Source organism: Halorussus sp. AFM4 (genome assembly GCF_051194995.1).
In the GTDB taxonomy this organism is placed as follows: domain Archaea; phylum Halobacteriota; class Halobacteria; order Halobacteriales; family Haladaptataceae; genus Halorussus.
This window is the reverse complement of the sequence record NZ_JBNTJT010000004.1, coordinates 498,260-555,026: the sequence shown is the minus strand read 5'-3', so window position 1 is coordinate 555,026 and position 56,767 is coordinate 498,260. Positions and strand designations below refer to the sequence as shown.

The 56,767-nt window shown below is 66.8% G+C and carries 48 protein-coding genes and 3 tRNA genes (2 of these 51 cut by a window edge); 30 read left to right on the top strand and 21 right to left on the bottom strand.

The genetic code is table 11. From position 1 onward, the window contains the following. From kdgK1 to ACQUQF_RS20195, 3 genes are all read left to right on the top strand, one after another. On the top strand, window positions 1-76 hold the 3' end of the coding sequence (kdgK1, locus tag ACQUQF_RS20205; protein WP_435180938.1) for a bifunctional 2-dehydro-3-deoxygluconokinase/2-dehydro-3-deoxygalactonokinase. Its footprint begins 878 nt before the window's first position; the window shows 76 of its 954 coding nt (coding positions 879-954); its start codon lies off the left edge, out of view; its stop codon occupies window positions 74-76. A gap of 196 nt (window positions 77-272) precedes the next feature. After that, window positions 273-1,607, top strand: a complete 1,335-nt coding sequence (locus ACQUQF_RS20200) for a PGF-CTERM sorting domain-containing protein (protein ID WP_435180937.1) — start codon at window positions 273-275, stop codon at window positions 1,605-1,607. Between the two features lie 147 nt (window positions 1,608-1,754). Next, window positions 1,755-3,173, top strand: coding sequence for a dihydrolipoyl dehydrogenase family protein (locus tag ACQUQF_RS20195; RefSeq protein ID WP_435180936.1), 1,419 nt, complete (start codon window positions 1,755-1,757; stop codon window positions 3,171-3,173). Here the strand turns inward: ACQUQF_RS20195 and ACQUQF_RS20190 are convergent. Continuing rightward, on the bottom strand, window positions 3,170-3,343 hold the full coding sequence (locus ACQUQF_RS20190; RefSeq protein WP_435180935.1) for a YHS domain-containing protein: 174 nt from the start codon (window positions 3,341-3,343) through the stop codon (window positions 3,170-3,172). The two genes, ACQUQF_RS20195 and ACQUQF_RS20190, sit on opposite strands and share 4 nt — an antisense overlap. A 129-nt stretch (window positions 3,344-3,472) precedes the next feature. Here ACQUQF_RS20190 and ACQUQF_RS20185 point away from each other — a divergent pair, with 129 nt between their 5' ends. The 3 genes from ACQUQF_RS20185 (at window position 3,473) to ACQUQF_RS20175 (ending at window position 8,288) form a co-directional block, all read left to right on the top strand. Next, complete coding sequence (locus ACQUQF_RS20185; RefSeq protein WP_435180934.1) at window positions 3,473-3,874, top strand: hypothetical protein; 402 nt, start codon at window positions 3,473-3,475, stop codon at window positions 3,872-3,874. 206 nt (window positions 3,875-4,080) lie between these two features. Then, the gene (locus ACQUQF_RS20180; protein ID WP_435180933.1) at window positions 4,081-4,560 is read left to right on the top strand and encodes a FlaD/FlaE family flagellar protein; all 480 of its coding nucleotides are present in this window, start codon (window positions 4,081-4,083) and stop codon (window positions 4,558-4,560) included. A gap of 110 nt (window positions 4,561-4,670) precedes the next feature. Next, window positions 4,671-8,288: a PAS domain S-box protein gene (locus ACQUQF_RS20175; RefSeq protein ID WP_435180932.1), complete on the top strand. Its 3,618-nt coding sequence runs from the start codon at window positions 4,671-4,673 to the stop codon at window positions 8,286-8,288. 10 nt (window positions 8,289-8,298) lie between these two features. On the opposite strand, the gene ACQUQF_RS20170 is transcribed toward ACQUQF_RS20175, so the two are convergent. From ACQUQF_RS20170 to ACQUQF_RS20160, 3 genes are all read right to left on the bottom strand, one after another. After that, a complete protein-coding gene (locus tag ACQUQF_RS20170; protein WP_435180931.1) occupies window positions 8,299-9,174 on the bottom strand; it encodes a DUF6920 family protein in 876 nt (291 codons plus the stop codon). A 60-nt stretch (window positions 9,175-9,234) separates the two neighbouring features. Continuing rightward, window positions 9,235-9,309 (bottom strand) — tRNA-Ile (locus tag ACQUQF_RS20165). 373 nt (window positions 9,310-9,682) lie between these two features. Then, window positions 9,683-9,755 (bottom strand) — tRNA-Asn (locus ACQUQF_RS20160). A gap of 210 nt (window positions 9,756-9,965) precedes the next feature. Between ACQUQF_RS20160 and cca the strand changes: the two genes are divergently transcribed. Both cca and ACQUQF_RS20150 read left to right on the top strand, forming a co-directional pair. After that, complete coding sequence (gene cca, locus ACQUQF_RS20155; protein ID WP_435180930.1) at window positions 9,966-11,378, top strand: CCA tRNA nucleotidyltransferase; 1,413 nt, start codon at window positions 9,966-9,968, stop codon at window positions 11,376-11,378. Between the two features lie 292 nt (window positions 11,379-11,670). Next, complete coding sequence (locus ACQUQF_RS20150; protein WP_435180929.1) at window positions 11,671-12,690, top strand: matrixin family metalloprotease; 1,020 nt, start codon at window positions 11,671-11,673, stop codon at window positions 12,688-12,690. Here ACQUQF_RS20150 and ACQUQF_RS20145 read toward each other — a convergent pair whose 3' ends face one another. Then, a complete protein-coding gene (locus tag ACQUQF_RS20145; protein ID WP_435180928.1) occupies window positions 12,691-13,149 on the bottom strand; it encodes a hypothetical protein in 459 nt (152 codons plus the stop codon). It lies immediately after the preceding gene. 104 nt (window positions 13,150-13,253) lie between these two features. On the opposite strand from ACQUQF_RS20145, the gene ACQUQF_RS20140 reads away from it, so the two are divergent. Both ACQUQF_RS20140 and ACQUQF_RS20135 read left to right on the top strand, forming a co-directional pair. Then, window positions 13,254-13,433, top strand: a complete 180-nt coding sequence (locus ACQUQF_RS20140) for a hypothetical protein (protein WP_435180927.1) — start codon at window positions 13,254-13,256, stop codon at window positions 13,431-13,433. A 44-nt stretch (window positions 13,434-13,477) separates the two neighbouring features. Beyond that, window positions 13,478-14,458, top strand: a complete 981-nt coding sequence (locus ACQUQF_RS20135; protein WP_435180926.1) for a M48 family metalloprotease — start codon at window positions 13,478-13,480, stop codon at window positions 14,456-14,458. A gap of 3 nt (window positions 14,459-14,461) precedes the next feature. Here the strand turns inward: ACQUQF_RS20135 and ACQUQF_RS20130 are convergent, their stop codons facing one another. Together ACQUQF_RS20130 and ACQUQF_RS20125 are read right to left on the bottom strand one after the other, a co-directional pair. Next, window positions 14,462-15,559 (bottom strand): aminopeptidase, encoded by a 1,098-nt coding sequence (locus ACQUQF_RS20130; RefSeq protein ID WP_435180925.1) that lies wholly within the window; start codon window positions 15,557-15,559, stop codon window positions 14,462-14,464. Between the two features lie 502 nt (window positions 15,560-16,061). Next, window positions 16,062-18,746: a valine--tRNA ligase gene (locus tag ACQUQF_RS20125; RefSeq protein WP_435180924.1), complete on the bottom strand. Its 2,685-nt coding sequence runs from the start codon at window positions 18,744-18,746 to the stop codon at window positions 16,062-16,064. 224 nt (window positions 18,747-18,970) lie between these two features. Here ACQUQF_RS20125 and gnd point away from each other — a divergent pair, with 224 nt between their 5' ends. After that, the gene (gnd, locus tag ACQUQF_RS20120; RefSeq protein ID WP_435180923.1) at window positions 18,971-19,876 is read left to right on the top strand and encodes a phosphogluconate dehydrogenase (NAD(+)-dependent, decarboxylating); all 906 of its coding nucleotides are present in this window, start codon (window positions 18,971-18,973) and stop codon (window positions 19,874-19,876) included. A 162-nt stretch (window positions 19,877-20,038) separates the two neighbouring features. Then, entirely contained in the window at window positions 20,039-20,371 is a 333-nt protein-coding gene (locus tag ACQUQF_RS20115; RefSeq protein WP_435180922.1) for a hypothetical protein, read from the top strand. Between the two features lie 79 nt (window positions 20,372-20,450). Here ACQUQF_RS20115 and ACQUQF_RS20110 read toward each other — a convergent pair whose 3' ends face one another. The 3 genes from ACQUQF_RS20110 to ACQUQF_RS20100 all read right to left on the bottom strand — a co-directional run bounded on the left by ACQUQF_RS20110 (window position 20,451) and on the right by ACQUQF_RS20100 (window position 23,221). Continuing rightward, entirely contained in the window at window positions 20,451-21,026 is a 576-nt protein-coding gene (locus ACQUQF_RS20110; protein ID WP_435180921.1) for a DoxX family protein, read from the bottom strand. A gap of 206 nt (window positions 21,027-21,232) precedes the next feature. Continuing rightward, the gene (locus ACQUQF_RS20105) at window positions 21,233-22,429 is read right to left on the bottom strand and encodes an ABC transporter substrate-binding protein (RefSeq protein ID WP_435180920.1); all 1,197 of its coding nucleotides are present in this window, start codon (window positions 22,427-22,429) and stop codon (window positions 21,233-21,235) included. A gap of 99 nt (window positions 22,430-22,528) precedes the next feature. Then, on the bottom strand, window positions 22,529-23,221 hold the full coding sequence (locus ACQUQF_RS20100; protein ID WP_435180919.1) for a DJ-1/PfpI family protein: 693 nt from the start codon (window positions 23,219-23,221) through the stop codon (window positions 22,529-22,531). A gap of 90 nt (window positions 23,222-23,311) precedes the next feature. Here ACQUQF_RS20100 and ACQUQF_RS20095 point away from each other — a divergent pair, with 90 nt between their 5' ends. The 3 genes from ACQUQF_RS20095 to ACQUQF_RS20085 all read left to right on the top strand — a co-directional run bounded on the left by ACQUQF_RS20095 (window position 23,312) and on the right by ACQUQF_RS20085 (window position 25,580). After that, entirely contained in the window at window positions 23,312-23,890 is a 579-nt protein-coding gene (locus ACQUQF_RS20095) for a 2Fe-2S iron-sulfur cluster-binding protein (RefSeq protein WP_435180918.1), read from the top strand. 103 nt (window positions 23,891-23,993) lie between these two features. Further along, window positions 23,994-25,460, top strand: a complete 1,467-nt coding sequence (locus tag ACQUQF_RS20090) for an MATE family efflux transporter (protein WP_435180917.1) — start codon at window positions 23,994-23,996, stop codon at window positions 25,458-25,460. A 47-nt stretch (window positions 25,461-25,507) separates the two neighbouring features. After that, window positions 25,508-25,580: transfer RNA gene (locus tag ACQUQF_RS20085), tRNA-Arg, on the top strand. A gap of 669 nt (window positions 25,581-26,249) precedes the next feature. Here the strand turns inward: ACQUQF_RS20085 and ACQUQF_RS20080 are convergent. Beyond that, window positions 26,250-26,579 carry a hypothetical protein gene (locus ACQUQF_RS20080; RefSeq protein ID WP_435180916.1) on the bottom strand — a complete coding sequence of 110 codons (330 nt, stop codon included), beginning with the start codon at window positions 26,577-26,579 and terminating at the stop codon, window positions 26,250-26,252. 377 nt (window positions 26,580-26,956) lie between these two features. On the opposite strand from ACQUQF_RS20080, the gene ACQUQF_RS20075 reads away from it, so the two are divergent. Next, window positions 26,957-28,408 carry an aldehyde dehydrogenase family protein gene (locus ACQUQF_RS20075; protein WP_435180915.1) on the top strand — a complete coding sequence of 484 codons (1,452 nt, stop codon included), beginning with the start codon at window positions 26,957-26,959 and terminating at the stop codon, window positions 28,406-28,408. 204 nt (window positions 28,409-28,612) lie between these two features. Beyond that, the gene (locus ACQUQF_RS20070; RefSeq protein ID WP_435180914.1) at window positions 28,613-29,386 is read left to right on the top strand and encodes an IclR family transcriptional regulator; all 774 of its coding nucleotides are present in this window, start codon (window positions 28,613-28,615) and stop codon (window positions 29,384-29,386) included. Between the two features lie 645 nt (window positions 29,387-30,031). Here ACQUQF_RS20070 and ACQUQF_RS20065 read toward each other — a convergent pair. The 4 genes from ACQUQF_RS20065 to ACQUQF_RS20050 form a co-directional block, all read right to left on the bottom strand. Next, a complete protein-coding gene (locus ACQUQF_RS20065; RefSeq protein WP_435180913.1) occupies window positions 30,032-30,970 on the bottom strand; it encodes a dihydrodipicolinate synthase family protein in 939 nt (312 codons plus the stop codon). Window positions 30,971-31,084: 114 nt separating this feature from the next. Then, window positions 31,085-32,764 carry a TCP-1/cpn60 chaperonin family protein gene (locus tag ACQUQF_RS20060; protein ID WP_435180912.1) on the bottom strand — a complete coding sequence of 560 codons (1,680 nt, stop codon included), beginning with the start codon at window positions 32,762-32,764 and terminating at the stop codon, window positions 31,085-31,087. Between the two features lie 90 nt (window positions 32,765-32,854). Beyond that, complete coding sequence (locus ACQUQF_RS20055) at window positions 32,855-33,934, bottom strand: hypothetical protein (RefSeq protein WP_435180911.1); 1,080 nt, start codon at window positions 33,932-33,934, stop codon at window positions 32,855-32,857. 4 nt (window positions 33,935-33,938) lie between these two features. After that, window positions 33,939-34,223, bottom strand: a complete 285-nt coding sequence (locus ACQUQF_RS20050) for a hypothetical protein (RefSeq protein WP_435180910.1) — start codon at window positions 34,221-34,223, stop codon at window positions 33,939-33,941. A gap of 389 nt (window positions 34,224-34,612) precedes the next feature. Between ACQUQF_RS20050 and ACQUQF_RS20045 the strand changes: the two genes are divergently transcribed. Further along, window positions 34,613-36,112 carry an ABC transporter substrate-binding protein gene (locus tag ACQUQF_RS20045; protein WP_435180909.1) on the top strand — a complete coding sequence of 500 codons (1,500 nt, stop codon included), beginning with the start codon at window positions 34,613-34,615 and terminating at the stop codon, window positions 36,110-36,112. 162 nt (window positions 36,113-36,274) lie between these two features. Here the strand turns inward: ACQUQF_RS20045 and ACQUQF_RS20040 are convergent, their stop codons facing one another. After that, window positions 36,275-37,843, bottom strand: a complete 1,569-nt coding sequence (locus tag ACQUQF_RS20040) for a TCP-1/cpn60 chaperonin family protein (RefSeq protein WP_435180908.1) — start codon at window positions 37,841-37,843, stop codon at window positions 36,275-36,277. Between the two features lie 137 nt (window positions 37,844-37,980). Here ACQUQF_RS20040 and ACQUQF_RS20035 point away from each other — a divergent pair, with 137 nt between their 5' ends. The 4 genes from ACQUQF_RS20035 to ACQUQF_RS20020 all read left to right on the top strand — a co-directional run bounded on the left by ACQUQF_RS20035 (window position 37,981) and on the right by ACQUQF_RS20020 (window position 42,426). Further along, window positions 37,981-39,147, top strand: coding sequence for an ABC transporter ATP-binding protein (locus ACQUQF_RS20035; protein WP_435180952.1), 1,167 nt, complete (start codon window positions 37,981-37,983; stop codon window positions 39,145-39,147). A 206-nt stretch (window positions 39,148-39,353) separates the two neighbouring features. Further along, the gene (locus tag ACQUQF_RS20030) at window positions 39,354-40,301 is read left to right on the top strand and encodes a carbohydrate ABC transporter permease (protein WP_435180907.1); all 948 of its coding nucleotides are present in this window, start codon (window positions 39,354-39,356) and stop codon (window positions 40,299-40,301) included. Window positions 40,302-40,311: 10 nt separating this feature from the next. After that, window positions 40,312-41,148 carry a carbohydrate ABC transporter permease gene (locus ACQUQF_RS20025; RefSeq protein ID WP_435180906.1) on the top strand — a complete coding sequence of 279 codons (837 nt, stop codon included), beginning with the start codon at window positions 40,312-40,314 and terminating at the stop codon, window positions 41,146-41,148. Between the two features lie 189 nt (window positions 41,149-41,337). Next, complete coding sequence (locus ACQUQF_RS20020) at window positions 41,338-42,426, top strand: mannonate dehydratase (protein ID WP_435180905.1); 1,089 nt, start codon at window positions 41,338-41,340, stop codon at window positions 42,424-42,426. A gap of 63 nt (window positions 42,427-42,489) precedes the next feature. Here ACQUQF_RS20020 and ACQUQF_RS20015 read toward each other — a convergent pair whose 3' ends face one another. The 3 genes from ACQUQF_RS20015 to ACQUQF_RS20005 form a co-directional block, all read right to left on the bottom strand. Next, on the bottom strand, window positions 42,490-43,455 hold the full coding sequence (locus tag ACQUQF_RS20015; protein WP_435180904.1) for a malate dehydrogenase: 966 nt from the start codon (window positions 43,453-43,455) through the stop codon (window positions 42,490-42,492). A 1,355-nt stretch (window positions 43,456-44,810) separates the two neighbouring features. Continuing rightward, window positions 44,811-45,212 (bottom strand): hypothetical protein, encoded by a 402-nt coding sequence (locus ACQUQF_RS20010; protein WP_435180903.1) that lies wholly within the window; start codon window positions 45,210-45,212, stop codon window positions 44,811-44,813. Window positions 45,213-45,288: 76 nt separating this feature from the next. Continuing rightward, entirely contained in the window at window positions 45,289-45,948 is a 660-nt protein-coding gene (locus ACQUQF_RS20005) for a nucleotidyltransferase domain-containing protein (RefSeq protein ID WP_435180902.1), read from the bottom strand. A gap of 351 nt (window positions 45,949-46,299) precedes the next feature. On the opposite strand from ACQUQF_RS20005, the gene ACQUQF_RS20000 reads away from it, so the two are divergent. The 8 genes from ACQUQF_RS20000 (at window position 46,300) to ACQUQF_RS19965 (ending at window position 54,971) form a co-directional block, all read left to right on the top strand. Beyond that, entirely contained in the window at window positions 46,300-46,836 is a 537-nt protein-coding gene (locus tag ACQUQF_RS20000) for a ribbon-helix-helix protein, CopG family (RefSeq protein ID WP_435180901.1), read from the top strand. Between the two features lie 109 nt (window positions 46,837-46,945). Then, on the top strand, window positions 46,946-48,154 hold the full coding sequence (locus ACQUQF_RS19995) for an Nramp family divalent metal transporter (protein ID WP_435180900.1): 1,209 nt from the start codon (window positions 46,946-46,948) through the stop codon (window positions 48,152-48,154). Next, the gene (locus ACQUQF_RS19990) at window positions 48,155-50,161 is read left to right on the top strand and encodes a hydantoinase/oxoprolinase family protein (RefSeq protein WP_435180899.1); all 2,007 of its coding nucleotides are present in this window, start codon (window positions 48,155-48,157) and stop codon (window positions 50,159-50,161) included. Continuing rightward, window positions 50,158-50,313, top strand: coding sequence for a hypothetical protein (locus ACQUQF_RS19985; RefSeq protein ID WP_435180898.1), 156 nt, complete (start codon window positions 50,158-50,160; stop codon window positions 50,311-50,313). The genes ACQUQF_RS19990 and ACQUQF_RS19985 overlap by 4 nt, the downstream gene beginning before the upstream one ends. Continuing rightward, window positions 50,310-51,914, top strand: coding sequence for a hydantoinase B/oxoprolinase family protein (locus tag ACQUQF_RS19980; protein WP_435180897.1), 1,605 nt, complete (start codon window positions 50,310-50,312; stop codon window positions 51,912-51,914). Before ACQUQF_RS19985 ends, ACQUQF_RS19980 begins: the two co-directional genes overlap by 4 nt. Before the next feature lie 16 nt (window positions 51,915-51,930). Next, window positions 51,931-52,629 carry a maleate cis-trans isomerase family protein gene (locus ACQUQF_RS19975; protein ID WP_435180896.1) on the top strand — a complete coding sequence of 233 codons (699 nt, stop codon included), beginning with the start codon at window positions 51,931-51,933 and terminating at the stop codon, window positions 52,627-52,629. Window positions 52,630-52,783: 154 nt separating this feature from the next. After that, a complete protein-coding gene (locus tag ACQUQF_RS19970; protein WP_435180895.1) occupies window positions 52,784-53,185 on the top strand; it encodes a hypothetical protein in 402 nt (133 codons plus the stop codon). A gap of 301 nt (window positions 53,186-53,486) precedes the next feature. After that, window positions 53,487-54,971 (top strand): MATE family efflux transporter, encoded by a 1,485-nt coding sequence (locus ACQUQF_RS19965; RefSeq protein ID WP_435180894.1) that lies wholly within the window; start codon window positions 53,487-53,489, stop codon window positions 54,969-54,971. A gap of 27 nt (window positions 54,972-54,998) precedes the next feature. On the opposite strand, the gene ACQUQF_RS19960 is transcribed toward ACQUQF_RS19965, so the two are convergent. Continuing rightward, entirely contained in the window at window positions 54,999-56,207 is a 1,209-nt protein-coding gene (locus ACQUQF_RS19960; RefSeq protein WP_435180893.1) for an ABC transporter substrate-binding protein, read from the bottom strand. A gap of 82 nt (window positions 56,208-56,289) precedes the next feature. Beyond that, window positions 56,290-56,767 carry the final stretch of an ornithine cyclodeaminase family protein gene (locus ACQUQF_RS19955; protein WP_435180892.1) on the bottom strand. 632 nt of this gene lie beyond the right edge of the window, so only the last 478 of its 1,110 coding nucleotides appear in the window; its start codon lies off the right edge, out of view; the stop codon is at window positions 56,290-56,292.

Here is a 56,767-nt window from a genome sequence, read left to right as displayed (position 1 = left end):
CGGGGACGTGGCGGTCGTCAGCCGCGCGGAGGTCGAGGCGGTGCTGGCCGAGGAGGTCGGCGATATCTCGCGGTGACGGGCGGAGTCGGGCGACGAAGGGCCGCAGTGACGGGCGGCGAAGGCCCGCAGTGACGGGCGACGCCGGGCGGCTCGCGGTGGACGGATCTGTCGCTCGATGGGCGCAGACGTTCACCGACCGATCGCGTTCCTGTCGGGCGATTTCGAGGAGGCCAGAAGACGTATAACGGACCCCTGTCTCACGGCCGAGTGCCATGAAACGAGTAGCTACCGCCCTACTGGTACTCGTCGTAACAGCGAGTATCGCCCCCGCCTCCGTCGCCGCGGGGATCGACTCCGAAACCGCGGGACAGGCGTCCGGCGACGCGTACGCCGGGACGCACGTCTCGTTCGACACCGCCGCGAGCGCCGTGACCGACTACGCGGTCGACGGCGAGACGATGCTCAGTTCCGTGAAGGTCCAGTCCGCGAGCCAGACCGAGAGCGGTGGCCTCGTCGACGTCGGGGCCTCGCTGTCGGCCGTGACCGAGATCGAGGGCGCCGGGCTGAGCCTCGGCGCGACGACCGAGACCCGGGCCCGCGTCGCGGCCGGCGGCGAGAGCAACGCCACCATCACGGCCCACGACAACGGGAACGGCGTCTTGGTGGTCGCCGCGGGCGACGAGTCCGACTACGTGGTCGCCAACCTCTCGGCGGACGCCGAGGCGTCGGCCGAGAGCGACGCGCAGGTCGAGGTGACCACCGCGAACGGGACCGAGGGCACCTTCCTGGTCGTCGGCGAGGGCAACGTCACCGTCAACGACGACGGCGACGTGTCCGCGAACCTCGGGCAGGACGGTCGGCTCGTCTTCCGGGCGTACCCCGACGGCAAGGACGACGTTGACGAGAAGCAGGAGGCCCTCATCGCCGAAGGCGAGGCGAAGGCCGAGGCCCACGTGATGGTCGAGAACGCCAGCGCCGGCGCGAACGAGACCGGTCAGGTCGTCGTCGACACCGTGAGCTACGGCCAGAACACCACGGTCGAAGCCGCCCAGACCGCCGAGGGCGAGGTCACGCTCACCGTGAACCGGACGACCCACGAGGGGACCGTCCTGGTCACCAGCGTCTCCGAGCGGGCGCTGAACGCCACCGGCGACCTCACGGTCACGGTCGACGGCGAGGCCGCGGTCGAGGCAAGCACCTACACCCAGCTGAAGAGCGCCGTCGGCAGCGACCAGTCGCGCTACATGGTCGAGAGCGCGGGCGGCGCCGAGGCCAGCGCGGACGTGCTGGTCGCGGTCAACCACTTCTCCGAGCGCACGGTGTCGATGCAGTCCGCGGACGCGGACGAGACGACCCGGACGACGACCGACGGCGGAGACGGGACCTCGACCGGCGACGCGACGACGACCGACGATGGCGCTGACGGGCAGACGACGACCGCGGGCGACGGGGAGACGACAACCGCGAGCGACGAGTCGGACGCCGAGACCACGACGGTCGTCGACGAGACGACCGACAACGGCGCGGGGCTGCCGGGCTTCACCGCGACGGCCGCCGTCGTCGCGCTGGTCGGGGCGGCCCTGCTCGCGCGCACGCGGAACCGGTAAATCGACTCGCCGTCTCGTCCGTCAACGACGCGCAGTTCCGTCCTTCTTTTCGCTTCGACGGATTCACCCGCCGAGCGCCGCGTCGACTCGCACGGACCGCCGGACCGCGGCCGAACGCATAACTCGCCGGACGCCGTCACGGACCGTATGGCGAGTGAGACGCACGTCGTCGTCATCGGCGCGTACGGCAGCGCCGGGGTCGCGGCGGCGCGAGAGCTGGTCGACGCGGAGGGCGTGAGGCTGACGCTCGTCGACGACGGCGAGCCGGGCGGCGGGCTCTGCATCCTCCGGGGGTGCATGCCCTCGAAGGAGGTGCTCTCGGCGGCCGAGCACCGGTTCCAGGCCCGCCACGACCACCGGGTCGAGGGCGTCCCCGAGGTGGACCTCGAGTCGGTCGTGGCGACCAAGGACGACCACGTCGCGAACTTCGCGGAGCACCGGCGGGCGGCGGTCCGGAAGATGGCCGCCCGCGACGGCGTCGAGCTGGTCCGGCGGCGCGCCCGGTTCGTCGACGACACCACGGTGGCGGTCGGCGACCGGCGGATCGAGGCCGACTACGTCGTCGTGGCGACCGGGTCGACGGTCAACGTGCCCGACCTGCCCGGCCTCGACGAGGTCGACTACATGACGAGCGCCGACGTGCTCGACGCGACGGCCTTCCCCGACTCGGGGGTCGTGATGGGCTTCGGGTACGTCGGCCTCGAACTGGTGCCGTACCTCGTCGAGGCCGGCGGGATGGACGTCACCGTGATCGAGCACGACGACTACCCGCTGGACGAGGCCGACGAGGCGTTCCGGGCGGCGCTGCTCGACATCTACCGCGAGGAGTTCGACGTCGACGTGCTGACGAACACCCGCGAGCAGTCGGTCGAGCCGGCCAGCGGGGACGGCGTGCGCCTCCACGTGAGACGGGGCGGGCCGGCGGGCGGCCGGCGCGAGGCGGTCGAGGCCGACGAGCTGTTCCTGTTCACCGGCCGCCGGCCCGCGGTGGACGACCTCGGCCTGGAGAACGCCTCGATCGAGCCCGGACCGACGTGGGTCCGCGACACGATGCAGGCCCGCGGTGCCGAGCGCGTCTTCGTGGTCGGCGACGCCAACGGCCGCGAGCCGGTACTCCACGTCGCCAAGGAGGAGGGCGCGCTCGCGGCCGAGAACCTGCTCCGCCACCGCGACGGCCGGGAACTGGAGCCCCACCGCACCACCCACCACCACGTCGTCTTCTCCGGGCTGGCCGTCTACCCCTACGCGCGGGTCGGCGCCTCGGAGCGGGCGGTGGCCAGCGCGGACCGCGACTACGTGGCGGTCACCCGCGAGGCGAGCAGCGACGGCGTGTTCGCGACCAAGGCGGTGCCCCGGGGGCTGGCCAAGCTGGTCGTGGACGCCGACGACGGGACGGTGCTGGGCTACCAGGGGCTGCACTACCACGCCGACGTGATGGCCAAGACGATGCAGGTCGTCGTCGAGACCGGGATGGACGTCCGCGAGGTGCCCGACCGGGCGTTCCACCCGACGACGCCCGAGATCCTCGACGGGCTGTTCCGGGCGGCGACGGCGGAGGTGGACTAGGCGTACGCCTCGGGGTCGTCCTCGAACGCGCGGCGGTGCTCCTCGCTGCAGAACTGGTAGGTCTCGCCCTCGTACTCGAACTGGGCCGTCGCGAACGCCGCGTCGCGGTAGTCGTCCTCGCCGGGGTTGGCCCTCTCGACGTCGGCGCCGCAGACCGCGCACTGTGCCATCGGCGGCGGTACGGCGACCCCCGCGGAAAGGATTGGGGCCGGGTCGCAGACGGGGCCGGCGCGGCCGGGAAAGATGCAACCGGTGAACCAGCCGCAACCTATTCGTATCCGAGCGTCGAACCGTTCGGTATGGCAATCCTGGAGATAAATCTGGAGAAGCCCGCGCTCGTCGAGGAGTACCAGCCGGCGGAGCGGACGCAGGCGGACAGGCAGTCGACCGGCGAGGGGTCGACCGCGAGGTCTTCGAGCGGATCGAAGTCGAGCGGCGGGTCCGAGTCGTCGGGCGGCGGCAAGGCCAAGCTGGTGGGCCTGCTCGCGGTCGCGGCCGGTATCGCCTTGCTCGCCTGGAAGCTCAAGGGCGGTAGCGGCGGCAGCGAGCTCCAGGGCGACAGCGAGAAGTACGAGCACGGCCCGGAGCCCGAGATCGGCGGCGACCGGAGCGGCGGCGCCAAGCAGAAGGTCGCCAGCGTCCTCGGGCTGGCGACCGCGGTCGTCAGCCTCGCGGCGGTCGTCCGGAAACGCCGGAGCTGAAGCGCCTTCTTCGCCGTCTTTCGGCCGACTCTGGACGCGGCCCGTTGTCTCGATACCGTCAGGTTCGGAGGCAGTACCCAGACATGTCTTCCAGAGATCACACCGCTGAATCCAGGTGACGGCCGAGAGAACGGGCGTAGCCGCGGTAGCCGACTGGCAAGAAAACTTAAATGGTCGGTGTGAGTTAGCCGAAGTAACCGAGTACCATGCCGACGACGACCGAAAACTACGACCTGAGCGACCTGCGTCGCCTCGCTGACCCGGACCGCGAGACGCCCGCGGTGTTCGACGACGGCGCGGACCTGCCCGCGTCGCCCGAGGAGGTGCTGCGCCACAGCGAGCGCGACGAGCTGGTCCGGCTCCAGAGCCAGTTCTCGGCCGCGGGGGCGCTGCCCGAGAAGCCCTACCTGGAGGCGCTGCCCGACCAGTACAGCACGGAGGTCGTCGTCTTCGAGTGGCTCGACCTGCTCATCAACAAGGCCGGCTTCGAGAACACCGGCAACGCCCTGGCGTACTACGAGGAGGTCGGCTGGATCACCGAGCGGGTCCGCGACGACCTCCGGGAGTACATGCGGGGGTTCTCCGAGGTCGAGAGCTTCGACCCCGACAAGCCCGGCCCGGCCGACCTCGACGTCGACGACCACGTCATGAGCCTGGTGTACGTCGCGCGGCTGGCCTCGGTGTGAGCCGGCCGACCGCCCGGGACGCACCGACAGCGTGATGACCGCGCGATTCCAAGCGTGACACTATTGTTCCGGCGGTCTGTACAACGGACAACGCAAGTCGGAGGTCGTGCATGAGAGGCCACAGCGGACAGCCGTCCGGCGGCGACCGGGAGCCACCGAGCGCCGGCGTCGGCGAGCAGTTCTTCGAGGGGATGATCGCGGCCGCGAGCGACGCGGTCGTCACGGTCGACGCCGACGGGACCGTCGTCTACGCCAACCCGGCGGTCGCGGACGTGCTGGGTTACGACCCCGCGGCGCTCCGGGGCCGGCCGGTCGACGAGCTCGCGCCCGAGGGCCGCCGCGACCGGTACCGCGAGTGGTTCGACCCCGACGTCGCCGACGGCGCGGGCCGGCCGGCGGACGGCGACCGGGAGCTGACGGTGGTGACCGCCGACGGGACCGAGCGGCGGGTCGCGGTCTCGGGGGCGGTCCACGAGAGCGACGGCCGGTCGCTGCTCACCGCCTTCCTGCGCGAGCCGTCCGACGGCGACGAGTCGAGCGACCCCGACGGGTCGGGCGACCGCCTCCGGGAGGAAGCCCTAGTCGAGGAGATATTCGACACCAGCCCGATCGCGCTCGCGGTCCGGGACGCCGACGGCGAACTGCTCCGGGCCAACGAGCGGGCGGCCGAGCTGCTCGGCATCGGCGACGACCGGTTGCCGTACGACGCCGAGGACGGGGACGGGTGGCGGGTGTACGACGCCGACGGCGACCCGCTGCCGGCCGAGGAGTTCCCGGTCAGCCGCGCGCTCGAGACCGGCGAGCCGGTCTACAACGAGGAGGTCGTCGTCGAGCGACCGTCGGGCCGGCGGCTCCACCTCTCGGTCAGCGCGGCCCCGGTCGGCGACGACGGCGAGGTCGAGCGGATCGTCAGCGCGGCCGAGGACGTGACCGAGCTCAAGGACACCCAGCACGAGCTCGAGCGCCGGCGCGAGGAGCTCGAGACCGAGCTCTCGGAGGTGTTCACCCGGATCGCCGACGCCTTCTTCGCGCTCGACGACGACTGGAACATCACCTACGTCAACGAGGAGGCCGAGGAGCTGCTCCGGCGCGAGGAGTCCGAGATCGTCGGCGAGAACGTCTGGGACGTGTTCTCCGGGGCGGTCGGCACCAGGTTCCAGCGCGAGTACGAGCGGGCGATGGAGACCCAGGAGCCGGTGTCGTTCGTGGAGTACTACCCGCCGCTGTCGACGTGGTTCGAGGTGCGGGCCTACCCCTCCGAGAGCGGGCTGTCGGTGTACTTCCAGGACGTGACCGAGCGCAGGGCCCGCCAGCAGCAGCTCGAGCGCTACGAGACCATCGTCGAGACGACCGACGACGGCATCTACATCCTCGACGACGAGCTGCGCTTCACGATGGTCAACTCCGCGCTCGCCGAGATGCTGGGCTACTCCCGCGGGGAGCTGCTCGGCCGGTCGGTGTGGGAGGTCGTCGACGACGGCGACGAACTCCGCGACGCCGTCGAGGACCGCATCGAGGAGCAGGTCGCGGGCGACCGGACGTCGGCGACCGTCGAGTTGGACGCGCTGACCGCAGACGGCGAGACGTTCCCCGTGGAGGCCCGGTTCGTCACCCGCCGGACCGACGGCGGCCGCGAGCACATCGGCGTGGTCCGGGACGTGACCGAGCGGAAGCGCCGCGAGACCGAGCTCCGCGACCGCGTCGACCAGCAGGAGGCGGTCTCGGCGTTCTCGCGCCACGCGCTCGAGGACCGGCCGCTCGACGACCTGATGGACGAGGCCGCCGAGCTGGTCGCCGAGACGCTCGGGCAGGAGTACGGCAAGGTGCTGGAGCTGCGGCCCGACGCCGACGACCTGCTGCTCCGGGCGGGCTACGGCTGGGACGACGAGCTGGTCGGGGAGGTCGCGTTCGACACCGAGCGGGGGTCGCAGGCCGGCTACACCCTGCTGTCGGAGGAACCGGTCGTGGTCGAGGACTTCGAGACCGAGGACCGGTTCGCCTACCCCGACCCGAATGCCGAGCGCGGGATGATAAGCGGCGTCAGCAGCATCATCGGCTCGCCCGACGACCCCTGGGGCATCCTCGAGACCCACGCGACCGAGCGCCGGGAGTACGCCGACTACGAGGTCCAGTTCGTCCAGAGCGTCGCCCGCATCCTCTCCACGGCGGTCCGCCGGCGCCGGCGCCGGCACCAGCTCGAGCGCTACGAGACCATCGTCGAGACGGTCGAGGACGGCGTGTACGCGCTCGACCCCGACGAGCGGTTCGTGATGGTCAACGACTCGTTCTGCGAGCTGACCGGCTGGGACCGCGAGGAGCTGCTGGGCGAGCACGCCTCGGTCGTCCACAGCGACGCGGTCAACGAGCGGGCCGCCGAGCTGAGCGAGTCGGTCGCCGACGACCTCGGGAGCGCGTCGCTGGAGTTCGACCTGCAGACGAGGGACGGCGACACGATCCCTGTCGAGGCCCGGTTCGGGCCGTACCGGTACGACGACGAGTCGTTCGCCCGGACCGGCGTGGTCCGGGACGTCACCGAGCGCAAGCGGTTCGAACAGACGCTGACCGCGCTCCACGAGTCGAGCCGCGAGCTCCTCCAGCTCGAGACCGCCGACGCGGTCGCCGGGTCGGTGCTCCGGACCACGACCGACGTGCTGGGCATCCCCGGCGCCGGCATCTACCTCTACGACGAGGCGGCCGAGTCGCTCGAACCGGCCGCGGTCTCGGACTACGTGGAGGAGATCTTCGGCGATATACCGGCGTTCGAACCCGGCGACGACGCCATCACGTGGCGGGCGTTCGCCGACGGCGAGACCGTCACCCACGACGACGTCGCGGAGACCGACCGCGCGTACCGGGACGACACGCCGCTCCGGAGCGGCGTCTGGATCCCGCTGGGCGACCACGGCGTGCTCGCGGTCGTCTCCGAGGAGGTCGGCGCGTTCGGCGCCCGGGAGCGGGAGCTGGCCGACCTGCTGGCCGCCACCGCCGAGGCCGCGCTCGACCGGGTCGAGCGCGAGCGGGAGCGCCGCGAGCACGAGCGCAGGCTGGAGGCCCAGAACGAGCGCCTCGACGCCTTCGCCAGCATGCTGGCCCACGAGCTGCGCAACCCGCTGGAGATCGCCCAGATCTACCTCGACATGGGCGTCGCCGAGGCGGTCGACGACGACGCCGACGGGTCGGCGTTCGACGAGGTCGACCGGGCGCTCGACCGGATCGAGGAGATGATCGAGACCCTGCTGGTGGTCACCCGCCGGGGCGCGTCGGTCGACGGCACGGAGGTCGTCGACCTCGCCGAGAGGGCCCGCGAGTGGTGGGACGACCTCGACCCCGACGGGGAGCTCGTCGTCGAGACCGACCGCCGGCTCCGGACCGACCCCGCGCGGCTCCGCCAGCTCCTCGAGAACCTCTACCGCAACGCGGTGGAACACGGTTCGACGAGCAGTCAGCCGGAGGCTGACGACGCCGAGGAGCACGGCGGCGCCGGCGTCACGGTCCGGATCGGCGACCTCGATGGGGGCTTCTACGTCGAGGACGACGGGCCCGGTATCCCCGAGGACGAGCGCGACGCGGTGTTCGAGCCGGGCTACTCGACCAGCAACGTCGGCATCGGGTTCGGCCTCGCGGTGGTCGAGCAGCTGGTGCGGGCCCACGGCTGGGACTGCGAGATCACCGAGAGCGAGGAGGGCGGCGCTCGCTTCGAGTTCACGGACGTCGACCTGGTCGAGTGATCCGCGTCGGTCACCGCGACGCCGCAGAACCAGAGCCGCCGGAGCCGGTCCGGTGGTCGACGTCGGTCACCCGCGCTCGCCAGTAGCTCGAATCCCCGTCCGGCAGGTTCCACTCCACCTCGGCGACGGTCGGAATCCGCATCCCGTCGCGCTCCCGGTAGTCCCGGAAGTAGCCGGTCCACGGCGCGAAGGCGTCGTCCGCGGTCCGGTAGCGCCCCTCGGCGCGGACGCGCTCGACCAGGTTCTCGTCGTCGAAGCGGAAGACCAGCGAGGCGGTCGCCCCGCGGTCGGTCAGCGTCGCCCGCGCCGACCGGTCGTCGACCGCCTCCCAGGACACGCCCCGCCCCGGCAGAAGCGCCGTCGGGAACCAGACCGCCTCGGCCAGGTAGCGCAGCAGTTCGCCCTCGTTCAGTTCCGGGCTCGGCTCGACGTCGGCGACCGGAATCGCCCCGAGCACGGTGGCCCGCAGCGACCCCTCGCCGGCGACGTAGGCGTCGACGACCCGGGTCGAGACCAGCGGGAACAGTTCGATCTCGGCGTCCCAGACGAACCCCGGCGGGTCGACGGTGAAGTGCTGGGTCGCCGCGAGCGGCTTCCAGGACCCCGTCGCGCCGCCGAGGCGGAACTCGCCGCGCTGCTCCAGCCGGACCGACCGGACGGACGGCTGGCCCTCGTCGAGGACGGTCTCGAAGTAGCGCCGGACGGGGTCGGGGAGCCCGTCGAGGTCGTCCGCGGAGAAGGTTTCCTCGGAGCGGCTGTCGGCGGCCGCCAGCAGGTCGTCCACCCGCCGCGCTATCGCTCTGTCGCGGCGGGACTCGGCGACGCGAACTGCGGCAGCCCCGGCACCGAGCGCGCCGAGGAGTTTCAGGGCGGCGTTTCGTCTCACGGCCGGGGGTTCGACCCCCCTTTCAAAGAACGCACTGCTCGCCGGACGTGTCGGCAGAAGTGGGCCCTGACGGATTCGAACCATCGACCACTCGGTTATGAGCCGAGCGCTCTAACCAGACTGAGCTAAGGGCCCGACACCTACACGTTTCCCATCGCACCCTTTTAGCCTATCGTTTTGGGGGATTGTGGAATCGTCGCTCCACTATACGGTAGGTTCACCGAGAGAAAGCGCCGTCATCAGAACGCGGAGCGTTCTGATTGGCTCGGAAATCGCTCCGCGATTTCCGACCGTCGCCAGGACTCGAACACACGGTCGGAGCAAAGCTCCTCCCTGCTCGCAGGTTCGCGCTGCTCACCTGCGAACGCCGAGACGTTCCGGGCCTGCGGCCTCCGGCCGTTCCGGGCGTGCGACTCGTCTGCTCGACTCCTGTCGAGGAAACGCGATTACTCGCGGACAGATGTCGCTCGGAGATAAAACTCCTCGCCTGATGTCCGCGAGAAAGTAGCGCCGTCGCCAGGACTCGAACCTGGGACCACCACGTTAACAGCGTGGCGCTCTACCAGCTGAGCTACGACGGCATCCCGCTGCATTCGTGCATATGCGGGAGTCATTTGATAGGGCTTTCGCTTTGGACCGGACGCCGTGATGCGTTCGCACGGTGCGGGCTGGCGATTCGCGTCGCCGGCGACCCAGGATACTCGCGGCGCTCCGCCCGGCGCGAGCGACGGTGCGACCGCCCGGCGGGCGAGACGACACGTTTTCGGCCGCGGGCCGAGAATCCCCGGGCGATGACCGGCGAGGACGACGAGTTCCAGGAGGTGGTGGCCGCGGTGCGCGAGCGAATCGACCCCGACGAGCGCGAGCGCGCCCGGATGCGCGAGGTCGCGGCCGAACTGACCGAGCGCGCCGAGGCGGCCGTCGCGGACCTGCCGGTGGACGCCGACGCGATGCAGGTCGGCAGCACCGCCCGGGGGACGTGGATCAGCGGCGACCGCGACATCGACCTGTTCGTCCGGTTCCCCGCCGACCTCGACCGCGAGGACCTGGAGTCCTACGGGCTACAGGTCGGCCACGCCGTCCTGCCGGACGGCCGGGAGGAGTTCGCCGAGCACCCCTACGTCACCGGCGAGTACGAGGGGTTCGACGTCGACCTCGTCCCCTGCTACCGGCTGGAGTCGGCGACCGACATCCGGTCGGCGGTCGACCGCACGCCGTTCCACAACGAGTACCTCGCCGCCCGGCTGGACGACGACCTCGCCGGCGACGTCCGGCTGTTCAAGCAGTTCCTCAAGGGCATCGGCGCGTACGGCAGCGACCTCCGGACTCGGGGGTTCTCTGGCTACCTGACCGAACTGCTCGTGCTCGAGTACGGGGGCTTCCGCGAGGTCGTCGCGGCCGCGGCCGACGAGTGGCACCCGCCGGTCCGGTTCGACCCGGAGGACCACGGCGCGGTGGAGTTCGACGACCCCCTCGTGGTCGTCGACCCGACCGACCCCGAGCGCAACGTGGCGGCGGTCTGCGCCGCCGAGAACGTCGCGCGCCTCCAGCACTACGCCCGCGACCTGCTCGAAGCGCCGCGCGAGGAGCTGTTCTTCCCGGAGCCGACCGAGCCGCTCTCCGCGGCCGCGGTCCGCGAGCGCGTCGAGGCCCGCGGGACGACGCCGGTCGCGGTCCGGTTCGACGCGCCCGACGTCGTGGAGGACCAGCTCTACCCCCAGCTCCGGAAGTCGCTGGCCGGGGTCCGCGACGGGCTCGACCGCCGGGGGTTCGACGTGCTCCGCGCGGCGACCTTCGCCGACGAGACGGCGGTCCTGGTCGCCGAACTGGCGGTCGCCGAGCGCCCCGCGGTCGAGCGCCACGAGGGGCCGCCGGTCCACGTCCGACAGCACGCCGAGGGGTTCTACGGGAAGTACGCCGGCGAGCGGGGCTCGTCGCGTCCCGCGACCCAGTCGCGGGACGCGGAGAACCCGGAGGTGTACGGCCCCTTCGTCGACGGCGACCGGTACGTCGTCGAGCGCCCCCGGGAGTTCGAGACCGCCGGGGCGTTCCTGCGGAGCGACGCCCTCCTCGACGTCGCGCTGGGCGTGCGGGTCGAGTCGGCGCTGGAAGACGGCTACGACGTGCTGGTCGGCGACGAGATCGCGGACCTGGCCGACGAGTTCGGCACCGAGCTCGCGGACTACTTCGACCCGCGACCGTGACCGACGCCCGGCCGCACGGCGCCAGCGCTGGCGACGGTTCAGCGGGGTCGCGGGCGTAAAGCCGCGACTGCCGCGCCGCGTAGTGGGTGGCTAAGCGCGCGTACGGTTCCCGTAGCCGGGGGTGCGCGCCGGACGGAACACCTTATCACATGTCAGCTGCTCTTAAGACGGACGTTCCGCGGCGACCACGAGAGCCTATAGCGCTAGCCGAATCCTACCCCGAGAGGCCGGCGCTCGGTCGTGTCGAAACCGACGCCAACCTTGATACGGCGCCGCGTCGTGGTGAGTTGCGATGTGGCGAACACTGTTCGTCGCTGCCCTCCTCGTGCTCGCGGGGTGCGCCACCGTGGCACCTCGCGACGGGGCGGACGGGGGTTCGGTGGACCGGCGGGCGTTCGCGCCCGGGGAGACGCCGGATCGGCCGAATCCGTGGGGGGAGCGAGAGCTGACGGTCGCGATCAACAACACCGCCAACGAGTCGCGGAACTTCCGACCGCTCGTCCGGCGGGCGCTCGACTTCTGGACGAACAACAGCGCGCGCTACGCCGGCTTCCCGGTCGACTACGAGCTAGATTCTAACGCGTCGGACCCCGACCTGGTGGTCAAGTTCGTCGACGGCATCGAGTCGTGCGCCAACGTCGCCGAGCCCGCGGGCTGCGCGCCCTACGTCACCCACCGCGGGCAGATCTCTCGGCCCGTCTCCGTCGAGATCGCCGGGTCGTACTCCAACGAGTCGACGCTGCTCATCCTGAAGCACGAGCTCGGCCACACGCTCGGACTGAACCACTCGAGCGAGCCCCAGTCGGTCATGGCGCCGTCGTCGGCGCTGACCTCGCTGCCGCGGCCCAACGCCACGGAGCGGCGCGTGCCGTGGGACGACGCGAACTTCACGGTGTACCTCGACGCGAGCGAGGCCGAGAACCGCGCGGCGGCCCGCCGGCAGGTCCGCCACGCGCTCGACTACTACGCCCGCGGCGCGAACGGGACCGTCCCCGAGCGCGTCTCGTTCGAGTTCGTCGACAACCGGAGCGCCGCCGAGGTGGTGGTGACCCTCGCCGACGACCTGCCCTGCCGGACCGGCGACACCGGGTCGTGCGGTCGGGTCCGGGGCGTCGACCCGGACGGCGACGGCGCGCTCGAACGCTACCGGAGCCTCCGGATCACGGTGGGCGGGGTCGGCACCGAGGCAATCGGCTGGCACGTCGGCTACTGGCTGGGCTACGGCTTCGGCTTCCAGGCGGACGCGGAGTGGCCCGCGCCGCTCCGGGACGCGACCTACGACGAGCGCCGGAGCGACTGGTGGGAGCCGTAGTCACTCCCGGACCGCCGGGGCGTCGGGCTCGCCGCCCGGCGCGGCGCCGGCCGCGAGCGCCCCTTCGGCCGCGTACAGGACTCCGTACGGGAGCGCCGCCAGCGTCCCGATGAGGGCGTCGTAGCGCGCGGCGACCCCCGGCGGGAGCCAGCGCGCGCCGGTCGCCAGGACGTAGTTGGCGGGCCACAGCGCGCCCGACGGCGCGCCCGGTTCGAACGACCACCGGACCGCGACCGCGAGCGCCGCGCCGCCCAGGAGGCCCGCGAGCAGGCCGTGGTTCACTCGGCGCCGCCACGGCCCCTCGGCGAGCCGGCCGGCGAGGTAGCCGCCGACGAACCCGCCAGCCAGGACGACGGCGAAGGCGGGCCAGCGCACTCCCTCGGGGAGCTCCACGGCCGCGGCGAGCGCGGCGAGGCCGGCGTCGGCGCCCGCGCCGACCAGGATGGCGTCTCTGTCCACGCCGGAGCGTTGGCGCGCGGGACAGTAAACAGGCATGGGAGCGCCGGTATCGAACCGTAAACTTTTCAGGAACCCAACTGAATGCGGCCAACCGAAGGCGGCGTATGGACGGTCGAAACCGGTCGAAGTCCGCCACGCTGCCGGGCGTCGTCGCCGCCGCCGTCGGCGCCGTCGGCTACCTCGCCTTCGGGTGGCGGTTCGGGGGCGACTCGAACCCGGTCGCGCTCGCCGCCGCGCCGGTCTGTGCTGCCGCCGCGGTGGGGTTCACCCTCCGCGGGGAGTGAGAGACGAACCTTTACGGCGGCTCTTCCGCAACGGTCCGACAGCAATGCGGCGGCTCGCCCTCCACCTCCGGATGCTCGTCGCGGTGCTCGGCCTGCTGGCGGTGAGCGTCGGCCTGCTCTGCGTCGCCGTGGTCGCGGGAGTGCTGCTGGTCGCGACGTTCGTCGCGCGACCGGCGGCGGACGTCGCGAACCCCTGGGCGGTCAGCCTGCGGGTCGGCGCCGCGCTCGGCGCCGTCGGCTTCCTCGCGCTCTCGGTCCGGGAGCTCCGGCGCGCGGACTCGCTGGTGCCCCGGCGGTTCGACGCCCGCGAGCCGACCGGCGCCGAGCGGGAGCGGCTCGCTCCCCGCGTCCGGCGGTTCGCGAGCCGCTTCGACGTCCCGACGCCGACGGTCCGGGTGGCCGAGACCGACGCGCCCCACGTCTCGGTGTCGGGGCTGTCGCCGCGCCGGACGACGCTAGTCGTCTCGACGGCGGTGCTCGCGGCGCTCGACGGGCCGGAGCTCGACGCGGTGGTCGCCCACGAAATCGCGCACGTCGCCAACCGGGACGCCGCGGTCTGCACCCTGGTCTCGACGCCGTCGGCGGTCGCCCACGCCGTGCTGACCTACGACCCCGGCGTCGAGCCGCCGGGGCAGTACCGACCGGTGAACGTCACGATCTACGACATCGTCGGCGGGTTCTTCTACGCGCTCGGCCGACCCCTCGTCTCGGTGTTCGCCCGCCAGCGCGAGTACGCCGCCGACGCCGCCGCGGTCGCGGCGACCGGGAACCCCGGCGCGCTCGCGTCGGCGCTCGAAACGCTCTCCGACCGGGCGCGGACCGCCCCGACCGAGGACGTGCGGGCCGGGTCGCCGGTCGCCGCGTTCTCCATCGTCCGCCCGCCGAGCGTCACCGACGAGGAGTACCGGACCGACTCGGCCGGCCCGTCGCTGGTCGGCCTCTGGGAGCGGGCGGTCGCGACCCATCCGCCGGTCGAGAAGCGCATCGACCGCCTCGCCGACCTGGCCGACGGGGCGACGGTCTGAGAATCAGCCCTCGAAGCCGTCCTCCCACCGGAACCGGCCGTTGCGCTGGACCACTTCGCCGTCGATCTCCAGCCGCGAGTCCTCGCTCACGTCGGTGATCATGTCGACGTGGACCGCGCTCTGGTTGCCCTGCTGGCCCTCGGGCAGGCAGTCGCCGTAGGCCCGGCCGACCGCGAGGTGGACCGTGTCGCCCATCTTCTCGTCGAAGAGGATGTTGTCCGTGAAGCGGTCGATGCCGCGGTTCATCCCGATGCCGAGCTCGCCCAGGCGGCGGGCGCCCTCGTCGGTGGCGAAGATGTCGTCGAGCGCGTGCTCGCCGACCTCGGCCGACCAGTCGACGACCTCGCCGTCCTCGAAGGCCAGCCGGACGTCCCGGATGCGGGCGCCGTCGTGGGTCATCGGCACGTCGAAGTACACCTCGCCCTCGGGGTCGTAGGGCGCGGTGAACACCTCGCCGCTCGGGAGGTTGTGGCTGTCGTAGGCGACCGACGCCGCGCTGTTGACCGCCGTCCTGTTCTCGATGGACATCGCGAGGTCGGTGTCCTCCTTGACGAGGCGGACCTCGCTGCCGGCGTCAAGCAGCTCCTTCATCCGGGCCATCTCGTCGGCGAGGCTCTCCCAGTCGCGCAGGACGGCGTCGTAGACGAAGTCCCGGTACTCCTCGTAGCCCATGCCGGCGTCCTGGGCGTGGGCCCGGGTCGGGTGGAGCGTCGAGACCCAGTCGGTGTCCATCCGGAGCTCCTTGATGCGGGTCCGGGACTTCTTGTAGGCCGACCGGCGCTCGCCGGGCGCGGCGGCCTTCGCGGCGGTGTTGGTCTGTCCGCGGAGCGACAGCACCGCGTCGGCGCGCTCGAGCATCGCCACCTCGAAGCCGGGGTCCTGCTCGAACTCTCCCTCGCGGGCCCCGACGAACGCCGCCTCCACCTCGTCGGAGGCGTAGGTCGCGAGGTAGTTTGCGCCGCGCTCGCCCAACTTCTCGGCCACGGCGACCGCGAGGTCGTGGGCGCCCTCGTCGACGCGCAGCACCACGTCGTCGCCGGCCTCGATCCGGGCGCTCCAGTCGACGAGCACCGCGGCGTGCTCGTGGATTCGCTGGTCCATGCTACTCTGGTAGCGCGTCGCGGTGAAAATTGCGACGGTTCCGGACCGGCGCGCGCTGGCGGACCCCTGTGGTCCGCCAGGCGTGCGAGGGATGCGGACCGCAGGGCACGCAGTGATCGAGGACCGCAATCGGTCGGGGAGGGCGTGGCTCGCGGTCGCTGTGCTGGGGGTGGATGAAAGAGGCCGGCCGGTCGCGCCCGAAGGGCGTGGTGGTCTCAGCGACCCCTATCCGAGGCGAGCGAAGCGAGCCGAGGATATGTCGTTGAGCGACCGCGACCGGCCGGAGGCTTTCGAGACGGTCTTGGTTCCGGTTCTAGTTGTTGTGGGAAGCGACCGGGCGGAGCTTTCGGAACCTGTTCGCGATTCCGTCAACGCCAGTTCTCACAATGACTCCCGTTCGTAGCGACCGGGCGGGGGCTTTCGAAGCGTCCGCAGAACTGGTTACGGATGCAGTCGAGCAGGATGAAAGAGAGTGCCCGAAATCAGCGTCGCACCGATCGTCTCAGGGGAACACCAGCACCGTCGCGTTCTCGGTCTCCAGCACCTCGACCTCCTCGCCGCTCTCGGCGCGGTACTCCTCCTCGATCTCGACGGCGTCGCCGTCGACGGTGACCTCCTCGCCGTCGACCTCGAGGGTGATCTCGCCCTCGATCTCCTTCTGGTTCTTGAGCGTGTTGAAGTCGGCCGCCTCCAGCGCGGCGATGACCTGACCGGCCTTGTCGCGGAACTGCGGGCCGATCTGGCTGTGGTCGGGGTCGACGCCGACCGGGACGAGCTCGACGTTGGGCCGGCCCTCCTCGGGGTAGACCGGCGCGTTGACCGCCTCGCTCAGGTCGTAGGTGTCCCAGCCGCGGCCCCGCTCGGAGTACACCTCGACGCGGTCGAGGTCGGCGTTGAGCGCCATCCCGGCGTCGGACTTCCAGGCCCGGATCTCGCTGGCGACCTCCGCGATGAGCTCGCCCTTGCGCTCGGCCTCCTCGTCGCCGTCGAAGGCGACGTCGGGCCAGTCGGCGGCGTGGACGCTCCCGTCGGTGCCGGGGAGGTAGCTGTACACCTCGTCGGCGAAGTGGGGCGAGAACGGCGCGAGCATCCGGACCGACGCCGAGACCGCGGTGTAGAGGGCGTGGCGCGCGGCGTTGCGCTCGCCGGGCCGGCCCTCGTAGAGCCGGCCCTTCACCAGCTCGAGGTAGTCGTCGGCCAGGTCCTCCCAGACGAACTGCCGGAGGGTGCGAAGCGCCGAGTCGAACCGGTACTCGCGCATGTCGGCCTCGACCGCGTCGACGGTCCGGGAGAGCTTCGAGAGGATCCACTTGTCGGCGTCGCGGTACGCCGGCGCGTCGATCTCCGGGGTGTCCCCGTCGAAGTGCTCGACCGAGAACTGGAAGATGTTCCAGAACTTGGTGAGGAACCGCGAGGCGGAGGTGACCTCCTTCCACTGGAACTGGATGTCGCTGCCGGGCTGGCCGCCCAGCGCGAGCGCCTGGCGGACCGAGTCGGCGCTGTACTCCTCGATGGCCTCCTCGGGGCCGACCGCGTTGCCCCGGGACTTGCTCATCTTGTGGCCGTCCTCGCCGAACACCATGCCGTTGACCAGCGCCTGCTCCCAGGGGATCTCGTCCTCCAGGGCGGTGACGCGCAGCAGGGTGTAGAACGCCCACGTCCGGATGATGTCGTGGCCCTGCTGGCGGAGCGTCGTCGGCGCGAACTCCTCGTCGGGCCAGCCCTGGACGTGCATCGGCGAGATCGACGAGTCCATCCAGGTGTCCATCACGTCGGTCTCGCCCTCCCAGTCGGTGCCGCCGCACTCGGGGCACTCGCCGATCTGGGGGTCGGTCTCGGTCGGGTCCAGCGGGAGCTCGTCGACGTCGGCGACGTGGACGTGCTCGCAGTCGTCGCTGCCGCAGAACCAGGCCGGGATGGGCGTGGCGAACACGCGCTGGCGGGAGATGACCCAGTCCCACTCCATCCCCTCGGTCCAGTCCTCCAGCCGGTCGTACATGTGCTCGGGGATCCACTCGACCTCCCGGGCCTTCTCCAGAATCTCGTCCCGGCGGACCTCGACGAACCACTGCTCCTTGCTCAGGATCTCGATGGGGGTGTCGCAGCGCCAGCAGGCGCCGACCGACTGGTCGGTGGGCTCGGTGTCGTTCAGGTACCCCTCCTCCTCGAGGTCGTCGGCGATGACGCCCTTGGCCTCCTGGATGGTCAGCCCCTCGTACTCGCCGGCGAGCTGGTTGAGCCGGCCGTCCTCGGTGAACACCGACCGGAGGTCGAGGTCGTGCTCGGCCCACCAGTCGACGTCCTGCTTGTCGCCGAAGGTGCAGATCATCACCGCGCCGGTCCCGAAGTCGCCGTCGACGTCGTCGTCGGCGACCAGCTCGACCTCCTGGCCGAACAGCGGCACCTCGAACGTCTCGCCGACCCGGTCGGCGTAGCGCTCGTCGTCGGGGTCGACCGCCATGCCGACGCAGGCCGCCAGCAGCTCGGGCCGCGTGGTCGCAATTTCGATGTCGTCGTTGTCGACGCCCGGGAACGTGATGTAGTGCAGCGTCCCCTCGCGGTCGATGTTCTCGACCTCGGCGTCCGCGATGGCGGTCTCGCAGCGCGGACACCAGTTGACGGGGTGCTCGTCGCGGTAGACGTAGCTCTCGTCCTCGTCACCGTCGGACGTTCCGTCCGACGAGGCTCGCGAAGCGTCGCTTCCCTCACCGCCGCGGGCCATCTCGACGAACGACCGCTGGGTCTTCTCCCAGTAGTCGGCGTCCATCGTGCGGTACTCGGCCTCCCAGTCCTGGGAGAACCCGAGCGACCGCATCGTCTCCTTCATGCTGTCGATGCGCCGCTCCGAGAGGTCGACGCAGAGGTCGCGGAACTCCTCGCGGGAGACCTCGGTGCGGTGGATGTCGTGCTCCTCCTCGACCTTCACCTCGGTCGGGAGCCCGTGGCAGTCCCACCCCTGCGGGAACAGCACCTCGTCGCCGATCAGGCGGTGGAACCGGGCGGCGAAGTCCATGTAGCTCCAGCCCAGCGCGTGGCCGAGGTGGAGCTTGCCCGTGGGGTACGGCGGCGGGGTGTCGATGACGTAGTCGGGCTCGCCCTCGGGGTGGTAGATCTCGGAGCCCTGCCACTCCTCCTGCCACTTCGGTTCGACTCGCTCCGGGTCGTAGCTGTCGGGAACGTCCGTCATGGTGTAGTTACAGCTGACTCTGTCGGGAGATCGGTCCTGTGAGAAAGACGCGCCGCTGCGCTGGACAGTTCAACGTACTACCGACGCAGTCAGCCTCATAGGAGGAAGGAACGGACGGGTACTGATAAAGGTTCCCGTCTCCCCGGCGGACGTTCCGGCCCCGCGGCGGGGCGCACCCGGGACGAACCGCAACCCCTACCTGCCGGCTCCCCGCACCCTCTCTCATGCAACTGGGCGTCATCGGACTGGGCCGGATGGGCCGCATCGTCGTGGACCGAGTGCTCGACGCGGGCCACGACGTCGTGGCCTTCGACCTCGACGAGGAGGCGGTCGCGTCGGCGGCCGAGGCGGGCGCGACCCCCGCCGACTCGGTGGTCGACCTCGCCGAGCGACTGGGCGACGAGAAGCGCATCTGGCTGATGGTGCCCGCCGGCGAGCCGGTCGACGCCGCGCTCGACGACCTCGAACCCCACCTGACCGACGAGGATATCGTCGTCGACGGCGGCAACTCCCACTTCGAGGACTCGGTGCGCCGTGCCGAGTCGACCCCGGCGGCGTACCTCGACTGCGGCACCTCCGGCGGGCCGGCCGGCGCCGAACTCGGCTTCTCGCTGATGGTCGGCGGACCCGAGTGGGCCTACGAGGAGCTGACGCCCGTCTTCGACGCGGTGGCGACCGGCCCGATGGGCCACGACCGGATGGGCCCCGCGGGGTCGGGCCACTACGTCAAGATGGTCCACAACGGCGTCGAGTACGCGCTGATGCAGGCCTACGGCGAGGGGTTCGAGCTGCTCGCGGCGGGCCGGTACGACCTCGACCTCGAGAAGGTGGCCCGGACGTGGAACAACGGCGCGGTCATCCGGTCGTGGCTGCTCGAACTCTGCGAGGAGGCGTTCCGCGAGGAGGGCACCGACCTCGGCGACGTCGACGACTACATCGCCGGCGGCTCGACCGGCACCTGGACCGTCCAGGAGGCGCTCGAGCGCGAGGTGCCGGTCCCGCTCATCTACCAGGCGCTCGGCGAGCGGTTCGGCTCGCGGGCCCGCGAGGACGGCCGGTTCTCCCGCCGGCTGGCCAACCGGCTGCGGTACGGGTTCGGCCGGCACGAGGTCGCGCGGCGCGAGGAGTAGTTGGGTGTGTCAATACATCGGGCTTAGATTTGAGAGGGAAGTAATTATATAACACTAGAAAGACACCTCAGACAAATTCTGCTGTTCGAGAAAGCAGCCATAGTATAGAGCTGCTTTAGAATAACCTTTAATACGCTTTTCTGAGATTTCTCTTGAGTTGAAATGGCTGATTTCCAAGAATTAGATCAGATTGTCCTCGCTCTGCTCCAGGTGACAGGATTACTCCTTCCAGTCGTATTCCTCACATTCAAATTCTACCTTAGAGGTGCAGAAAATTCGATTCCTGAAAGAAAACTACACAGACGGCTTCGGTTAGTAGTTGCGATGATCATTGCTCTTACTGTAACGGGATTCTGCGCTTCAGTCGGGTTACTAGATATGAGCCTCAAACCACACCTTACATTAATCGCGGTTATATCACTTGCATCCTTCTTCATCCTTTACGGTGTTTTCATCTACAGGATAATCAAGTGGGAGCAACTGAAAGCTGCGTAATCACGGTCATGCGATATTGTCCGAGATAAAAGCCATTCGTAGCGGTTACACGCCACACGGGGTTCAGAAATTCGATACTCTATCCGAGAATGTACTCCAGCGCAGGGTACTTCTCGACGAGGGGTCGACCGTCAACCTCGTACTGCTCGATGTAGGCGTCGAGACCGAGGATGCGGCCGGCGCCGAACGCCGCCACGGCGAGGAAGACGAGCATGTACGCGAAGTCGCCGTTGATGACGCCGTGGGCGACGTCCCAGTTCCCGAAGTAAAACAGGAGCATCACGGGCGCGCCGAAGAACGCCGCCAGGCGGGTGAACGCGCCGACGAGCAGGCCGAGGCCGATGAACAGCTCGCCCCACGGGACCGCGACGTTCGCGAACTCGACGAACCACGGCGTGCTGCCCATCCACGCGAACAAGTCTGCGAGGGGGTTGCCGTTGGTCGCCGCGACGTTGGCGAGGTAGCCGCCGGCCGCGAACGGTTCGGCCGCGACGATCTTGGTGAACCCGGAGTAGGCGAAGGCGTAGCCCATCATGAGCCGGAGCGAGAGGACGAACCAGGCGCTGAGGCTGTGGGCGCGGCCGCGGACGGTGTAGCCGCCGACGGTGCTCGTGAAGGTGTTGCTGGTTTCTGGTGTGCTGGTGGTGGCTGTCATGATGGGTGCGGAGAAGAACTCCTGCGCTGATAGACGCGCAGCGAGGATATATAATTACTGAGATAAGATGTATCATAGCTACGCGTAACTTATGGCGTCGATTCGGACCGAGAACAGTCGGCGAGGAACCCGAGAGAACGTCCGGACGGCCTGCGGACGACCGTGAGCTATCGAAGGGCCGAGGGCGCAGCGGGCCGGCCCGCGGGTCAGAAGTTGCCGTTGACGATGTCGGCGACGCGCTGGCGGTCGAAGAGTTTCTCGTCGACGCCGTACACCTGCTTGGCGGCGCGCTCGGTCAGCACGAGGTTCGTGATGGGACCCTGGTAGAGGGGCCCGCCCCGGTAGACGTCGCCGTTCTTCACGGCCGTCAGGCTGCTGGCGACGTCGTGGTTCTTCATGAACGAGACCACGGTGTTCTGGAACTCCTTGGCGGTCTGGCTCTCGTGGCCGCGGAGCAGCAGGACGTCGGGGTCGATCTTCAGCAGGGTCTCGTAGTCGATCTCGCCCCGGGTGCTGTGGAAGTCCTTGACGTCCGTCTCGGCGAACGCGTCGCGGACCTGCAGGTCGCGCCACTGCTTGAAGCTGGTCCCCTCGCCGATGAGGTACGGCGAGAACGACTCGGGCTCGTTACCGCTGGCCCACATGATGGCGACCTGCGGGCGCTCGGACTTCGAGGACGGGACGACGTCGCTCACTTTCGTCTGGAACTCGTCGTGGAGCGCGGAGAACGCCTCGTAGCGGTCGGTCCGCTGGAACACCTGCGCGAGCTTCCCGAACGCCTCGTACAGCGAGAGGTACGGGTAGCCCTCGTGCCACTTGTAGCCGGTCGAGAAGATGCTGTTGCCGAAGAACGGGCCGATGTTCTGCTCGACCTCGTCGACGTCCTGCTGCTCCCAGCCCTTGAACCGGTTCATCAGGAAGTTGGGGTCGATGACGTGGACGTCGCCGCCGAGCTCGTAGAACAGCTCCTTGCTGACGCCGTCCTGATAGAGGCTCACCATGTCGCTCTTGTCGACCGAGACGCCGTCGATGGCGTCGTAGTACTGGGTGTGGTACCGGCTCGTGAGCCAGACGCCCTTCGGCGGCTCGACGCCCAGCGCGACGCCCATGTCGGCCCAGCTCCCGTTGTTCGCGACCCAGGTCTCGGGGACGCCGTCGAACGTCACCTCGCCGACGGGCGGCATCGAGACGGTGTAGGACTCGCCGGCCGCGGTCGTCTCCTGCTCGCCGGTCGTCGTCTCGCCTGCCGTGGTCGTCTCGTCGGTCGTCGTCTCGCCGGCCGTCGTCGTCTCCCGGCTCCCGGTCCCGCCGGTGCACCCGGCGATGAGCCCGGAGGCGGCCAGCGCACCGCCGACGGTGAGGTACTTGCGACGCGTCGTCTGGGGCGTCTCGTCGTCTGACATTAGTTTTTAGGTCTGCCTAATCCGTGTTAAGGGCTTCGATTTTTAGGCAGACCAAAACGGACCGGTGGCGGAAGAGACCGGTATCAGAATCGTCCGGTATTAGGTGTCATCGGCCACGTGCACGTCCGCGCGCCGGTCGTACTCCATCTCGGTGGCGACCCTGTCGGCGACGGCCCCGTCCCAGACCTGCTCGACGACGTGGAACGCGAGGTCGAGCCCCGAGGTGACGCCGCCCGCCGTGAGCACGTCGACCTCGTCGCGAGACCGCGTCTCACTGCTCGCCGGACCGCGTCCGGCGGCGTCGACGACGCGGGCGTCGACGACCTGCGCCCCGGTCGCCCGGAGGTCGACGAGCGCGCCGGCGTGGGTGACCGCGGGCCGGCCGTCGAGCAGCCCCGCCTCGGCCAGCAGCATCCCGCCGGTGCAGACCGCGGCCATCGCGCTCCCCCGGTCGGCGCGCTCGCGGAGCGCCGCCGGCAGGTCGCCGCGCTCGGCCTCGGCACGCGCGCCCGCCGGCGGCCGGTCGTCGCTCCCACCGCCGGAGTCGTTCCAGCCGCCGCCCGGCACCACGACGAGGTCCGGGTCCTCGCCCAGCGTCCCGTCGGGTTCGACCGCGAGGCCGTGGCTCGCCGTGACGCGCTCCCGAGGGTCGAGCGTCACGAGGTCGACCGAGACGTCCCGGTCGAAATCGGCGGCGTTGCGAAACACCTCGTACGGACCGATTGCATCGAGTTCGTCGAAGCCGTCGTAGACGACGATCTCGATAGTGTCGATGTCGTCGGGGTTGTCCATACTCGTCGGTCGCGCGGCGACCCCAAAAGCCTGTACGCCGGTCGGACGCCAATCACAATGCTGTTAAACCACCCTTCCGTAGTCCCGCGCATGGTAGACGCACTGGGTCTGGGACTCGGGCTCACGCTCGTCCTCGTCGTAGTGGCGCTCCACTACTCGGAGGGCACCGAGTGGCGAATCCCCGACGATATCTCCCAAGAGGTGCTCGAACGCCGGGCCGAGACCGTGCCGGAGACCGACTTCCCCGAGCCGATGAACCGCTCCATCGGCGGCGGTGGCGGCGCGGTCGCGGTCGGCGGCGGCGGCGCCGAGGGCGAACTCCAGGGCGACGAGGAGGAAGAGGAAGGGTTCGACCCCGCCTCCATCCCCGACGACGAGGTGGAGTACTTCGAGATCGAGTACGTCAACGAGGGCGAGACCATCGAGGTCGCCAACAACGAGAACCTGCTCGAAGCCGGCGAGGACGAGGGCTGGGACCTCCCCTACGCCTGCCGGCAGGGCCAGTGCCTCTCGTGCGGCGGCAAGGTCCAGGACGGCGACGCCCACGACTACGTCCGCCACAGCAACAACGAGACGCTCGGCGAGGACGAGGTCGAGAAGGGGTACGTGCTCACCTGCACCGCGTACCCGACCGACGACTTCGCGCTCGAGACGAACGAGACGCCCTGACGGCGCGGCGAATCGCCGCCGGAACGGCCGATATCTTTCCTCCGATTCGAGACACAATTTCAACCCGAAGCATTGAAATCCCAAGGAGTCGTGACGGTGAACAGTGGCATCGACGCGCTCCGACGGCATCACGACGGGCGGACTGGCGCGTCCGCTCTTCGACCTCGCGTGGCCCATCGTGGTCACGCAACTGCTGCAGGTCGCATACAACGTCGCCGACGCGTTCTGGCTGGGCCGCCACTCGGCGGCCGCGGTCGGCGCGCTCAGTCTGGCCTACCCGATCATCTTCTTCCTGATCGCGTTCGGCGGCGGGTTCAACGTCGCCGGGAGCACCCTGGTCGCCCAGTACATGGGCGCCGACAGCGACGGGTCGGCGGGGAAGGTCGCGGGCCAGACGCTGGGGTTCGTGACCGTCGTGGGCGTCGCGCTGAGCCTGGTCGGCCACTTCGGGGCCGATCCGATGCTCGCGCTGTACCCCAGTAGCGCGGCCACCGCCGACTCGGTCGTCCCGCTCGCGGCCCGATACATGGAGGTGTTCTTCCTGGGACTGCCCTTCATGTTCGGGTTCATGGCGTTCTCGGCGCTGATGCGGGGGTACGGCGACACCCGGACGCCGATGCGGGTGATGGTGGTGTCGGTCGCGCTCAACGTGGTGCTCGACCCCCTGCTCATCTTCGGCCTCGGCCCCGTCCCGTCGCTCGGCATCGAGTCGACGCTGATCCCCGCGATGGGCATCGAGGGCGCGGCCGTCGCCACGGTCGTCGCGCGTGCGCTCGGCGGGGTCGTCGGCGCGTACGTGCTGTTCTTCACGGACGCCGGCCCGGACGTCGAGCTCGGCCACCTCGCGCCGGAGCTGGGCTACGTCTCCGAGCTGGTCCGCATCGGGGTGCCGGCGGCGCTGGAGGAGTCGGCCGGCTCGCTCGCGATGCTGACGCTGACCGTGATGATCGTGACGTTCGAGCCGGCGGTCATCGCGGCCTACGGGCTTGGCAACCGGCTCATCTCGCTGGTCTTCCTCCCGGCGGTCGGGCTCGGCAAGGCGACCAACACGATGGTGGGCCAGAACCTCGGGGCGGGCAAGCCCGACCGGGCCGAGCGCGCCGTCCGGCTCGCGGCCGGCGCCGGCGCGGCGGTGATGTTCGCGCTGGCGATCGCGGCGGCGCTGGTGCCCGAGCCCGTCGTCTCGGTGTTCATGGCGACCGAGTCCGAGCGGGCGGCCAGGACGGTGGCGTACGCCGCCGAGTACCTCCGCATCCGGACGGTCGAGTTCGCGTTCATCGGCGTCTTCCACGTGCTGGTCGGCGCCTACCGGGGCGCGGGCAACACCAAGACCGCGATGGCGTTCTCGATGATCACGTTGTGGCTCGTCCGCGTGCCCGCGGTCTACCTGCTCGCGTTCGAGACGTCGCTCGGCCCGACCGGCGTCTGGATCGGCGTCGCGCTCGGCCACGTCGTCGGCGCCGTCGCGGCCGGCCTGTGGTTCACCCGGGGGACCTGGAAGGCGACCGTGATCGACCGCGAGCGCGGCGGCGCGGCGGTCGACGCCGAGCCCGCGGTGCCCGAGGACTGACGCGACTTTCAAAACGGTTAAGCCCCCGGCAGCGCAATTCCGAGTGAGGGCGGCTAGTTCAGCGGACAGAACGCTTGGTTCCGGACCAAGAGGTCATGGGTTCAAATCCCATGCCGCCCGCTTTCTCCTGCGACTACAACTGCGAGCAGTTCGTCTGCTCGCTTCCTCCGGGAGCAGGAGAACGCGTTCGCAAATGGATTTGAACCCCTGCCGGTCGCAGCCCGCGCAGTGAGCGAAGCGAACGAGCGGGACCGTCCGGCCCCGGGTCCAAATCCCATGCCGCCCGTCGGCGTTTGAATAGTTCGTATTCGCAAGACAGCGTCGGGTTACTCGGAACCGCACACGAAATCCGTTTTCTTTCGTTCGAGCGTCGAACGATTTCGAACGAGGCGAATCGTCAGTGACGGCCTCGGAATCTTCAGTATCAATATCACTTCCCACCACGACCGAATCGTCGCCAAGTTGACGGCAGTTGTCAACCGCCTACTGTGGGTTTCCGAGGTACCGACCGGCAGTCGCACTTCGAACTTCGGAACGCGGGACGGGGACCCACCTACGGACATGGCCGAGGCTCGGTCAACCATGCGGTCATCGCTACGTATCGTCTTTGCCATCTGTGTCTTTGATCTCGGTCGGTTTGTCGAGGAGGTCGTCAGGGAACCCCTTGGCGGGAACGAAAGGATTCGAGGAGGCATGACCAGCGGCGACGGAGCGGGTCATCCATACCCTTGAGACTCTGTCGGAACGGTGCGGTTTTCCACGTCAAAGCTATGTCGTTGCTGTTTAGATCTATCCCTCGTATTTTGGGCTTACTTTCCAGGTATTCCCCTCCAGAACGACGAGATCGTAGCGTTTCAGGACTTGCAAGAGGTCAACAACTTCCTCAGCGTCGTAATCTACAGTCATTCCATCCGGTAAGTTCCTCGCAACCGAGCTACGAGTTCCCTCTTCCATTCGCTCGATGGTAGTAAGGACCGACTCGACGTCCTGGATGAAGGGTTCGAGGACGTCGGGGCTTTCTTGACCACGGTTCAATTTGGCCAAAACGTTATCATATGATCCGGTAATCTCCATCGATACGGACACGTCGCCCGATTCCAACTCCTGTTGTTCGCTCATGTACGAGGTATGCAATCCGCTTCGTATAAAATGTTTCTAAATCGGGCGAATATATTTCCATATACAGCCATTCCAGATTTTGTTATCTGAATACAGAATCAGAATTAGGAGGATGTAATTCGCCCTCCTTCCTATCAGTCGCCTGCAGATGGTTCGTTGCGCATCTTTTTGACAGTCGGACGACACCTCCTAAGCCTGGACCCATATAGTACAGAGATAATGTCTGGAAGTAACTATCTGGTCGCTGCATCTGATTAGCGGAGATATGATTCCGTCGCATATGCCTAAATCCCTGTTTCATCCGTCAGAGTGCCCTGAAGGGTGCAGTCATAGACTACCAAAACATTAGTAACCCTGGAATCCGAATCGTGGGAAGAATGCCCACAGCATTTAGTAACTACATCGACGGTGAGTGGGTCGAATCGAAATCAGGCGAGACATTCGAGGTCCGCAATCCAGCAAACACGGAGGAGGTCGTCGCCCGCTACCCGGCGTCCACGGAGGCGGACCTGGACCGCGCGGTCGAGGCCGCCGTGGCTGCGCGCGAGGAGTGGGGCGACACCCCCGGCCCGTCACGCGGCGCGATCCTCCGGGACGCCGCCGCTGAACTCGATGCGCGTAAGGAGGAAACCACCGAGACCCTAGTCCAGGAAGAGGGTAAGACCCGTTCGGAGGCCGGCGGTGAGGTCCAGCGCGCCATAGACATCTTCTACTACTACGCCGAGAAGGCGCGGGACCTCGGCGGCGTCGTGAAGGCCGCGAGCGGTCCGGGAAAGGACCTCTCCACTCGACGCGAACCGCTCGGCACTGTCGGACTCATCACGCCGTGGAACTACCCCATCGCGATTCCGGCCTGGAAACTCGCACCCGCCCTCGCAGCCGGCAATACTGTCATCCATAAGCCGGCGTCGGCCGCGCCGAACGTCTCGCGCATCCTCTACGAGTGCCTCGACGCGGCCGGCCTTCCGGACGGCGTCGCGAACATGGTTACCGGCTCGGGTAGCGACGTCGGCTCGCCCCTTGCAGGCCACGAGGACGTCGACGGTGTCTCGTTCACCGGCAGCACGGCCGTCGGTACCGCGGTCGCCGAGACCGCTGCGCAGGACCTCAAGCGTGTCCAGTGCGAGATGGGCGGGAAGAACCCGACCGTCGTCATGCCGAGCGCGGACGTCGATGAGGCCGTCGACATCGTGGGCGTGGGTGCGTTCGGCACGACCGGCCAGTCATGCACCGCGTGCTCTCGCGCCATCGTCCATGAACAGATTTACGACGACTTCGTCGAGGCGATCACCGAGTACGCCGAGTCGCTCGACGTTGGTCCTGGCCTCGACGACCCCGATATGGGTCCGCACATCTCGGCCGACGAACTCGACTCGACACTCGACTACATCGAGATCGGCAAGCAGGGCAACGCGAGGTTGACGACCGGCGGGAGTCGACTTACCGGTGACCGATACGACGACGGACACTACGTCGAACCGACGGTGTTTGCTGACGTCGACAACAACGCACGCATCGCCCAAGAGGAGATTTTCGGCCCGGTGCTGTCGGTCATCCAAGTGAGTGACTTCGAGGACGCGCTGGCCACCGCCAACGACGTTGACTTCGGTCTCTCGGCCAGCATCGTCACGCGCGACCATGCCGAGGCCGAGACCTTCACCGAGGAGGTTGAGGCGGGCGTCGCGAAGGTCAACGAGAAGACGACTGGGCTCGAGCTCCACGTCCCGTTCGGCGGCTACAAGCAGTCGTCGACGAACACGTACCGCGAGCAGGGCGATGCGGGTCTCGACTTCTTCACGTCGGTCAAGACGGTCTACGACAACTACTGATCCCACCGTTCTGTCTTGTAGTGCGGCCCCTGGGGGTTCGGTCCGCGGCCGGACTACCGGTCGCTCGGTCGTCACCGTTTCTAACTCCGTTCCTGGAGCGGTTCACACCCCTCTATCCTGATAATCCACCTGTTCTGTTCGTCCGACCGTCTCGGTTCCCCACAAGGGAACAACGTTATAGGTGGGGAACTCAATTAGAGAGATATGCCAAACACCACGGACGAACGGCCCGGGCGAACGATACGGTCAGTGAAGATCGCCTTCAACATCATCGACCTCCTCCAAGTGCGTGGCCGCATGGGCGTCACGGAACTGGCCGACGAGCTCGGTCACTCCAAGAGTACCATCCACAGCCACCTCCGAACACTGGAGGACCGTAAGATGATCGTCCGCGAGGAAGACGGCTACCGGCTGAGTCTGGGGTTTCTGGACATTGCGAATCATGTGAAGGAGCAAATTGGCAACTACGACGTCATCCGCGACGAAGTCGATACGTTAGCCGAGGAGACCAACGAGATCGCCCAGTTCGGCATTGAGGAGCACGGTCAGGTCGTCTACCTCCACAAGGCGACCGGCGACCAAGCCGTCGAGACTCGCTCGCGCGTCGGCACCCGAGCACCGATGCACTCCACGTCGCTCGGCAAGGTAATCCTCGCCTATCTGCCGGCTGAGCGGACCGAGAGAATCATCGAGTCCATCGATTTTGAGCAGTTCACCCCGAACACCATCACGAGCGCCGACGAACTCCGCGACGAACTCGACCGAATTCACGACCGCGGCTACAGCATCGACGACGAGGAGAACATCGAGGGACTCCGATGCGTCTCGGCCCCTGTAAAGAACGGCACACAGGTGCTAGGCAGCGTCAGCGTCACCGGCCCGTCGAGCAGGCTGACCGACGAGCTAATCCACGAGGATCTTTCTCACCAAGTCCAGCGGGCAGCGAACGTCATCGAACTCAACACGAAGTTTTCGTAGACATGCTTGTGGGTCCAGTCCTTCTCTGATTCCCACTCTGTCGTTCCGTGGTTGCAACCGCTGGATGTGCCCCATTTTGGTCCCACGAACTCGGTTTCGGTTCCCGCCACCCGAACCATTACAGCGATAGTGTTGTAAAGCCCACCACCTGCGTTCGATAACCTGCATCGGAAAATTACCTTCTATCGGTCACAAACTTCCCCCCACACCAACAATTTGACCAGAGAAACGTCATCTATGAGCGTCAACTGCCGGTATTTTCGGGAATTCGGTAAAGGCGAACTTGGGAATAAGTACAGCTAAGTTTTCACTCCAATATAATCTGCATAATAATAGATGACGCTAGTTACGCACTTTGAGGGGAGTTCACCTCCAAACGCCGCCATCTAACGTTCCCGAAGCAGGAACGCGATGAGATGTCGTGGTCTAGTCGAAAGAAGCCGATTGTGAGGAACCCGACTAGCAAGACGAATGGCCGATTTACGCGTGCGCGAACAGCAGAGTATTGCGATCCCATCGCTTCACGGTTGACTCCTCATAGTAGGACTGCCACACGGAACGTCAACCATCAAAAACGTAGAGACTAGGGTCGTAGCGAAGACGACCGTTTTAGTCGCTCACAATCGATGAACTGGCGAAGTACCGCTATTTGATGAGCCGCTCGATGTCGTCGTCAAGTTGGTTGTAGAGTTCCTCTGCGCGCCGCTCGTCGGCCTCCGAGAGGGGATGTATCGGCTCGCGGACGGTCCCGCCGTGGAGTCCCGCGAGTTCAAGCCCCTTCTTGACCGCGGCGACGCTGACGGCTCCTGGGATGGTGTTGTCGGTGCCGGTCTCGTCCCGGAAGTTCTGGAACGGCATGCAGATGTTCCGGAGCTCGCGAGCGCGCTCCCAGTTCTCTTCCGAGAGCGCGTCGAAGAGTTCGAGTCCAACTTCGGGCCTGAAGTTGCTCACACCGGCGGAGAATCCCTCGATTCCCTCGCTCCAGAACGAGACGGCGAATGGTTCGGCCAATCCATCTACCCAGACGACATCGTCGGCGCCTGCTGATACGGCCTGTCCGAGCTTCACGCCGTCCTCCAGTGCGTACTTGATCCCGACGATACCGTCGATGGCAGTCAGGTCCACTAGATACTCCACTGACGGGTCGAAGCCGCGAACGTAGGGGACTAGCGGTTGCTCAGTCGCGTCATCGAGTTTCCGGTAGTAATTGAGAAGCCCCCGTTCGTGGAGGTACGTATGGTCCGGGGGCATGATCATCATCGCGTCGACCCCGATGCGTTCGTAGGCTTGTATGAGATCGGTGGCTGCCGCCGTTGAGCCGCCGACGCCGGCAAGTACGCACGCGTCGTCCGGAAGCGCGTCGACGCTCGCTTTCGCGACCTCAACCCGCTCCTCGGCCGAGAGCGAGTGGTACTCGCTGATGTTCGCGGTGGCAAGGAATGTTCGGATCCCCTGGTCGTAGATGGCGCGGGCGTTCTCCTCGATTTTCGCGTACTCGATATCGCGGTTCTCGTCGAATGGTGTCAACAGTCCGACTGCAACGCCGCGCAGCCGTTCCTGGACTTCCGTGGCTGTAAGGGGCATGATATGCGAAACCAGTCGAGGTGGTATAAAACTATCGCCCGCACCCCTCGAACCGAGCGTCAATGCGGGACAGTACGGGGTCGCCAATGCCGACGACGGGCAGCATCCGCTCCACTACTCGTGTTCTGCCTCAGGAACAAATCCCGAAAACTCGACGCCCGGGTGGAGCACCGCATCGATGGTCAAGAGTTGCTCGGCAATCGACCGCGCGGTCTCGAGTGCCTGAGAAAACACTCGACGGGGCTCAACGACTTCGGCGTCCCACGGATTCTGCGGCCGACCAGTCTCCAGATTGAGGCCGACCGCCGCGTGGGTGCCGTCGGCGAAGGCGGTGCGAATACGCGGTATCGCGTCGAGCGGTTCTAATCCGGCGTTTCGGGCGAGCACCGTCAGGAAGTCTTCCAGTGCGTCGGCGAACGCCTCTACGGCGAGTCGCTCGCGCCCGGACCCGGGCGTTGACCGGCGGAGATCGTGCATAACCGCCGCGGCGGGTGCCCCCGCACCAGGCAGGATTTGCCTGTCGATGGCCGCGACCGCCGCCACCTCGACGGCATCGCTGACGAGTCGCTCACGCCGACTTGCGGACGCGTCGAGTTCGACGGGGACGATGAGCGTGAAGACGCTGCCGTCGCACTCGTCGAAGAGGGTCCACTTCTCGTCCTCGTGGACGACCTCGTGGACCTGTCCGGCGGTCCCGACCACCTCATCGGTGACGTCCTCAACGTGGGACACGACGGTCGCCCCGGTCGCACGGGCGAGCCGGTACACGTTGGATTTCGGATATCGGGCCCGGTCGACGACGACGATTCCCGCCTGGGTCAGCGCGGATTGCATCGAGTCTTCGACATCATCTTGCGAGACGAGCACCTCGACGCCCAGGTCTGCGAGACCCTCGGCGAACTTCCGATGGTGATGGACCCGCTCGTCCCGCTCCCGTTCGAGTTCGCCTGGCGACGAGACCTGCGTCTCGGCTGTGGGCGTCGCCGTCCGCTCGAACGACACTTCGTCATCCATGATTACGATCCCCGCGTCTTTAAGCGTCCCCTCAAACGCAGGCTCCCAGTCAAACTCTACGTGGGCGTCTTCGTCCTCCTCGAGGGGATTCGGTCGGCGTCGGACCACAACGCCGCGGTGGAAGGCTGGCTCACTCTCGGTCGTCGCAAGGACGTCGATGTCGTCGGTGTTCAACCACTCCCCGTCAGTCGCCTCGGCGAGGCTCGCGACCGCCTCCGCGACTTGGTCGGCGTAGCGCGCCCGCACCTCGCCGGTGATGTCCGCGGTCATCGAGGTGGCGGCGACTCGGCGGAGCATCCGCCGGTCGGTCGGTTTGCACGGCCGCACGAGATCGTCGAGCACCGAGCCAGCGCGCGACGCAGCGAGCGCGTAACCAGTGACGACCACGTTCGGGTGGACGCCGTCGTCTATGAGGTCCAACCCCCGGCGGACGAGGGCGTCGGCCAAGACCACGGCGGTCCCGGTTCCGTCGCTGAGCGCCCGCTGCATCGAGTCGACGGCGTCGACAAAGAAAGCGGCAACAGGGTCGTTGAACCCATCCCCACGCTCAATGGCGGCGAGGATTTCGTCGGCGTCGCCCGTTAGGACCGTCTCGGGCTCGTTCTGCCGGTCGTGCGTCTCGACCAGCTTCTCCAGGGTGTTCGGGCCTATGGTCGACCGGACCAAGGACGCGACGCTGTTTGTGGTCTGCTCGACGTATCGTCGCACCTCCTCGTCCCGAATCGCCCACTCGTCCCGGTCGAGATCGTCGAAATCGAGGTCCGCATCACTGAGATTCATGTGCGGGGGTTTGTCGGATGCGGTTATAAAACTGGTCCACCACCGAACGGGTCAGGCCCCGCCCGCCAGAATAGACCGAATCGATGCGAGTCAGCCGCCGGTCGCCGCTCGGCCCTCGCCGCCTGCGAGGAGTCGCTCTCGAAGCTGGGCGACGCGGGGGTTCGGGCCTGGAATCTTCTCGGCCTTCCGGTCGAGCGCGGCGGCCACTTCGCGCTCGGCCTCCCGGAGGTTCCGCTCGACGACCGACACGCGCGCCCGTGTCTCGTCGGACGCGCCGGTCGACCGGCCCCGGTCTAAGAAGGTCCGTGCGTTCGCGGCAAGGGCGACCGCGTCACGACCGTGGCCGACGACCCGGCTGGTCGTGTTGTAGTCCCAGCCGATCTCGACCGACTCCTCGTCTAACACCCCGACGACGAACTCGGCCTTCGCGATTGACGCCTCGGCCGCCGACATTCCTGGATCGACGTCCGACTGCACGTCGATCGCGACGAGCACGCCCCGCTCGGCGGAGTTGTAGGCGTCCGACTGGTATGCGGCGCCGGCGACGCCAGTGACGCCCACCACCAGCAGGACAACCGTCGCGAGGACGATGAGTACCCGTGGTATCCGCCGAATCGACGCCGATCGGCCGAAGGGATTGGTGTCGGTGGCCTCGAGCGACACCGGGAGTGTCCTTTCGATGTCGGCCACCAGCTGCCGGGTCTTCCGCGAGGTGCCGTTCACCACCAGACGGCCGGCATCTGTCGTTCGGACGAAGGAGTTGTGGAACCCAGTGTGGGTGACCGTCAGTCCGTCTCCCTCAGGAAACTCCTCCCGCTGAACGCCGTCGTACGCATCCCCTCCCCGGACGAAGTCACGCACCGCCCGCAACGCGTCGTCGGGCTCCGGGATTACAGCGGTGGAGACGAACGTCGACCGCAGGTCGTCCGGGTCGCCGACCCGTCCTGATGCCGCCTTCCGGCGGAGGCGGAGCCGGCGCAGCATCCCGTACAGCCTGAATCGCGCGCGGACGTATAACGACGGTAATGCGGCGACCACGACGCCGAGAGCAGCGACCTTGAGAAAGGGGACGACTCCGCGTTGCGCGCCGTATTCGAATATCGCCCAGAGTGAGAGGACTACGAGGAACCCGCCGGAAGTCGCCGTGAATGCTCGGAGCTTGGTCGCCATCGCTTTATTCTCCTAAAAATGCTCGTTTGATCTTACCGAGGAATCCAACTTGCCTGGCTTCGGACTCCCGCTCGAAGAGTGGACCGAACAGTTGCCGGAGTTCCTCACGACTCTCGATTTGCTTCGCGTCAACGTCGTCGAGCAGTTCCGCGACCATGATGGAGTTTCCCTGCTCGTCCACCTGGACGTTCGCGAATGCGTGTTCGCGTTCTAGCCGGCTGACTTCGACTGGGTACGACCAGCCGGAGTCGGCGATGAGTTCGTGGATGGCGTCGGGCCCGTATGTCATATCGTCCCGTATTGTGAGGAGCTATTTAAATCCATTTCTCGGTCGAGACGCCGGCTCCCAGCGTCGGTGCTCTACGTCTAGTAACTCCAACAGAAGGGTCCTCGTCGGCTTGAATTGTGTTCCGTCTACGGTCTCCTCGCTCACCAACCAGTTCTCGCCGAGCCGATCACGGCTGTGTTGGACACCTTTCGTAGACCTATTTAGTAGTAGGAACTTTTATTAGGGTCGGAAATGACTATCCGGTGGGTTAACACACCACCATGGCTAGAAGTAGCAAATCCGCAGGGGACGAATCCTCGTTCGACGAAGTAGAGCGTAGTACCGGGGGCGAGACCGAGCAGGCTAGTACAGACGAGTCGGCCTCGACGGACATTAACCGTCGCGGCGTGATGAAGCTCGCTGGCGCCGCGAGTGCCGGCGCACTCGGCTCTCTGGCCGGGTGTACTGGCGGAACTAACGACGACGGAAACACGGAGAACACCGACAACACCGAGTCCAACAACGCCGATACCGACACAAATGCTGGGGACGGCGGCCAACAGGAGTCGGTCACAGTCACGTACTGGTCTGGGAAGGCGGCCGAGACCCCCAAACTGAAACAGTACTTCAAAAAGGGGATGAAGACGTTCGAGGAGCAGAACAGCAAGATCAACGTCGACATGACCGTGCTGGCGTGGGATCAGCTGAACCAGAAGTACATCACCACGATGCAGTCGGGGACGAACCCGCCGGACCTCGCGTCGGCCGGGACCTATGGTCTCGAGATGTTCCAGAACGGGAAGGTTGCGGAGCTCTCCTCGTACATGGAGGGCGACCCCGACCTGCCCGAGAAGTGGACGCCGGCCATGCAGGAGGCGACGGAGTATCAGGGCAAGCAGTGGGCCGCGGGCATCGGCGGGCTGAACACGACCGTCTTCGGCCTGCGCTCGGACATCTTCCGGGACGCCGCCGGCATCCAGAACCCGGAGAAGGAGCTGAAAACGTGGACCCAGATGCGCCGGGCACTCGACAAGATAAAGAAGAATACGGACTCACACGCGTACGAAGTTACTGGTGTCCAGTCCGACGTTGAGGCGTACTGGGGGAATGCCCGTACGTCGTACACCGGCGGTACTGACCCGTGGATTGACGTCGAGAACAAGGGATCGACCGACGACCCGCACGTCAAGCCCGGGAACGCGCCGCGGACGGACGGAATGATCAAGAACAACATCGACCTCGGGGCGACCTACTCAACCAAGAAGCACCCGTCGCGGGGCGACGAGGGCGTCATCCCGCTATTCGTCAAGGGCGACGTCGCCTCGTTCGGTTACAGCCTGAGCGTCAAGTCCATCAAGGCGCTCGACCCGAGCTTCAAATTCGGATGGGACGGTCAAGCGTACGCGCTCGCGGCGCCCAAGCTCGACCCGAACTACGGCGAGGAGTTCGGCATCCCCGAACTGGCAGGCAAGGAGGGCCAGCACGGCGGTCACTCCTGGACCCTCGAGGGACAGCTGTGCGTGACCAAGTCCTCGAAGGTCAAGGAGGCGGCCTACAAGCTCGCCAAGTTCCGGAACACGAGCAAGGACTTCGGGCTACCGCTGTACGTCGACCCGGAGCTGGCACAGTCGGTACCGGCGTACAAGCCACTGCTCCAAGCGATCCAGCAGTCTAAGTACAAGGACATGCGGACCCAGCCGCTCAACAAGCAGATTAGCCTGCTGGAGGAGTACGGCGACAATTACCGGACTACCGGTGCCAAGTGGGACATCCCCGGTACGAACACCATCCGGTGGGACAACATCGGTGGGACGATGGCCAAGGCGTACTCCGGTCAGATCAAGCGTGACAAGGCGCCCCAGCGGATGGGCAGCGTCATCCAGAAGACCATCAACTCCTCGTCAAGTTGAAGCCGACGGGGAGAAATACCGTGACGGCTCTCATTTCTCGCAGGCGACAGACGCCGACGCACTAGTAACGCTCACGAGCGATTGGGAGACTCACACATTATACGGCAGTTCGCAACTCGCTGTGATTTTGGTAACATCAGTCCTGAATCGGTCGCCGGAGCCTTACCGGCCGGAATCGGCCTTCTCCGCTCGATTAGAGTTCGGGCCGTCGTCCGGGTTCAGGTCGGTCGCTGCTACCTGCGCGTCGATGCGGACCAGTTCTATTGCCGCGTCGGTCGCGGTGTTTAGAAGCGCCTGCTTGAGCGCCGTCGGCTCGACAATCGCATCGCCGTCGGTGACGTCCTCGACTGCTGCCTGCGCAGCGTCGACGCCCCACACGTCCCGTCCGTCGGCATGTGCGACGTGGAGTCGGGCGAGCGCAGTGTGGCCGTCCATCCCGGCGTTCGTTGCCAGCGTCCGCGGAACCGCAAGCAGCGCGTCGGCGAAGGCTTGGGTCGCCAGTTGTGACCGGGCGTCGACCGACCGAGCGGACTCCCGGACCGCGTGCGCGACGCTGGTCTCGACGGCGCCGCCGCCGGGGACGACCGTTCCGCACTGCTGTGCCGAAAGCGTCGCAGCGACCGCGCTCTCGACCGACCGCCGGAACGTCTCGACGGATCGCGGGTCGGGTGCGCGACAGAACACCGTGAACACCGGGTCACCCGCGTCCGACTCGATCGCCGTCATGTCACGGCCCGCGGTCCGTCGAACGCGGATGTCGCCCGCGCCCTGGGCCGTCTCGTCGAACTCGGTGAGTCCCGGAACGACGTGCGCGCCGGTCGCGCGAGCAATTCGCGACAGGTCCGCTTCATCCACGTGGTCAAGCGCGAGTATCCCACGGTTCGCGAGTAGCTGTTCGACCCGGTCGTTGACCGCACCCGCCGTGACGATGCAGTCGCACCCCGCCTCGACGGCGGCGTCGAGTTGCTCGTGGAATGCCTCTCGTTCCTGGTTCCCGATTGTGACCCGGTCCTCGAACGAACCGACTTGCACCCCTTGGGAGTCAACGTCCAGGGAGGGCACGTCGACGGTGGCGGACAGGACGGCGATACCGGCCCCGTCGAGCGTTCGTGGCATTGTTTCGGTCACCGGTCCTGCGTCGAGGACGACGCCGCCGACGAGTTCAGTCTGCGATTGGGCGCCGCCGATTCGCGAGACGACCTTTATCTGCTGGCGGTCAGAGGCCGTGGTGGTCTCGCGCCCAACCGTCTCCGCCGCGTGGGCGATGTACTTCGCGACATCCGTCTGCACGGCGGGGTCTCGTGTCCCGGTGAGTGCCGTGCGAGCGACCGCCTCTAGCCCGACCGCCGAGACCGGATAGGCCCGTCGCTGGAGTTCCTCAGTGGCGATCGTCAGGGCGTCGCGGTAGCCCCGAGCGATGGTGGTCGGATGAAGTCCCTGTTCGGCCAGGTCATCGGCCTCGGCCAGGAGCTCACCGAGGACCGTCACCAGCGTCGCCGTCCCGTCACCTTCTTGAGACCGGAATTCCGACGCGGCCGATTGTAGTAGCGTGAATGTCGGGTTAGTGAGGTCGAGCTTCTCGAGGACGAGGCTTCCAGACGATGTCGTCTGGACTGTCCCGTCCTCTTGGACGACTAGCTTATTGGCACCGAGCGGCCCCAGTGTCGTGCGAACCTCATCGCAAATTGATGCGAGGGTACCGACACTGGCCCCGTCTTTCTCGGTTGGCATACTACTACGATACTTGCATGCCCCCTTATGTGTACTGGATAGCCAGCCGAGACATCGCAGCGACGCTCTCGGACAAACTGGCGGAAGGGATAACTATTTATAACACTGGACTGAAATTGACGAACACGATTGGGACTATGGCAAGTGTTAGCTTTGACAACGTCACGAAGGTGTTCGACGACAAGTCGGGCGCGATCGTTGCAGTTGAGGAACTCGATCTGACCATCCAAGACGGGGAATTCGTTGTCTTCGTCGGGCCGTCGGGGTGCGGGAAATCGACCACGCTCCGCATGCTCGCAGGATTAGAAACCGTCACGGACGGTGAGATTCGGCTTGCGGGGGAGCCGGTGAACAACGTCTCGCCGAAGGACCGCGACATCGCGATGGTGTTCCAGGACTACGCGCTCTATCCGCACAAGACAGTTCGGGGGAACATGGGGTACGGGCTCAAGATCGGTACCGACCTCTCCGACGAGGAAATCGAACGGCGCATCCAGGAGGCAGCCGAGATGATGGGCATCGAGGACCTGCTCGACAAGAAGCCAAACTCCCTGTCTGGCGGTCAGCAGCAACGGGTCGCGACCGGCCGTGCCATCGTCCAAGAGCCCGAGGTGTTCCTATTTGACGAGCCGCTCAGCAACCTCGACGCCAAGCTCCGCAAGCATATGCGGACCGAGCTGGCACGACTCCACTCTGAGCTCGAGATTACGAGCATCTACGTCACCCACGACCAGGAGGAGGCAATGACGATGGCCGACCGCATCGTCATCCTCAACGACGGCACGCTCCAGCAGGTTGGGACACCCAAGGAAGTCTACTACCGGCCGACAAACCAGTTTGTCGCTGACTTCATCGGCTCGCCGAGCATGAACTTCTTCGACGTCGAGCTCCGGGAGAACGACGACGGGTCTGGTGAATTCGTCTGCGAAGGCCACTTCAGCTACGGCATCTCAGAGTCGCTGTGCGAGAACATCGCACAGAACACCGACGACGACGAGTTCCAGATCGGGATTCGGCCCGAGAACGTCCGCGTCGATACGAACGCGTCCGACCGCAAGACCATCGAGGCTCCGGTCGACGTCGTCGAGGTTGTCGGGTCGAACAACTTCATCTACCTCGATCTCGCCGACCGTGAGACGTGCGTCAGCACCTCTCCGGAGATTGAACCTGACGAGGGCGAGCTCATCGACCTCACCTTCGACGAGAGCGACCTCCACGTGTTCGAGAAAGACAACGGGGCCGCCATCGTCCACGGCCACGACGAGACGAACGGGACCCCCGAAGAATCGAAGGTCGAACTCTGAGTCACGGACCGCATCGACCGCCGCACGTGCACTTCTGCACTGCCAGTCCTCGCCCGGCACCGCCTGTCCGCAATCATACGTTTCAAGGCCACTACTCTTCCGTCTGGTTCCCCGCCTGCGCCACACCACTCGGTGCTGTGGCTGTGACGTGAATGGAACCGAACACAAGCTTTATGTCGCAAATGCCTGAATTGAGAGTAGACCACATGGCACATAGCGAAGAGAGTAGTACGGAGAGCTTCCGGGACAAGTACGGCATCGAGGAGAAGTCACTTGTAGAGCGGCTGATGGAACACAAGACCGACTACCTCTTCATCCTCCTGCCGGTAATCGCCTTCACGGTGTTCTTCTACTATCCGATTGCGAGGGGTATCTGGCTGACGCTCCACCGGGTCAACCTCGGCGGGGCGAACATCTGGGTCGGGTTGCAGAACTACCAGTGGTTGTTGACCAACGACCTGTTCGTCTTCGCGCTCGGGTGGTCGGTGGTGTTCGTCGGCCTCTCGACGTTCTTCCAGCTCTCGTTCGGCATGCTCTTGGCGCTCCTGTTGAACGAGCTCCGCGGTGCCCGCGAGCGGTGGGCCACCGCGACGCTGATGGCGCCGTACTTCAGCGCACCGCTCGTCGGCGGAATCATCTGGCTGTGGTTCCTGAACCCCAACTACGGGTTCGTCGCGCGGATCTTCATGTTGCTCGGTCTCGAACCGATACAGTTCCTCTCGGGTAATTTCTGGCCGTATGTCTCGCTCATCGTCGCCCAGAGCTGGCACGACTACGCCTACGCAGGCATCATCTACGCTGCGGCGCTCAAATCGATTCCCAGTTCCCAGTACGAGGCAGCCGCGATGAACGGGGCGGGCCGGCTCCGCCGGTTCTTCGACATCACGCTGCCCCATCTCAAGATCCCGACGGTCATCATCCTGGCCATCCGGACTGCGTGGAACTTCGCGGAGTTCGCCCAACCGTTCGTCCTCACGGGCGGCGGACCCGGCACCCGGACGATGTTGCTGAGCATCCTGGTATACCGGGTGGCTTTCCTCCGGACCCAGTTCGGGCGGGCCTACGCCATCGGGATCGTGATGCTCGCCATCTCGATCCTCGCGGCGGTGCTGTACATCACGCTCATCGGCGAAGAAGAGGACATGTACCTCTGAGGTGTTCACAATGATAGAAACAAGCCACAAGGACCGATTCGTATTGTATGCCGGACTCACAGTCTTCGGAGTACTGGCACTACTGCCGTACCTCTGGATCGTCAGGACGTCGTTCCTAACCAATATCGCGGCCATCAGCACCGACGTCCCGTTCATCGTCCTGCCCGGGATGGAGTCATTCTCCGTGCAGAGTTTCGTCGAGGTCTGGAACAACTACGACCTCGTAACCTACTTCAAGAACAGCATCTTCGTCTCGCTGAGCGCCACCGTGATCGCGCTCATCGTCTCCATCCCCGGCGCGTACGCGTTCGCACGCCGCGACTTCCCCGGCCGGAAGGTCATCTTCTACACCGCGGTGTTCACGGTCATGTTCCCCTCGATCGTGATCTTCATCCCGGTCTACGAGCTGTTCTATTGGCTCAATCTTGTCAACACGTACGCCGGCCTCATCATCGGGCTGGGCGTGTTCGTGATGCCCCTCTCCATCTGGCTGCTTCAGGGCTTCTTCCGCCAGGGCATTCCCGCGAACATCGAGGAGGCCGCGAAACTCGACGGTCTGACCGACTTGACTGCGTTCCTGCGAATTGTCCTTCCGCTCAGCGCACCTGCGGTCGCGGTCACTGCACTATTTGCGTTCCTCAATGCGTGGAATAACTTCCTCTGGGTGTACCTGCTCACCAGCGATAGCGGCAAGCGCACCGCGACCGTCGCTATTTACTACCTGACCGCCGGCGACACACTCCGGCAGTGGAACCAGATCATGGCGGTCGTCGTGATGCTGGTGCTCCCGCCGGTCCTGTTCTACGGGCTCATCCAGGGGCGCGTCGGCGAGGGGATGGCCGGCTAGTCCGCGAACTGCCGCCCTTCGTTCAAACCGCACTGCTCACCTCAATCGTACTTTCCTTCTGGACCGTAGTGCTCGCCCCGAGCGTACTCTCGCTCAACCGCAACTCCGTCTCGGCATCGCCTCTCGCCTTGGCCGTGGCGTGCCGTCGTCAGGGAAAAATTTATGCAGGCGGTCGAGCTTTACTGAGTCATGGCAGAAACGGCCAGCGCAGATCGCGAGAGCCGCGACTCCGACGAGCGACGGATGCGGGTTGGGTTCCGTACGCGGGAGTTCTCGGACAGTCGCCTGCGGTTCATCAAGCAGCTCGGCGTGAACGACCTCTTCCTCGATCACTCAGCGGTCGAGGAGGAGCCCGACGAGTTCATCGACAACACGCAGGCGGGCCGTTCGGACGCGCTCACGCTCGGCGGTGAGTACGTGCCCAGCGTCGAGGAACTCGTCCAAGCCCGCACGAAGATCGAGGACGCCGGCCTCCGGCTCACCGGCATCCACTCACTCCCGTACTCGGTGTACGGCGACATCAAGTTCGGCCGTGACGGTCAGGAGGAGGCGGTCGAACGCATCAAGACACTGATTCGGAACATGGGGAAAGCGAAGATTCCGATTCTGGGCTATCAGTGGAACCCGCGGGGACTGGTGCCCATGCGGACGTCGAAGACCAGGCGGATCCGCGGTGACGCGAAGGCCACCGGGTTCGACCTCGACGACATCGAGGACCCGGAGGTGCCGTTCGGGGAGGCGGACGAGGAGTACTCCGAGGAGGAATTCTGGAACAACTACGAGTACTTCCTCAAGGAGGTGCTGCCGGTCGCGGAGGAGGCTGGCGTCCAACTTGCGCTCCATCCCGTTGACCCGCCTGTGATCGAGAAAATGGGTGGGATTCCCCGGTTGTTCCGGAACTTCGAGAACTTCAAGCGGGCGATGGAACTCGTTCCGAGTGACAACCACGGACTCAAACTCTGTCTGGGCTGCTTCTCGCAGATGGGCGAGGATATCCCGGAGGTCATCCGCTACTTCGGCGAGCGTGACGAGATCGTCTTCGTCCACTTCCGAGACGTCGAGGGGACGATGCCGTCGTTCAACGAGACGTTCATCGACGAGGGCAACTACGACGAACTGGAGGTGCTTGAGGCGCTGCATGACGTCGGGTTCGACGGTGCGCTACTCCCGGACCACGTGCCGCGGATGGAGGGCGACTCCCAGTGGGGCCACCGCGCTAACGCGTTCACGGCGGGCTACATTCGGGGGATGCTCAAGGCCGTGCTCCGCGACGAGTAGCCAGCGTCGCGCCGCCCGGAAGCGGAGGTGCGGCTCTCAGCGTCACCGTGACGTTCCGCCCCGTTACGCGTCTGTTTCTGCAAGATGTCGATACGCAGCATTCAGTCGGTCCTGTTCCCAATCAGAGAGCTCCCAGTGTTCGATCTCGTCCCAACCACCGGCCGACAGCGTCACTGGGACGCTCATGCAGACATCCTCATATCCGTATTCGCCCTTAAGGGGAACCGACAGGCAGACGGGCTCATCAGTTCCCTCCGTCAGGATGGCGTGGACGACCGCGGCGGCTCCGCGACCCGACACCCACCGTGACGACTCATCGGCCCCGCGCTGCTCCATGACCTCGTACGGGACGTCACGCACGTAGTCGACCACCCGCTGTCGCTCCTCCTCGTCGAGGGACACCTGATTGCCCCCGACGGTGGTTTTCGAGAATATTGGCACGACGTGTTCACCATGCTCGCCCATCATCGGACACCGGACGTCGCCGGGGTCGGCGTCGCGGAGCCGACCGAGTTCGGCCGCCGCGCGAGCGGTCTCGGATAGCGAGTATCCCACGAAGGAGCGCCGCGGCCACCTGGACGCGCGCCACAGGCGGTGGGTGATGCGGTCGACCGGGTTCGTGACCACGACGACCGGTCTCGGGTCGACGTCCGCCATCCACTCGCCGAGTTCGTCCGCTACGGTCTTGTTCCGCTGAAAGTAGGCGTCCCGGCCGCCACGCCCCACCGCTTCGGCGGGCCGCGAGACGTTGTAGACCGCGACGATGCAGTCTGTGTCGTCAACGACGTCCGGCCCCGGTTCAGCGATTTCCACCGGTCCCGACCCGCCCCGGACGTCCGCTGCGACGGCTCGACCGGCCGCGTGGGTCGTATCGTGGTTCATGGCGTGTTCGATGTCGGTCGCGTGACCGGCCGCGGCGTCGCCCTCCACGTCGACGAGGCGTATCGAGACGTCCGGAACTGTGACCGCGAGCGTGTACGCGACGGTCGAACCGACGGAACCGGCACCGCCTATTACGGTAACGTGCATCACTTCGAGTAATACTGTCGACCGGCATGTTTGTTTCGGAGGCTTCGACCGTGAGAGTGCCAGTCGTTTCGCTTCACGCCGTTGGCGTGCCCCGACGCCAGTAGGAATTGCCGATACCACACTGTTCTATCTCCCCAGTCGGCGCACATTATAGTAGGCTTCGATGACCTCGTCTAAAGGAATTCCACCATGTCCGGAGTGTAACGGGTCGGTCGTAGACGACCACGGTCTCAAGTACTGCCTAGAGTGTGGGTGGGTGAGGAAACATCCTGCCGATTGACGGCCCGAGCGGTGGACGCTGCGCTTTTAAACGGAGAGCAATCGCGTTACAACCGCTTGTCCGTTGGCGGTGTGACCCAGCCTGAGTTACAAAATTAATTGTAGAACCGTTCGTGTCAGTCGCCGATCTTAATCCGAGCACTGCCTGGCTATATTACCCATCTGACGAAAAGAGAGGATTGGATGAACCAGATTATCTAAATCACCTGTTTTATACACTCTAAGTGCCCTTATAGCGTGTTTGACTGTGTTATAAATGTAAGATTCTAATCTTTTTACGGTATTCACCTCTCATCTGGCAAAATAGTGTTGGGGGATTTTCAGCGGCCGTCCCTACCGATCCCCGGCTTGCACAACCAAAAATGAATCAATTCGAACTAACCGAGCCAGTAGTAGAAGCTCTACTGCGGGATTGTAAATTTTCACTACGTCGCGACAGAAACTCATCATCCTACGCGAGCGATATCCGAAGCTGTTTCACTCCTCTCGCAGGGTCGGCGTACTTGAGGACATGTGTAGCTCCTTAATGGAGGCCACCTGTAATTTAACCATGCTCGCAAGTGGACAACACCGACACGGAGTTTCAATTACTTATGTTCAATTCGGCAGCGGAATCGACTCAGTAATGGTAAACCGTTATTTCCGCAAGAATTGTGCAGCTGACAGCCCGGGGTTCAGACCGAGCAGGAGCAGGTTCGCCTCGTCCTCTTGTTTGCGGCGGCATCGGGCACAGAGGTCCTGTACCTACGGACTCGACTCCTCCCTAACGACGCGTGTCGAGTAATCGGTACGCGCCCTCTGTTCAGTACGCTAACCCCGTCCAAAGTCCCTATTTTCAGACGTGGAGAGACGGGGTCCTTGCGGCCGAAAGGCCGATTCGTTCGATGATCGAACGAGAGTCCATGCCGCCCGTCGCATGCCTATCGGTTAATTTTAGCCGTTCCAGGGATCAAAACGTAGAATGGGAGCCCCATCACGTAATTTCTTTTATATTCCGTACGAAAACATTTCTATCATAGGACCCAGGTTTACACCTTCAAGTCTCCCCTCGGAAACTAAAATTAAGAGGTGGCCGATTACTCGCAGAGGCAGTCCCGCGTCCGCGTCAGCGCGACGACCTCCTGGTGAAGAGCTTCGGCAAGCGATAAGACCGTCTCAGCGCGATACTCGCCGGCGATGCCAGTCCGATAGTACGATTCCGACCGGTTTTCGACCCAGAGCGCTTCGAGTCGGTCGGCGACGTCTTGCGAGAACAGTCCTGCACGGACGCCCTCGTCGTATACCTCCGTATGTCGCTGACCGGCGACGTCGTACCCCTTCCCCTCGACGTAGAACTGAATCGACCGCTCGATGGCGACGAACGACGCCTCGATGATGACCGTGAAGTGACCGTTGCGGTCGAGGAGGAAGCCCGCGGCATCGAGGAGTCGGCACGCTTTGCGTAACTGGAGGGTGGACGAGTCAGGGACGTGCTCCAATCCGCTTCCGGGTTCTCTGGCTTGCGCTGAAAAGCGTCCTCCGCGTCGGCGAGCGCCTCCTCCAGTTCGTTCGAGGTCATTCGGCGTCCCCTCCGAACACGTCGCGCCTCACTCGGTCTAACGCATCGGTCTCGTACAACACGGCCCCCTCCTTCAGAATCGGACGGAGGTCGTCGCCCCGGTTGCGGGCGCTCTCTGTTGATTCGACGAACACCTCGAACTCGTAGCGCTGTCCGCCGATGGGGTCGGCTTCGAGGTCGCGTTTCACGTCCGAAGTGGTCCGACGCGCGGTCACCAACTCGTCGTCGTCCGCGACTAGCACGAACACGTCAATGTCGCTCACCCGGTCGGCCTCGCCGCGCGCTACGCTCCCGAAGCAGACGACCCCCGCAACCGACGGTACCTCGTCGGTGACACGTTCTACGAACGCGCGAAGCGGTTTCCGGAACTCCGCTTGCGGTATCTCCAGAAACGGGTCGTCGGCCTCGCGGAGTCGCGTCTCCTCGATTCGGTAGAGGGTCTTTCGACCACTGTCCCGACGGACGACCAGTCCCAGTGCTTCGAGTAGCGAGAGCGACTTCGAAACGCTCGGTCCGCCGAATCCGGTGAGCTCCTGTAGCTCGCAGTTCGAGAACTCCTCGGTCGGATTCTGTGCAGTGATTTCGAGAATGTCGTCCATCGCTTCGTACCGGAATATCTGGTCGTCCGGGAGCGGAAGCCGTATCTCGACGCGCATCTGTTACACCTGATGTAATCATTTATCCCTCATATAACTGGTGTGCGCCCTCTCGAACTGAAGAACGTCGACGCGGCGCAGTCGAACGTTACTCGTTCTACTCGATGCTGCGGAGCCGCTTTCACGTACTCTACCCTGAATCCGCATTTTCGCCCCCGCCAATTGGGCCGCCTCACGGCCGGACGGCCGATTCGTTCGGCTATCGGCTGAAAGCCTATGCCGACCGTCGGCTTCTGAACGGTCGAACTGGAGACTGTCGGAGCAGACCGCCCGGGCGGGCGGTGGTTCGAACGAGGGCCGGGTGAGAAACCGGACAGTGACATACAAGTGCGCCCCGAAGAGATACGAACCATGCCAGCAGACCGGGTGACAGTCTCGCTCGACGACGACTCGCGATCCGCGCTCGAGCAGCTCACCGAGCGGACGGAGGGGAGTCGAAGCGAGGTGATCCGCGAGGCGATCTCGTTCTACGCGGCGAACTTCGACTCTGCGACGGCGAGCGACAGCGACGACCTCCAGACGTACTACCAGATGCTGACGACGGGCGAACACGTCCTGCTCGACGTCGACCTGCTCCACGCGTTCCTGGACCACGTGGACGACGGCGACCCCGAGTTCCTCGAGACGGTCGATCGGGTCGCCCGCTACCACACCCAGGAGTACGCCGAGCGGTTCGATTCGCTGGGCGAGGTCCTCGACTGGCTCTCGTTCTGCGGGTTCCTGACGGTCCGACGGACGGAGGGGGACAGCTACCAGGTGGTGTTCCCGTCCGAGTCGGTGCGCTGGTTTATGATGCGGTTCATCCAGGGCAGCATCGAGGACCTCCCCTTCGAGGTGGAGATCGAGGAGAGCGTGTCGAAGGTGTTGCTGACCGAGTGTGAGGACTGAGCCGCCGCCCGCCGGTTTTCATACGTCCGATGCGTTCGATGCACACGGTTCTTAACAACCCTTTTTCTTGCGGAGAGTTACCGTGACAACGGATACCAACTAAACAACCATGAACGTTATCGAACGGCTCAAGGCGGTCGGTCCCGGTGCGATGGTCGCAGCGGCGTTCATCGGCCCCGGTACGGTGACGACGGCGAGCGTGACGGGCGCGGAGTTCGGCTACGCGCTCCTCTGGACGATCGCGTTCTCGATCGTCGCGACGATCATCCTCCAGGAGATGGCGGCCCGGCTGGGACTCGTCTCGGGCGAGGGACTGGGCGAGGCGCTCAGGGAGCGCTTCGAGAACCCCCTCGTCGAGTACGTGAGCATCTTCCTCGTCGTGGGTGCGATCGGCGTCGGGACGGCGGCGTACGAGGCCGGGAACATCCTGGGCGGCGCCGCGGGGCTGGCGACGATCACCGGCGTGAGCTCCACGGTGTGGGGCGTCGTCATGGGGCTGGTCGCCGGCGTGCTGCTGTTCACCGGGCGATACGAACTGATCGAGCGGGCGCTGGTGGGCCTCGTCGTCGTCATGGCCGTCTCGTTCGTCGCGTCGGCCATTCTGATCGGCCCGGACGTGGGTGCGATCGCCACCGGGTTCGTTCCGGGCATCCCGGAGGGGTCGGAGTACCTGATCACCGGCCTGGTCGGGACGACCATCGTCGGCTACAACCTGTTCCTGCACGCGAGCAACGTCCAGGAGCGGTGGTCCGGCCCGGACGACCTGCCGCAGTCGCGGAGCGACACCATCCTGTCCATCGCCGTCGGCGGCTTCATCACGATCACGATCATGATCACCGCCGCGGCGGCGTTCCCGAGGGGGACCGAGCTCAGCGACGTCGGCCGCATGGCCGAGCAGCTCAAGCCGCTCGCCGGCCCGTACGCGAAGCTGTTCTTCAGCATCGGCCTGTTCGCCGCCGGCTTCACGAGCGCGACGACGGCGCCGCTGGCCGGCGCCTGGGCGACGGCGGGCGCGCTCGGCTGGGAGTCGGACCTCAGGAGCACGAAGTTCCGCGCCATCTGGGGCATCATCCTCACGGTCGGCGTGCTGTCGGTCCTGCTCGGCGGGAGCCCGGTCGAGATCATCGTCTTCGCGCAGGTCGTGAACGGAATCTTGCTCCCCATCGTCGCGATCTTCCTCATCTACGCGATGAACCAGGACGAGCTGCTCGGCCAGTACACGAACGGGACCGTCGCGAACACCCTCGGCGCCGTCGTCACCGCCATCGTGGTCTGGCTCGGCGTCCGAACCCTGCTCAGCGTCGCGGGGGTGCTGTAGATGGCCGGCCGGGTCGTCGGCGTCGACGTCGGCGGGACGTTCACCGACGTGACGCTGCTGGTCGACGGTGAGCTCGTCACGGCGAAGGTGCCGAGCACCGAGGATCAGAGCGAGGGCGTGATGGCCGGCATCGAGAAGGCCTGCGCCGAGGCGGGCATCTCGCCCGACGAGGTCGAGGAGTTCTCGCACGCGATGACCGTCTCGGTGAACGCGCTGCTCGAGGAGTCGGGCGCGAAGACCGCCCTCGTCACGACCGAGGGGTTCCGGGACGTCCTCGAGATCGGCCGCCAGGACAGGCCGTCGCTGTACGACCTCGGGGCGGAGAAGCCGGCGCCGCTCGTGCCGCGGCGGCGCCGCTACGAGGTGAGCGAGCGGACGACGACGGAGGGAATCGAACGGCCGGTCGACGAGGACGAGGTCCGCGAGGTGGCCGCCGCGATCCGCGACGACGGCGCCGAGGCGGTCGCCGTCTCGCTCCTCCACGCGTACGCTCACCCCGAGAACGAGCGGCGCGTCGCCGAGGTGCTCCGGGAGGAGCTCGACGTCCCCGTGTCGGCGTCCCACGAGGTCCTGGCCGAGTTCCGCGAGTACGAGCGCACCTCGACGACGGTCGTCGATGCCTACGTGCGACCGGCGATCGACAGGTACGTCGGCGGCCTCACCGAACGGGCCGCCGACGCCGGCGTGCCCCAGCCCCGCATCATGCAGGCCAACGGGGGGATCACCGACGCCGACACGGTCCGACGGAACGCCGTGCTGACGGTGCTCTCCGGGCCGGCCGCGGGGGTCGTCGGCGCGAGCGCCACGGCCGGCGCCGGTACCGACGACCAGGATGCGGGACTCGTCACGTTCGACATGGGCGGGACGTCGAGCGACGTGAGTCTCGTCCGGGACGGCGACGTCGAGCGCACGACCGACGGGTCGATCAGCGACAGGCCGATCGGGACGCCGCTGGTCGACATCGAGACGGTCGGCGCCGGCGGCGGGTCGATCGCGTGGGTCGACGCCGGCGGCGCGCTCCGGATCGGCCCCCGGTCGGCGGGCTCGGACCCCGGGCCGGCGTGCTACGGCTGGGGCGGCACCGAGCCCACGGTGACCGACGCCAACCTCGTCCTCGGCTACATCGGGTCCAGCACCAGCCTCGGCGGGGAACTGTCGCTGGACGAGCGGGCGGCCCACGACGCGCTCGCCGACCTCGCCGACGAGGCCGGCATGGACGGCCCGGTCGAGGCCGCGCGGGGCGTGTACCGCGTCGCCAACGCGAACATGACGCGGGCCATCCGGTCGGTCACGGTCGAGCGCGGGTTCGACCCCCGGAAGTTCGGCCTCGTCGCGTTCGGCGGCGCCGGACCGATGCACGCCGTCTCGATCGCGGACAACCTCGACATGGACCGCGTCGTCGTCCCGCGGGCCTCCGGGGTCCTGTCGGCGTACGGGCTGCTCGCCGCCGACGAGAAGCAGGACGCGGTCAGGACCTACCAGCGATCGCTCGACGCCGTCGACCCCGACGACGTCGACGGTATCTACGCCGACCTGGAGGAGCAGGTGCTCGGCGAGATCAGCGCCCCCGACCGCGCCGCGGTCGAGCGCACCGCCGACCTGCGCTACGCCGGCCAGAGCTTCGAGCTGTCGGTCGACGTCGGCGAGTCGTTCGGCCCCCACGAGGCCGCCGAGCGGTTCGCGGCGGCCCACGAGGTCGCGTACGGCTACCGGATGGACGAACCGGTCCACCTGGTCAACTGCCGCGTCACGGCGACCGTCGAGCGGGCGGTGCCGGACGTCGAGTACGCGGCGGGCGGCGACGCGATGAAGGGGACCAGGGAGGCGACGTTCGAGGACGGCGTGTACGAGACGCCCGTGTACCACCGCGAGCGGCTACCGCCGGGGCGGACGGTCGAGGGGCCGGCTGTCATCGAACAGGACGAGAGCACGGTCGTCATCCCCCCGACGTGGGACGTCCGCGTCCGCGAGGACGGCGCGCTGGTGTCGGAGGTGGGTGACGAGTGACCGCGGAGGACGCGACCGCGACGGATATCGGCGGAGCTGTCGCGACGGATATCGGCGGAGCTGTCGCGACGAGGATCTGCGGAGCTACCGCGATGAGGACCTGCGGAGCTGAGGCCAACATGAACAGCACGACGGAGCTGATCCCGACATGAGTACCACAGACGACGAGATCGACCCCGCGACGCTGGAGATCCTCCGGAACCAGCTGGAGAGCATCGCAGAGGAGATGGGCCACGTCCTCATCACCGGATCGTACTCGCCGAACATCAAGGAGCGCCAGGACTGCTCGACCGCGCTGTTCGACGCCGAGGGGAAGATGGTCGCGCAGGCCGAACACATCCCCGTCCACCTGGGCGCGATGCCCGACGCGGTCGACGCGGTCACGGACAAGGACCCGAAGCCCGGGGACGTGTTCATCGTCAACGACCCGTTCGAGGGCGGCACCCACCTCCCGGACATCACCCTCGTGTCGACCATCGCGCCCGACGACGAGGTCGTGGGCTTCGCCGTCTCGCGGGCCCACCACGCCGACGTCGGCGGGAGCTCGCCCGGGAGCATGCCGCCGGGTGCCCGGGAGGTCTACGAGGAGGGGCTGCGGCTGCCGGCCGTCCGCCTCGTCGACGGCGGAGAGCGGAACGACGAGGTGCTCGAGATGATCCTGGCCAACGTCAGGACCCCCGACGAGCGCCGGGCCGACCTCCGGGCCCAGCGCGCCGCGAACGACCGGGCGGAGGAACGGCTCGGCGACCTCCTCGACGAGCACGGACCGCTGCTGCTCGACGCCTTCGACGCCGTCGTCGACTACTCGCGCGACCGCGTCGAGTCCGAACTGGCGGCGCTCCCGGACGGCGAGTACCGGGCCCGCGACGTGCTCGAAGGCGACGGCGTGACGGACGACGACATCCCCATCGAGGCGACGGTCACGATCGACGGCGCCTCGATCGCGGTCGACTTCTCGGGGACGGCCGAGCAGGTCGCCGGCAACCTCAACGCGCCGCTGGCGGTCGCGAAGAGCGCGGTCTACTTCGTCGTCCGCGCGGTCACGGACCCCGAGATCCCGCCCAACCACGGCTGCTACGAACCGGTGACCGTCTCGGCGCCGGAGGGCACGGTGCTGAACCCGACCCCGCCCGCCGCGGTGGTGGGCGGGAACGTCGAGACCAGCCAGCGGGTCACCGACGTCACCCTCGCGGCGCTCGCCGAGGCGATCCCCGACCGCGTGCCGGCCGGCGGCCAGGGCACGATGAACAACCTCATCATCGGCGACCGCACCGGCGGGTTCACCTACTACGAGACGATCGGCGGCGGCTTCGGCGCCAGGCCCGACAAGGACGGCATGGACGGGGTCCAGGTCGGGATGACCAACACGCTCAACACCCCGATCGAGGCGATGGAGACCGAGTACCCGCTCCGCGTGGAGCGGTACGCGCTCAGGGAGTCGAGCGGCGGCGACGGCGAGTACCGGGGCGGCCTGGGCCTCGAGCGGTCGGTCACCGTCGAGACCGACGCGACCGTGTCGCTGCTCACCGAACGCCGGCGCACGGCGCCGGCCGGCGTCGACGGCGGCGAGGACGGCGCCACGGGCGTGAACCTCGTCGACGGCGAGCGCGTCCCCTCGAAGGCCTCGGTCGACGTGAGCGCCGGGACCACCGTGACGGTCCTCACCCCCGGCGGCGGTGGCCACGGCGACCCGGACGAACGTTCTCGGGAGGCGAGAGAACGCGACCGCGCGGACGAGAAGGTGACCGAGTGATGGAGGCGATCGAGCGATGATTCGCCTCGGCCTCGTCGTCCCGTCGTCCAACACGACCGCGGAGCCCGAGTTCCGCGCGATGGCGCCGCCGGAGACCACCGTCCACGCCGCCCGGATGCCCCTGGAGGACGTCACGGCCGACCGGCTCGACGAGATGGCGGACGGCGCCGAGCGGGCGGCCGAACTGCTGTCGCACGCGGACGTCGACGGCGTGGCGTACGCCTGCACCACGGGCAGCCTCCTGCACGGGACGGGGTTCGACGCGGAGCTGGAGTCGCGGCTGTCGGCGCTGACGGGAGCGCCGGCCGTCGCGACGGCGCTCTCCGTGACGCGGGCGCTGGAGGCCCTCGACGTCGAGACGCTGGCCGTCGTCACCCCCTACGCGTCGGAACTCGACGAACTCGAGCGGGAGTACCTGGACGAGTCCGGGTTCGACGTGGTCTCGATCGACGGGCGGGGACTCGTCGACAACACCGCCATCGGCGACCTGACCGAGTCCGACGCCGAGCGCCAGGTGCGGTCGGCGGTCCCCCACGACCGCGACGTCGACGGCGTCTTCGTCTCCTGCACGAACTACCGGTCCGTCGCGGCGCTGGAACCGCTCGAGGCGGAGTTGGGCGTTCCGGTGATCTCCAGCAACGCCGCGACCGCGTGGGACCTCGGCAACCGGTTGGACGTCTCCCCGCGGCTCGATTCGTCGCTCGGCGACGTCTGAGTGGCCAGTCGAGGCCGGGCGGTTCTCCCCGTGCCGCCCGCTTCTCCTGCGACCTCCCGCGAGACCGGCCGTCGACCCTGACATCTCAGCGCCCGTTATCGGGGCTAATAACTCGCCGGAAACATTCAAGGGACGGCGTTCGCGTGCTCGACCTATGCCACAACAGGTGCACGTGGACGCGGAGAACTACACCATCGAAGTCGACGACGACGTCGGAGCGATCGTCCACACGTGGGACCGGTTCGCGTCCGGCGAGGAGTTCCGGGACGGCTGCAACGAGCTGCTCGCGTTCATCAGGGAGCGCGACGAGTCGAAGCTGATCATCGACACGAGCGGAATCCAGGCCCACGACGAGGCGGACAAGCAGTGGCTCCAGGAGGAGTGGATGCCCAAGGAAATCGAGGCGGGGACCGAGTACAGCGTCTCGGTCACCTCCGACAGCGCGATATCCCGGACAGAGATGGAGACGTTCGTCGACCAGACGGCCGACCTCCCCATCACCTACGTGCTGGCGGGCGACATGGCCGAAGCGAGGGAGTGGATCGCCGAGCAGTAACCCGGAGCGAGACGCCGTTTTGTTGTCCCGCGGCTGGTGATCATCGAGGATCGAACGTCGAGCGTCGCGCGTCGAGAGGGCTTCGCGCCGACGGACGGAGCGTCGACCGCTCGGCGGACGCACGTCTTCTCGGACCCCTCCCGGCCCCGAGGCAGTAGTTCCTCCGTTCCATCGCGACAGTGGTTAGCACGCCTCGTTAATCCATTTATAAGCCCCGGGAGTAGTGTCGGCTGAGAGAGACTCCGGCGGACCGACGACCGACTCGCAACCTTCAAATCCGACCATTTCATTTCGAAACTCAATGGATCACGCGGACGACACGATCACCGAGGGCGGGCTCCTCGGCCCGATGTTCAAGCTGGCGTGGCCCATCGTGGTCATCCAGCTGCTCCAGGTCACCTACAACATCGCCGACACGTTCTGGCTCGGCCGGCTGTCGGCCGACGCCGTAGGTGCGATGAGCCTCGCCTTTCCGCTTATCTTCCTGCTCATCTCCATCGCGGGTGGGTTCACCACCGCCGGCTCCATCCTGGTCGCCCAGTACACCGGCGCCGACAGCGAGGGGTCGGCGGGGAAGGTCGCCGGCCAGATCCTGACGTTCGTCACCGCGCTGGCGGTCGGGCTGAGCCTGCTGGGCTACGTCGCCACCGACGCGATGCTCGGCGCGCTCCCCAGCCAGGCCGAGACCACCGAGCAGGTCGTCCCGCTCGCCGCCGAGTACATGGAGGTGTTCTTCCTCGGCCTCCCGTTCCTGTTCGGCTTCTTCGTGTTCACCTCGCTGATGCGGGGGTACGGCGACACCCGGACGCCGATGCGGGTGATGGTGGTGTCGGTCGCGCTCAACGTGGTGCTCGACCCCCTGCTCATCTTCGGCCTCGGCCCTGTCCCGTCGCTCGGCATCGAGTCGGTGGTCGTGCCCGCGATGGGCATCGAGGGCGCGGCGCTGGCGACCATCTTCTCGCGGGGCGTCGCGAGCGCGCTCGGCTTCTACGTGCTGTTCGTCGCGCGGGCCGGGCCGGACGTCCAGACCGCGTACCTCGTCCCCGACGCGAGCTACATCTGGGACATCGTCCGCATCGGCGTCCCCTCGACGCTCGAGCAGTCGATGAGCGCGCTGGCGATGATCACCCTGACCGCGATGGTGGTCCAGTTCGCGCCGCCGGTGGTCTCGGCCTACGGGCTGGGCAACCGGCTCGCGTCGCTCGTGTTCCTGCCGGCGATGGGGCTGGGCCGGGCGACCAACACGATGGTGGGCCAGAACCTCGGGGCGGGCAAGCCCGACCGGGCCGAGCGCGCCGTCTGGATCGCCGCGAAGGTCGGGGCGGCGGTGATGTTCGCGGTCGCGATCGTGGCGGCGCTGGTGCCCGAGCCCATCGTCTCGGTGTTCATGGCGACCGGGAGCGAGGCCGCCCGCGAGACGGTCCGCCACGGCGCGACCTACCTCCGGATCCGCTCGGTCGAGTTCACCTTCATGGCGGTGCTCCAGGTGATGCTGGGCGCCTACCGGGGCGCGGGCAACACCAAGACCGCGATGGCGTTCTCGGCGGTCGCGCTCTGGATCGGCCGGGTGCCGACGGTGTACTACCTCTCGTTCGTCGCGGGCATGGGCGCGACCGGCATCTGGATCGGCATGGCGATGGGCAACGTCGTCGGCGCCGCCGCGGCCGCGCTGTGGTTCACCCGCGGGACCTGGAAGGCGACCGTCATCGACAGGGACGGGACCGACAGGTCGGTCGAGGACGAGACCGACACGTCGGCCCAGGCCGAGCCGGTGCCGGAGGACTGAGCGCCGGGGGCCCGTCCCCGCGGTCGGTCAGAAGTCGCCGGTGACGACGTTCGCCACTTCTCGGTGGTCGAACAGCCGCTCGCTCTCGTCCGCGAGGGTGTCGAGCCCCTCCCACGCGCCGAACACCCCGGGGTAGAACTGCTTGGCCGCGATCTCGGTCTGGAACAGGTTGACGATGGGGCCCTGGTAGGAGGTGCCGCCGCGGTAGAGCCGGTCGTTCTCCACGGCCGAGAGCTGCGACCCGATCGGGTCGTCGGCCATCTGCTGCATGCTGGTCTCGAACTGCTGGGCCGTGGCGTGCGAGAACCCGTAGGAGAACACCAGCACGTCGGGGTCGACCTCCAGCAACTGCTCGTAGTCCCACTCGGCGTAGCCGCCGTCGATGTGCGGGCCGAAGGCGTCCCGGACGCCGAGGTCCCGGTACTGCTTCTTCCCGTTTCCCTCCCCGATGGGGTAGGCGTAGAACGACCCGTTCTCGAAGTCGGAGTTGATCGAGAGCAGCCCGATCTCGGGGCGGCCCTCCCTCGCGGGGAGCCGGGACCGCACGTCGGAGACGAACGCGTCGTGGACCGACTTGATGGCCTCGTACCGCTCGCGCTCCCGGAACACCGCCGCGATCTTCTCGAAGGCCTCGTACAGCGAGTAGTACCGGTAGTCGTGCCAGTCCTCGCCCCGCCGCCGGATCGAGTTGCCGACGATGGGCCCGACGTTGGTCGCGACCTCCTCGAAGTCGGCGGGCTCCCACGAGTCGTCGAGGCGGGCGATGAAGTTGGGGTCCATCAGGTGGACGTCGCAGTCCATCGAGTAGAACACCTCCTTGTCGATACTGCTCTCGCCGTAGAGCTGGGGCACGTCGTCGAACGAGACGTCGACGCCCGGGAGGTAGTCGTAGAACTCCAGCGGCCAGTTCTCTGTAAAGACGAGCCCCTCGAGCCCGTCGAGCTGGCCGAGCGCGATGCCCATGTCGCCGTACGTGCTGAAGTACGCCATCCACGACTCGGGGACCGACTCGAAGGTCACCTCGCCCATCGGTTCCATCCTCACCGAGTACGACTCCCCGTCGGTGGTCGACCGGGTCGCTCCGGCCGTCGTCGTCTCGGAACCCGACGCCGTCGCGGTCGGGTCGGCCCCGTCGCTGCCGCCGGTGCAGCCGGCCAGTCCCGCCGCGACGGCCGCGCTTCCGCCGGCTTTCAGCATCCGTCGCCGCGATACCTCGGACTCGAATCGCTCCGACATACGATTTAGGTTCCCCTAAATCCCATAAAGCTGCTTCGATTTTTAGGCGAGCCAAAAGACGGGGCGCCCCGTACGGGTCGGACTACAGCGACACCTCCTCGCCGACGCCCGCCTCCGTCGCTCGCTCGAAGACGTGCTCGGCGGTCGCGGCGTCGAGCACCGCGGTCCCGACGCTCTCGACGATCACAATCTCGTCGTCGGACTCGCGTCCCGCCCGGCCCTCCAGTACGTCCGAGAACGGGATCAGTTCGTCCTCGGCGACGTCGGCGCCCAGCGCGTCGCCGATCTCCGCCACCTCCGCTGGCACGTCGGCGAAGACCCGGCCCGCGCGCGCGAACGTCTCGGCGTCGAGTTCGCGCATCTCGGCGGTGTAGGCGCCGACCGCGACGACGAGGGTCCCCGGGTCGAGCGCCGCGCCGGGGAACACCGGCTCGGTGGCCGTGGTGGCCGTGACGACCACGTCGGCGCCGGAGACGGCTTCCTCGGGGGAGTCGACGGCCCGGACTGCGTCGTCCGGGAGACCGAGCTCCGCCCGGAGGTCGGCGGCGCACTCCCGCCTG

Excerpts from the sequence above, each read along its gene's own strand:
- ACQUQF_RS20200 (WP_435180937.1), top strand. The coding sequence starts at position 273 with ATGAAACGAGTAGCTACCGCCCTACTGGTACTCGTCGTAACAGCGAGT.
- ACQUQF_RS20195 (WP_435180936.1), top strand. The coding sequence starts at position 1,755 with ATGGCGAGTGAGACGCACGTCGTCGTCATCGGCGCGTACGGCAGCGCC.
- ACQUQF_RS20190 (WP_435180935.1), bottom strand. The coding sequence starts at position 3,343 with ATGGCACAGTGCGCGGTCTGCGGCGCCGACGTCGAGAGGGCCAACCCC.
- ACQUQF_RS20185 (WP_435180934.1), top strand. The coding sequence starts at position 3,473 with ATGGCAATCCTGGAGATAAATCTGGAGAAGCCCGCGCTCGTCGAGGAG.
- ACQUQF_RS20180 (WP_435180933.1), top strand. The coding sequence starts at position 4,081 with ATGCCGACGACGACCGAAAACTACGACCTGAGCGACCTGCGTCGCCTC.
- ACQUQF_RS20175 (WP_435180932.1), top strand. The coding sequence starts at position 4,671 with ATGAGAGGCCACAGCGGACAGCCGTCCGGCGGCGACCGGGAGCCACCG.
- cca (WP_435180930.1), top strand. The coding sequence starts at position 9,966 with ATGACCGGCGAGGACGACGAGTTCCAGGAGGTGGTGGCCGCGGTGCGC.
- ACQUQF_RS20150 (WP_435180929.1), top strand. The coding sequence starts at position 11,671 with ATGTGGCGAACACTGTTCGTCGCTGCCCTCCTCGTGCTCGCGGGGTGC.
- ACQUQF_RS20140 (WP_435180927.1), top strand. The coding sequence starts at position 13,254 with ATGGACGGTCGAAACCGGTCGAAGTCCGCCACGCTGCCGGGCGTCGTC.
- ACQUQF_RS20135 (WP_435180926.1), top strand. The coding sequence starts at position 13,478 with ATGCGGCGGCTCGCCCTCCACCTCCGGATGCTCGTCGCGGTGCTCGGC.
- ACQUQF_RS20130 (WP_435180925.1), bottom strand. The coding sequence starts at position 15,559 with ATGGACCAGCGAATCCACGAGCACGCCGCGGTGCTCGTCGACTGGAGC.
- ACQUQF_RS20125 (WP_435180924.1), bottom strand. The coding sequence starts at position 18,746 with ATGACGGACGTTCCCGACAGCTACGACCCGGAGCGAGTCGAACCGAAG.
- gnd (WP_435180923.1), top strand. The coding sequence starts at position 18,971 with ATGCAACTGGGCGTCATCGGACTGGGCCGGATGGGCCGCATCGTCGTG.
- ACQUQF_RS20115 (WP_435180922.1), top strand. The coding sequence starts at position 20,039 with ATGGCTGATTTCCAAGAATTAGATCAGATTGTCCTCGCTCTGCTCCAG.
- ACQUQF_RS20110 (WP_435180921.1), bottom strand. The coding sequence starts at position 21,026 with ATGACAGCCACCACCAGCACACCAGAAACCAGCAACACCTTCACGAGC.
- ACQUQF_RS20105 (WP_435180920.1), bottom strand. The coding sequence starts at position 22,429 with ATGTCAGACGACGAGACGCCCCAGACGACGCGTCGCAAGTACCTCACC.
- ACQUQF_RS20100 (WP_435180919.1), bottom strand. The coding sequence starts at position 23,221 with ATGGACAACCCCGACGACATCGACACTATCGAGATCGTCGTCTACGAC.
- ACQUQF_RS20095 (WP_435180918.1), top strand. The coding sequence starts at position 23,312 with ATGGTAGACGCACTGGGTCTGGGACTCGGGCTCACGCTCGTCCTCGTC.
- ACQUQF_RS20080 (WP_435180916.1), bottom strand. The coding sequence starts at position 26,579 with ATGAGCGAACAACAGGAGTTGGAATCGGGCGACGTGTCCGTATCGATG.
- ACQUQF_RS20075 (WP_435180915.1), top strand. The coding sequence starts at position 26,957 with ATGCCCACAGCATTTAGTAACTACATCGACGGTGAGTGGGTCGAATCG.
- ACQUQF_RS20070 (WP_435180914.1), top strand. The coding sequence starts at position 28,613 with ATGCCAAACACCACGGACGAACGGCCCGGGCGAACGATACGGTCAGTG.
- ACQUQF_RS20065 (WP_435180913.1), bottom strand. The coding sequence starts at position 30,970 with ATGCCCCTTACAGCCACGGAAGTCCAGGAACGGCTGCGCGGCGTTGCA.
- ACQUQF_RS20060 (WP_435180912.1), bottom strand. The coding sequence starts at position 32,764 with ATGAATCTCAGTGATGCGGACCTCGATTTCGACGATCTCGACCGGGAC.
- ACQUQF_RS20055 (WP_435180911.1), bottom strand. The coding sequence starts at position 33,934 with ATGGCGACCAAGCTCCGAGCATTCACGGCGACTTCCGGCGGGTTCCTC.
- ACQUQF_RS20050 (WP_435180910.1), bottom strand. The coding sequence starts at position 34,223 with ATGACATACGGGCCCGACGCCATCCACGAACTCATCGCCGACTCCGGC.
- ACQUQF_RS20045 (WP_435180909.1), top strand. The coding sequence starts at position 34,613 with ATGAAGCTCGCTGGCGCCGCGAGTGCCGGCGCACTCGGCTCTCTGGCC.
- ACQUQF_RS20040 (WP_435180908.1), bottom strand. The coding sequence starts at position 37,843 with ATGCCAACCGAGAAAGACGGGGCCAGTGTCGGTACCCTCGCATCAATT.
- ACQUQF_RS20035 (WP_435180952.1), top strand. The coding sequence starts at position 37,981 with ATGGCAAGTGTTAGCTTTGACAACGTCACGAAGGTGTTCGACGACAAG.
- ACQUQF_RS20030 (WP_435180907.1), top strand. The coding sequence starts at position 39,354 with ATGGCACATAGCGAAGAGAGTAGTACGGAGAGCTTCCGGGACAAGTAC.
- ACQUQF_RS20025 (WP_435180906.1), top strand. The coding sequence starts at position 40,312 with ATGATAGAAACAAGCCACAAGGACCGATTCGTATTGTATGCCGGACTC.
- ACQUQF_RS20020 (WP_435180905.1), top strand. The coding sequence starts at position 41,338 with ATGGCAGAAACGGCCAGCGCAGATCGCGAGAGCCGCGACTCCGACGAG.
- ACQUQF_RS20015 (WP_435180904.1), bottom strand. The coding sequence starts at position 43,455 with ATGCACGTTACCGTAATAGGCGGTGCCGGTTCCGTCGGTTCGACCGTC.
- ACQUQF_RS20005 (WP_435180902.1), bottom strand. The coding sequence starts at position 45,948 with ATGCGCGTCGAGATACGGCTTCCGCTCCCGGACGACCAGATATTCCGG.
- ACQUQF_RS20000 (WP_435180901.1), top strand. The coding sequence starts at position 46,300 with ATGCCAGCAGACCGGGTGACAGTCTCGCTCGACGACGACTCGCGATCC.
- ACQUQF_RS19995 (WP_435180900.1), top strand. The coding sequence starts at position 46,946 with ATGAACGTTATCGAACGGCTCAAGGCGGTCGGTCCCGGTGCGATGGTC.
- ACQUQF_RS19990 (WP_435180899.1), top strand. The coding sequence starts at position 48,155 with ATGGCCGGCCGGGTCGTCGGCGTCGACGTCGGCGGGACGTTCACCGAC.
- ACQUQF_RS19980 (WP_435180897.1), top strand. The coding sequence starts at position 50,310 with ATGAGTACCACAGACGACGAGATCGACCCCGCGACGCTGGAGATCCTC.
- ACQUQF_RS19975 (WP_435180896.1), top strand. The coding sequence starts at position 51,931 with ATGATTCGCCTCGGCCTCGTCGTCCCGTCGTCCAACACGACCGCGGAG.
- ACQUQF_RS19970 (WP_435180895.1), top strand. The coding sequence starts at position 52,784 with ATGCCACAACAGGTGCACGTGGACGCGGAGAACTACACCATCGAAGTC.
- ACQUQF_RS19965 (WP_435180894.1), top strand. The coding sequence starts at position 53,487 with ATGGATCACGCGGACGACACGATCACCGAGGGCGGGCTCCTCGGCCCG.
- ACQUQF_RS19960 (WP_435180893.1), bottom strand. The coding sequence starts at position 56,207 with ATGTCGGAGCGATTCGAGTCCGAGGTATCGCGGCGACGGATGCTGAAA.